This is a genomic window from Desulfuribacillus alkaliarsenatis (assembly GCF_001730225.1).
Classification (GTDB): Bacteria; Bacillota; Bacilli; order Desulfuribacillales; family Desulfuribacillaceae; genus Desulfuribacillus; species Desulfuribacillus alkaliarsenatis.
Genome location: NZ_MIJE01000032.1, coordinates 1 through 57,671, shown reverse-complemented (window position 1 = coordinate 57,671; position 57,671 = coordinate 1). Strand labels below are relative to the sequence as shown.

General features: G+C 35.3%; 58 protein-coding genes and 2 riboswitches (1 of these 60 running past the window's edge). Of the genes, 50 read left to right on the top strand and 8 right to left on the bottom strand.

All coding sequences use genetic code 11. The features are described from left to right. The 27 genes from glyS to BHF68_RS10900 all read left to right on the top strand — a co-directional run. Window positions 1–471, top strand: the 3' end of a protein-coding gene (gene glyS, locus BHF68_RS11030) for a glycine--tRNA ligase subunit beta (protein WP_069643721.1). It extends 1,614 nt beyond the left edge of the window; the window shows 471 of its 2,085 coding nt (coding positions 1,615–2,085); its start codon lies beyond the left edge, outside the window; the stop codon is at window positions 469–471. Window positions 472–544: 73 nt separating this feature from the next. Further along, a complete protein-coding gene (ccpN, locus tag BHF68_RS11025) occupies window positions 545–1,189 on the top strand; it encodes a transcriptional regulator CcpN (protein WP_069643720.1) in 645 nt (214 codons plus the stop codon). Window positions 1,190–1,215: 26 nt separating this feature from the next. After that, on the top strand, window positions 1,216–2,070 hold the full coding sequence (locus BHF68_RS11020; RefSeq protein WP_069643719.1) for a pyruvate, water dikinase regulatory protein: 855 nt from the start codon (window positions 1,216–1,218) through the stop codon (window positions 2,068–2,070). Between the two features lie 37 nt (window positions 2,071–2,107). Next, entirely contained in the window at window positions 2,108–4,714 is a 2,607-nt protein-coding gene (ppdK, locus tag BHF68_RS11015) for a pyruvate, phosphate dikinase (protein WP_069643873.1), read from the top strand. 183 nt (window positions 4,715–4,897) lie between these two features. Then, the gene (locus BHF68_RS11010) at window positions 4,898–5,902 is read left to right on the top strand and encodes a deoxyguanosinetriphosphate triphosphohydrolase (RefSeq protein WP_069643718.1); all 1,005 of its coding nucleotides are present in this window, start codon (window positions 4,898–4,900) and stop codon (window positions 5,900–5,902) included. Between the two features lie 17 nt (window positions 5,903–5,919). After that, complete coding sequence (locus BHF68_RS11005) at window positions 5,920–6,363, top strand: DUF188 domain-containing protein (protein ID WP_069643717.1); 444 nt, start codon at window positions 5,920–5,922, stop codon at window positions 6,361–6,363. A 62-nt stretch (window positions 6,364–6,425) separates the two neighbouring features. Then, the gene (dnaG, locus tag BHF68_RS11000) at window positions 6,426–8,255 is read left to right on the top strand and encodes a DNA primase (RefSeq protein WP_176719927.1); all 1,830 of its coding nucleotides are present in this window, start codon (window positions 6,426–6,428) and stop codon (window positions 8,253–8,255) included. A 70-nt stretch (window positions 8,256–8,325) separates the two neighbouring features. Next, the gene (gene rpoD, locus BHF68_RS10995) at window positions 8,326–9,390 is read left to right on the top strand and encodes an RNA polymerase sigma factor RpoD (RefSeq protein ID WP_069643871.1); all 1,065 of its coding nucleotides are present in this window, start codon (window positions 8,326–8,328) and stop codon (window positions 9,388–9,390) included. Window positions 9,391–9,444: 54 nt separating this feature from the next. After that, the gene (locus tag BHF68_RS10990) at window positions 9,445–10,305 is read left to right on the top strand and encodes a DUF2157 domain-containing protein (RefSeq protein WP_069643716.1); all 861 of its coding nucleotides are present in this window, start codon (window positions 9,445–9,447) and stop codon (window positions 10,303–10,305) included. Between the two features lies 1 nt (window position 10,306). After that, a complete protein-coding gene (locus tag BHF68_RS10985; protein WP_069643715.1) occupies window positions 10,307–11,005 on the top strand; it encodes a tRNA (adenine(22)-N(1))-methyltransferase in 699 nt (232 codons plus the stop codon). Further along, complete coding sequence (locus BHF68_RS10980) at window positions 10,998–12,098, top strand: Nif3-like dinuclear metal center hexameric protein (protein WP_069643714.1); 1,101 nt, start codon at window positions 10,998–11,000, stop codon at window positions 12,096–12,098. Before BHF68_RS10985 ends, BHF68_RS10980 begins: the two co-directional genes overlap by 8 nt. A gap of 68 nt (window positions 12,099–12,166) precedes the next feature. Beyond that, window positions 12,167–12,376, top strand: a complete 210-nt coding sequence (locus BHF68_RS10975; RefSeq protein WP_069643713.1) for a hypothetical protein — start codon at window positions 12,167–12,169, stop codon at window positions 12,374–12,376. A gap of 40 nt (window positions 12,377–12,416) precedes the next feature. Then, the gene (locus BHF68_RS10970) at window positions 12,417–13,763 is read left to right on the top strand and encodes a PhoH family protein (protein WP_069643712.1); all 1,347 of its coding nucleotides are present in this window, start codon (window positions 12,417–12,419) and stop codon (window positions 13,761–13,763) included. Window positions 13,764–13,950: 187 nt separating this feature from the next. Continuing rightward, on the top strand, window positions 13,951–15,750 hold the full coding sequence (locus BHF68_RS10965; protein ID WP_069643711.1) for a KamA family radical SAM protein: 1,800 nt from the start codon (window positions 13,951–13,953) through the stop codon (window positions 15,748–15,750). A gap of 112 nt (window positions 15,751–15,862) precedes the next feature. Next, window positions 15,863–16,285 (top strand): DUF2935 domain-containing protein, encoded by a 423-nt coding sequence (locus BHF68_RS10960; protein ID WP_069643710.1) that lies wholly within the window; start codon window positions 15,863–15,865, stop codon window positions 16,283–16,285. 81 nt (window positions 16,286–16,366) lie between these two features. Then, on the top strand, window positions 16,367–16,555 hold the full coding sequence (locus tag BHF68_RS10955) for a ferredoxin (RefSeq protein ID WP_069643709.1): 189 nt from the start codon (window positions 16,367–16,369) through the stop codon (window positions 16,553–16,555). Between the two features lie 84 nt (window positions 16,556–16,639). Next, a complete protein-coding gene (locus BHF68_RS10950) occupies window positions 16,640–17,179 on the top strand; it encodes a hydrolase (protein ID WP_069643708.1) in 540 nt (179 codons plus the stop codon). Window positions 17,180–17,527: 348 nt separating this feature from the next. Next, a riboswitch (cyclic di-GMP riboswitch) is annotated at window positions 17,528–17,616 on the top strand. An 85-nt stretch (window positions 17,617–17,701) separates the two neighbouring features. Further along, window positions 17,702–18,052, top strand: a complete 351-nt coding sequence (locus tag BHF68_RS10945) for a DUF192 domain-containing protein (protein ID WP_069643707.1) — start codon at window positions 17,702–17,704, stop codon at window positions 18,050–18,052. 18 nt (window positions 18,053–18,070) lie between these two features. Beyond that, window positions 18,071–18,253 carry a Flp family type IVb pilin gene (locus tag BHF68_RS10940; protein WP_069643706.1) on the top strand — a complete coding sequence of 61 codons (183 nt, stop codon included), beginning with the start codon at window positions 18,071–18,073 and terminating at the stop codon, window positions 18,251–18,253. Window positions 18,254–18,343: 90 nt separating this feature from the next. Then, window positions 18,344–18,856: an A24 family peptidase gene (locus BHF68_RS10935; RefSeq protein ID WP_069643705.1), complete on the top strand. Its 513-nt coding sequence runs from the start codon at window positions 18,344–18,346 to the stop codon at window positions 18,854–18,856. Beyond that, window positions 18,856–19,242: a TadE/TadG family type IV pilus assembly protein gene (locus BHF68_RS10930; RefSeq protein ID WP_069643704.1), complete on the top strand. Its 387-nt coding sequence runs from the start codon at window positions 18,856–18,858 to the stop codon at window positions 19,240–19,242. Before BHF68_RS10935 ends, BHF68_RS10930 begins: the two co-directional genes overlap by 1 nt. A gap of 11 nt (window positions 19,243–19,253) precedes the next feature. Further along, the gene (locus BHF68_RS10925; protein ID WP_069643703.1) at window positions 19,254–20,192 is read left to right on the top strand and encodes a pilus assembly protein TadG-related protein; all 939 of its coding nucleotides are present in this window, start codon (window positions 19,254–19,256) and stop codon (window positions 20,190–20,192) included. An 18-nt stretch (window positions 20,193–20,210) separates the two neighbouring features. Beyond that, window positions 20,211–20,915: a Flp pilus assembly protein CpaB gene (gene cpaB / locus BHF68_RS10920; protein WP_069643702.1), complete on the top strand. Its 705-nt coding sequence runs from the start codon at window positions 20,211–20,213 to the stop codon at window positions 20,913–20,915. Next, a complete protein-coding gene (locus tag BHF68_RS10915) occupies window positions 20,893–21,747 on the top strand; it encodes a CpaE/TadZ family protein (RefSeq protein ID WP_069643701.1) in 855 nt (284 codons plus the stop codon). Before cpaB ends, BHF68_RS10915 begins: the two co-directional genes overlap by 23 nt. Beyond that, on the top strand, window positions 21,744–23,192 hold the full coding sequence (locus BHF68_RS10910; protein ID WP_069643700.1) for a TadA family conjugal transfer-associated ATPase: 1,449 nt from the start codon (window positions 21,744–21,746) through the stop codon (window positions 23,190–23,192). The genes BHF68_RS10915 and BHF68_RS10910 overlap by 4 nt, the downstream gene beginning before the upstream one ends. Window positions 23,193–23,194: 2 nt before the next feature. Beyond that, window positions 23,195–24,154 carry a type II secretion system F family protein gene (locus BHF68_RS10905; RefSeq protein WP_069643699.1) on the top strand — a complete coding sequence of 320 codons (960 nt, stop codon included), beginning with the start codon at window positions 23,195–23,197 and terminating at the stop codon, window positions 24,152–24,154. A gap of 5 nt (window positions 24,155–24,159) precedes the next feature. Further along, window positions 24,160–25,080, top strand: a complete 921-nt coding sequence (locus tag BHF68_RS10900) for a type II secretion system F family protein (protein ID WP_069643698.1) — start codon at window positions 24,160–24,162, stop codon at window positions 25,078–25,080. A 53-nt stretch (window positions 25,081–25,133) separates the two neighbouring features. Here BHF68_RS10900 and BHF68_RS10895 read toward each other — a convergent pair whose 3' ends face one another. Then, a complete protein-coding gene (locus BHF68_RS10895; RefSeq protein WP_069643697.1) occupies window positions 25,134–26,150 on the bottom strand; it encodes an HD-GYP domain-containing protein in 1,017 nt (338 codons plus the stop codon). Window positions 26,151–26,382: 232 nt separating this feature from the next. On the opposite strand from BHF68_RS10895, the gene BHF68_RS10890 reads away from it, so the two are divergent. Beyond that, window positions 26,383–27,258 (top strand): ComEC/Rec2 family competence protein, encoded by an 876-nt coding sequence (locus BHF68_RS10890; RefSeq protein ID WP_069643696.1) that lies wholly within the window; start codon window positions 26,383–26,385, stop codon window positions 27,256–27,258. A 30-nt stretch (window positions 27,259–27,288) separates the two neighbouring features. Beyond that, window positions 27,289–28,659, top strand: a complete 1,371-nt coding sequence (locus tag BHF68_RS10885) for a TrkH family potassium uptake protein (RefSeq protein WP_069643695.1) — start codon at window positions 27,289–27,291, stop codon at window positions 28,657–28,659. An 81-nt stretch (window positions 28,660–28,740) separates the two neighbouring features. On the opposite strand, the gene pckA is transcribed toward BHF68_RS10885, so the two are convergent. Both pckA and mnmL read right to left on the bottom strand, forming a co-directional pair. Beyond that, the gene (pckA, locus tag BHF68_RS10880) at window positions 28,741–30,324 is read right to left on the bottom strand and encodes a phosphoenolpyruvate carboxykinase (ATP) (protein ID WP_069643694.1); all 1,584 of its coding nucleotides are present in this window, start codon (window positions 30,322–30,324) and stop codon (window positions 28,741–28,743) included. A gap of 56 nt (window positions 30,325–30,380) precedes the next feature. After that, window positions 30,381–31,349 (bottom strand): tRNA modification radical SAM protein MnmL/YtqA, encoded by a 969-nt coding sequence (gene mnmL / locus BHF68_RS10875; RefSeq protein WP_069643693.1) that lies wholly within the window; start codon window positions 31,347–31,349, stop codon window positions 30,381–30,383. Window positions 31,350–31,486: 137 nt separating this feature from the next. Between mnmL and BHF68_RS10870 the strand changes: the two genes are divergently transcribed. Further along, window positions 31,487–32,224, top strand: a complete 738-nt coding sequence (locus tag BHF68_RS10870; RefSeq protein WP_069643692.1) for an SIR2 family NAD-dependent protein deacylase — start codon at window positions 31,487–31,489, stop codon at window positions 32,222–32,224. Here BHF68_RS10870 and BHF68_RS10865 read toward each other — a convergent pair whose 3' ends face one another. Continuing rightward, window positions 32,225–32,509, bottom strand: a complete 285-nt coding sequence (locus tag BHF68_RS10865; RefSeq protein WP_218070355.1) for a late competence development ComFB family protein — start codon at window positions 32,507–32,509, stop codon at window positions 32,225–32,227. It lies immediately after the preceding gene. A gap of 37 nt (window positions 32,510–32,546) precedes the next feature. After that, window positions 32,547–34,460: a DUF294 nucleotidyltransferase-like domain-containing protein gene (locus BHF68_RS10860; protein WP_069643691.1), complete on the bottom strand. Its 1,914-nt coding sequence runs from the start codon at window positions 34,458–34,460 to the stop codon at window positions 32,547–32,549. A gap of 199 nt (window positions 34,461–34,659) precedes the next feature. Then, a riboswitch (TPP riboswitch) is annotated at window positions 34,660–34,757 on the top strand. 136 nt (window positions 34,758–34,893) lie between these two features. Here BHF68_RS10860 and thiS point away from each other — a divergent pair. From thiS to thiC, 7 genes are read left to right on the top strand one after another with little or no spacing between them, the layout of a single operon-like run. Beyond that, window positions 34,894–35,097, top strand: coding sequence for a sulfur carrier protein ThiS (gene thiS / locus BHF68_RS10855; RefSeq protein ID WP_069643690.1), 204 nt, complete (start codon window positions 34,894–34,896; stop codon window positions 35,095–35,097). A gap of 4 nt (window positions 35,098–35,101) precedes the next feature. After that, complete coding sequence (locus tag BHF68_RS10850) at window positions 35,102–35,911, top strand: thiazole synthase (RefSeq protein WP_069643689.1); 810 nt, start codon at window positions 35,102–35,104, stop codon at window positions 35,909–35,911. A 34-nt stretch (window positions 35,912–35,945) separates the two neighbouring features. After that, entirely contained in the window at window positions 35,946–37,052 is a 1,107-nt protein-coding gene (gene thiH, locus BHF68_RS10845) for a 2-iminoacetate synthase ThiH (protein ID WP_069643688.1), read from the top strand. Between the two features lie 14 nt (window positions 37,053–37,066). After that, the gene (gene thiF / locus BHF68_RS10840) at window positions 37,067–37,681 is read left to right on the top strand and encodes a sulfur carrier protein ThiS adenylyltransferase ThiF (RefSeq protein WP_069643687.1); all 615 of its coding nucleotides are present in this window, start codon (window positions 37,067–37,069) and stop codon (window positions 37,679–37,681) included. A 27-nt stretch (window positions 37,682–37,708) separates the two neighbouring features. Next, window positions 37,709–38,347 (top strand): thiamine phosphate synthase, encoded by a 639-nt coding sequence (gene thiE / locus BHF68_RS10835; protein ID WP_069643686.1) that lies wholly within the window; start codon window positions 37,709–37,711, stop codon window positions 38,345–38,347. Between the two features lie 32 nt (window positions 38,348–38,379). Next, window positions 38,380–39,165: a bifunctional hydroxymethylpyrimidine kinase/phosphomethylpyrimidine kinase gene (thiD, locus tag BHF68_RS10830; protein ID WP_069643685.1), complete on the top strand. Its 786-nt coding sequence runs from the start codon at window positions 38,380–38,382 to the stop codon at window positions 39,163–39,165. A gap of 23 nt (window positions 39,166–39,188) precedes the next feature. Beyond that, window positions 39,189–40,490, top strand: coding sequence for a phosphomethylpyrimidine synthase ThiC (thiC, locus tag BHF68_RS10825; protein ID WP_069643684.1), 1,302 nt, complete (start codon window positions 39,189–39,191; stop codon window positions 40,488–40,490). 90 nt (window positions 40,491–40,580) lie between these two features. Here the strand turns inward: thiC and BHF68_RS10820 are convergent, their stop codons facing one another. Next, window positions 40,581–41,246, bottom strand: a complete 666-nt coding sequence (locus BHF68_RS10820) for a TetR/AcrR family transcriptional regulator (RefSeq protein WP_069643683.1) — start codon at window positions 41,244–41,246, stop codon at window positions 40,581–40,583. Window positions 41,247–41,580: 334 nt separating this feature from the next. On the opposite strand from BHF68_RS10820, the gene BHF68_RS10815 reads away from it, so the two are divergent. The 6 genes from BHF68_RS10815 to BHF68_RS10790 all read left to right on the top strand — a co-directional run bounded on the left by BHF68_RS10815 (window position 41,581) and on the right by BHF68_RS10790 (window position 47,230). Continuing rightward, window positions 41,581–43,149, top strand: coding sequence for a methyl-accepting chemotaxis protein (locus BHF68_RS10815; RefSeq protein WP_069643682.1), 1,569 nt, complete (start codon window positions 41,581–41,583; stop codon window positions 43,147–43,149). A gap of 36 nt (window positions 43,150–43,185) precedes the next feature. Further along, window positions 43,186–43,938 carry a GTP pyrophosphokinase gene (locus tag BHF68_RS10810; RefSeq protein WP_069643681.1) on the top strand — a complete coding sequence of 251 codons (753 nt, stop codon included), beginning with the start codon at window positions 43,186–43,188 and terminating at the stop codon, window positions 43,936–43,938. A 217-nt stretch (window positions 43,939–44,155) separates the two neighbouring features. Further along, the gene (locus tag BHF68_RS10805; RefSeq protein ID WP_069643680.1) at window positions 44,156–44,506 is read left to right on the top strand and encodes a hypothetical protein; all 351 of its coding nucleotides are present in this window, start codon (window positions 44,156–44,158) and stop codon (window positions 44,504–44,506) included. 313 nt (window positions 44,507–44,819) lie between these two features. Then, window positions 44,820–45,299, top strand: coding sequence for a hypothetical protein (locus BHF68_RS10800; protein ID WP_141706277.1), 480 nt, complete (start codon window positions 44,820–44,822; stop codon window positions 45,297–45,299). Between the two features lie 418 nt (window positions 45,300–45,717). Continuing rightward, on the top strand, window positions 45,718–46,473 hold the full coding sequence (locus BHF68_RS10795) for a hypothetical protein (RefSeq protein WP_069643678.1): 756 nt from the start codon (window positions 45,718–45,720) through the stop codon (window positions 46,471–46,473). A gap of 325 nt (window positions 46,474–46,798) precedes the next feature. After that, the gene (locus BHF68_RS10790) at window positions 46,799–47,230 is read left to right on the top strand and encodes a hypothetical protein (protein ID WP_245669668.1); all 432 of its coding nucleotides are present in this window, start codon (window positions 46,799–46,801) and stop codon (window positions 47,228–47,230) included. A 95-nt stretch (window positions 47,231–47,325) separates the two neighbouring features. Here BHF68_RS10790 and BHF68_RS10785 read toward each other — a convergent pair whose 3' ends face one another. Both BHF68_RS10785 and BHF68_RS10780 read right to left on the bottom strand, forming a co-directional pair. Next, the gene (locus BHF68_RS10785) at window positions 47,326–47,625 is read right to left on the bottom strand and encodes a transcriptional regulator (protein WP_069643676.1); all 300 of its coding nucleotides are present in this window, start codon (window positions 47,623–47,625) and stop codon (window positions 47,326–47,328) included. Continuing rightward, complete coding sequence (locus BHF68_RS10780; protein ID WP_069643675.1) at window positions 47,612–48,313, bottom strand: hypothetical protein; 702 nt, start codon at window positions 48,311–48,313, stop codon at window positions 47,612–47,614. Before BHF68_RS10780 ends, BHF68_RS10785 begins: the two co-directional genes overlap by 14 nt. A gap of 203 nt (window positions 48,314–48,516) precedes the next feature. On the opposite strand from BHF68_RS10780, the gene BHF68_RS10775 reads away from it, so the two are divergent. The 7 genes from BHF68_RS10775 (at window position 48,517) to BHF68_RS10745 (ending at window position 57,218) form a co-directional block, all read left to right on the top strand. Next, complete coding sequence (locus BHF68_RS10775) at window positions 48,517–49,341, top strand: immunoglobulin-like domain-containing protein (RefSeq protein WP_069643674.1); 825 nt, start codon at window positions 48,517–48,519, stop codon at window positions 49,339–49,341. Window positions 49,342–49,403: 62 nt separating this feature from the next. Further along, complete coding sequence (locus BHF68_RS15155; protein WP_084019384.1) at window positions 49,404–49,571, top strand: DUF4083 family protein; 168 nt, start codon at window positions 49,404–49,406, stop codon at window positions 49,569–49,571. Between the two features lie 518 nt (window positions 49,572–50,089). Beyond that, complete coding sequence (locus tag BHF68_RS10765; protein ID WP_069643672.1) at window positions 50,090–50,578, top strand: hypothetical protein; 489 nt, start codon at window positions 50,090–50,092, stop codon at window positions 50,576–50,578. Between the two features lie 194 nt (window positions 50,579–50,772). Continuing rightward, the gene (locus BHF68_RS10760) at window positions 50,773–52,860 is read left to right on the top strand and encodes a GTPase (RefSeq protein ID WP_069643671.1); all 2,088 of its coding nucleotides are present in this window, start codon (window positions 50,773–50,775) and stop codon (window positions 52,858–52,860) included. Between the two features lie 17 nt (window positions 52,861–52,877). Next, window positions 52,878–54,623 (top strand): GTPase, encoded by a 1,746-nt coding sequence (locus BHF68_RS10755; protein ID WP_069643670.1) that lies wholly within the window; start codon window positions 52,878–52,880, stop codon window positions 54,621–54,623. Window positions 54,624–55,006: 383 nt separating this feature from the next. Then, window positions 55,007–55,825, top strand: coding sequence for an AbiJ-NTD4 domain-containing protein (locus BHF68_RS10750; RefSeq protein WP_069643669.1), 819 nt, complete (start codon window positions 55,007–55,009; stop codon window positions 55,823–55,825). A 421-nt stretch (window positions 55,826–56,246) separates the two neighbouring features. Further along, entirely contained in the window at window positions 56,247–57,218 is a 972-nt protein-coding gene (locus BHF68_RS10745) for a hypothetical protein (protein ID WP_141706275.1), read from the top strand. Window positions 57,219–57,671: the final 453 nt, after the last annotated feature.

Sequence of the window (57,671 nt, the reverse complement as noted above, 5' to 3'; positions counted from 1 at the left end):
AATATACTCCAGGACGAAGGTGTCCGTTATGACTGTATAGAGGCCTGCTTAGATATGGAAACAGGTAATATATTAGACATAATAGCTAAAGGACATGCCTTGCAAAAAGCACTAGAGCTTGAGTCGTTTTCAGGCATTATAGAAACCTGTAACCGAGTAAGGAATATTGCTGCTAAGTTTGAAGGTAAGTCAGAATATAATATTGAACTGTTCATAGAGCCTATAGAAAAAGAGCTATATGATATATATCAAACAAACAAGAAGCGTATAGAGGAGTCGGTAAGGGCACGTAATTACCAAGAGGTAATACAAATTATCGGACAGCTAAAACCAGAAATTGATCGCTATTTTGATAATGTTATGGTTATGGATAAAGACGATAAAATTAAAAACAATCGTTTAGCTTTCTTAAGCGAACTAAATAATACTTTATCTGTAATCGGTGATACAAGCAAAATTATAAATAAATAATACTTGAATTAAGCAACACTGTTGCTATATAGTATATACTATATTACGGCTATTGCATTATTAGTATAGCACAATGGTGGTGGTTAAGATTGAACTGACAAAACGTCAGGAGAAGATAATAGACATAGTAAAAAGTAGTGGTCCAATAACTGGAGAAAATATAGCTGAACGCCTATCGCTATCACGGGCTGCTTTAAGACCAGATCTAGCAATACTTACTATGTCAGGTTTTTTAGATGCTAGGCCCAGAGTTGGATACTTCTACTTAGGAAAAGAAATGTATGGCAAAAAGCTAAGGGAAATGCAGGTAAAGGATTACAAGTCGATTCCAATTGTAGTACCTGACCAGGCAACTGCCTATGATGCTATGTGTATGATGTTTATGGAAGATGTCGGAACCGTGTTGGTTGTACGAGATATAAATGATATCAAAACCCTTGTTGGGATTGTAACAAAGAAAGACTTATTAAAAGCCGCTATTGGAAAACAGAACATGAGTAACGTCCCAATATCTATGGTAATGACAAGATCTCCACACATTATAACCGTGGGTAATAATGAATCTTTGTATATCGCTGCAAAAAAACTTGTAGAGTACCAAGTTGATTGCATACCTGTAATAAATCTAATCGACAATCAATATGAGTTAATGGGGTATATTTCCCGTGACACTATTACACGAATTTTTGTAGAATTAGCATCTATTCACAGCGTTTAATATTATGGAATTTCAAGGTTTAATAAATGAAATTTGAAGCAGGAGGGATAACCATCAATACTAATGCTACACTACCAGTAGTTTATGTAATTTCAGACTCTGTAGGAGAGACAGGAGAATTTGTTGTCCGAGCGGTTGCTAGTCAATTTAATGGTGGGCGCGTCGAAATACGAAGAATCCCTTATGTAGATGACAAAGCATCTATAGTTGAGGCTTTTGATTTAGCAAAAGACTCAGGTGCTTTCATTGCTTATACTTTGGTAGTCCCAGAAATGCGAGCATATGTAAAAGAAATGGGGTTAAAGTATGACATTCCAGCAGTAGACCTGCTAGGAGGGTTAATGGATACTTTTGCAGATTTCTATAAAAAGCAGCCCCATTATGCACCTGGTTCTATGAGACAATTAGACGCAGAATACTTTAAAAAAGTGGAAGCGATAGAGTTTGCTGTAAAATATGATGATGGTAAAGACCCTCGGGGGATTTTAAGGGCTGATGTGGTATTAGTTGGTATCTCTAGAACATCTAAAACTCCTTTGTCGATGTACCTTGCCCATAAGCGACTGAAAGTTGCAAATGTTCCATTGGCTCCAGAGGTTACACCTCCTGAAGAGCTATTTATGGTTCCTAAGAAATGTATTGGTCTAATTATTAACCCAGAACAGCTAAATGAGATTCGCCAAGAACGCTTAAAGACCCTTGGGTTAAAAAGAAATGCAAATTATGCTAAATATGAAAGAATCTTAGAGGAGCTAGAGTTCTCAGAAAAAGTAATGAAAAAAATTGGTTGTCCAATCATTAATGTGTCTAATAAAGCAGTGGAGGAAACTGCTGGAACTATATTAGATATACTAAATAAAGGAGGAAATATTAGTGGATAAAAAATATGTATACCTCTTTCATCAAGGAAAGGCCGACATGAAAAGTTTGCTAGGTGGTAAAGGTGCTAACTTAGCTGAAATGACAAATGTAGGGTTACCTGTACCTCCAGGTTTTACAATTACAACAGAGGCTTGTAATGACTATTATAATGCAGGGAAAACCTTTACCGAGTCTATGGAGCAACAAACATTAGCTGCCCTAAAAGAATTAGAAGAAAGTGTTGGTAAGCAGCTTGGTGATATTGAAAATCCACTTTTAGTTTCAGTACGATCAGGTTCAGTTTTTTCTATGCCAGGAATGATGGACACTGTATTAAATTTAGGCTTGAATGATGAAACTGTTAAAGGTTTAGCTATCAAGACCAATAATGCACGTTTTGCCTATGACTCCTACCGTCGTTTTATTCAAATGTATAGTGGCGTTGTAATGGGCGTAGATCATTATCATTTCGAACATGTTATAGATGCGATTAAGGAAGCACGTGGTGTTACCCAAGATACTTTATTAAGTGCAGAAGATTGGCAACAAGTTATCGAGAAATTCAAAGTTATAGTAACAAAGCAAGCAGGTGAAGAGTTCCCACAAGAGCCTTTTGAGCAGCTTAAAAAAGCTATCCTGGCTGTATTTAAATCTTGGAATAATCAAAGGGCAATCATCTACAGGAAGATACATAGAATTCCTGACCACCTAGGAACTGCTGTAAATATACAGTCAATGGTTTTCGGCAATATGGGAGATAACTGCGGTACAGGTGTAGCATTTACTAGAAATCCATCAACAGGGGAAAATTTGCTATACGGTGAGTATCTAATTAACGCCCAGGGGGAAGATGTAGTAGCTGGTATCCGTACCCCACAGCCTATCGCTACATTGAAGCAGGTTATGCCAGATATATATGAAGAGTTCCAAAATATCTGCAATCGATTAGAAAGTCATTATAAAGACATGCAGGATATCGAATTTACAATCGAAAATGGAAAGCTATATATATTACAAACTAGAAATGGAAAACGGACTGCCCATGCAGCCGTAAAAATAGCCTATGATTATGTAATTGAAGGGATTTTGTCTAAAGAAGAAGCTCTTCTTAGAATTGATCCTAGTCAATTAGATCAAATCCTTCATAGAAGAATAGATCCAAACGCTAAACAAAATGTTATTGCTAAAGGCTTACCAGCTTCTCCTGGTGCAGCTTCAGGTAAAGCAATATTTGATTCAGATGTAGCTGAAAAATTAGCAAACGATGGTCAAAAAGTTATATTAGTAAGGCCAGAAACTACACCTGACGATATACACGGTATGTTAGCAGCTCAAGGAATATTAACTAGCCGTGGTGGTATGACGAGTCACGCTGCTGTAGTAGCAAGGGGTATGGGCAAACCAGCTATCTGTGGTTGTGAAGAAGTTAAAATTGATTTACAAACTAAGCAATTCACAGCTCAGGGACTAGTAATAAATGAAGGCGATATTATATCAATAGATGGTGGTACTGGTAAAGTAATCCTTGGAGAAGTTAAACTGATTGATCCAGAGCTATCTAATGAATTCCAGGAAGTATTAGTATGGGCTGATGAAATTAGAGAAATTGGCGTTCGAACTAATGCTGATACTCCAGAAGATGCTCTGAAAGCTAGGGAGTTCGGAGCAGAAGGTATTGGTTTATGTAGAACTGAACATATGTTTATGGCTGCTGATAGAATCCCTATCGTTCAAGAAATGATACTAGCAGAGACTGATCAAGAGCGTATTGATGCACTCAATAAATTGATGCCAATGCAACAGGGTGATTTTGAAGGATTATTCCGCGAAATGGAAGGATTACCTGTTACAATTCGCTTACTAGATCCTCCGCTTCATGAATTTTTACCTAACATTGAAGACTTACTAGTCGATATTACAAAGTTAAAGTTAGACCCAGATGCTGACAAGGTACTACTTAGGGAAAAGGAATCTCTATTAAGAAAGGTACGTGGCTTAGCAGAGTTCAATCCAATGCTAGGACATCGTGGTTGTAGATTAGGAGTTGTATATCCTGAAATATATGAAATGCAGGCTAAGGCTATCTTTATGGCTGCAGCTAACCTTGCTAAAGCAGGCATTAAGGTTATACCTGAAGTTATGATACCACTTGTTGGACATGTGAACGAGTTAGCGCTGATGAGAAAGTTAGTGGTTGATACTGCAAAGGATGTGCTAGAAGAAGCTGGTATTGAAATCGAATACACGATTGGTACAATGATTGAGGTACCAAGGGCTGCGATTACTGCCGATGAGATAGCTAAGGAAGCTGACTTCTTCTCTTTTGGAACTAACGATTTAACCCAAACTACCTTTGGTTTTAGTAGAGACGATGCAGAAGGAAAGTTCTTACATTACTATGTGGATAATAAAGTTCTACCAGAGAATCCATTTGCAGTGCTAGACAATGATGGAGTTGGTAAACTAGTCGAAATGGCTGTAGAACTTGGAAGAAAGGCTAAGCCAGGTTTGAAAACTGGTATATGCGGAGAACATGGTGGAGAAAAGCATTCAATCGAATTCTGTTACCAAGCAGGCTTAGACTATGTAAGCTGTTCGCCATTTAGAGTTCCAATAGCACGATTAGCAGGAGCACATGCAACTATTAAATACAGTAAGAAATAAGCTAAAAGCAAAAGTGAAATATTAGTAGATATAATGCTTGCAGAAGTGGGCTAATTCAAGACTCATAGTAGTTTGAATTAGCTTACTTTTTATGTGTGCCTAAAAAGCAGTTAAAGCTTTGTCTGTATTATTGTAGTAAAGTATAATGATTATATAGATTAAATAAAAGAATGTTAAGGGGGATTGCGTGTGGTGAAAACCTGGGATGAAATTGAAGAGTTAATTCTCTCGCCTTTTGCCTGCAAAACTGCAAATACAAGAGGTAGGCAAAAAGCTGAGGATAAAAAAGACTTAAGAACAGAGTTCCAAAGGGATCGCGATCGCATCATTCACTCTAAAGCATTTAGAAGATTAAAACATAAAACTCAAGTTTTTATTATTCCAGAAGGAGATCACTATCGTACACGTTTGACCCATACATTAGAAGTTTCGCAAATAGCCAGGACAGTTGCAAGGGGTCTAGCATTGAATGAAGATTTAACGGAAGCCATAGCATTAGGTCATGATTTAGGGCACACACCATTTGGTCATGCGGGTGAAGCAGTTCTTAACGAAATGCACCCAGGGGGATTTCATCATAATAAACAAAGCCTACGTATAGTTGATTATCTAGAAGGTGGAAATGGTTTGAATTTAACCTGGGAGGTTAGAGACGGTATACTGAACCATACTGGCGAAGATTTGCCGACTACGTTAGAGGGTCAAATTGTAAGAATAGCTGATAGAATCGCATATATAAATCATGATATTGACGATGCTATTAGGGGTAAAGTTATGAAGATGGAAGATATACCTAGAGATATTATCGATACATTAGGAAAAACGCATTCGCAAAGAATCGGATGTATGGTAATGGATATGATAACAAATAGTAGAGATAGAAATAGAATTACAATGAGTAAAGAAGTATCTCAGGCTATGGATGAGTTAAGGGCATTTATGTTCCAGAATGTATATGTAGCATCGCTGGCAAAGAAAGAAGAAGATAAGGCGAAAAAAATTGTCGGACTAGTTTATTCATATTTTAATAATCATCCAGAATTATTAACCACTGAATATATGCAGCAATGCTCAGAAATGACAAACCATCAGCAGCTTGTATGTGATTTTGTAGCAGGTATGACTGATAGGTATATTATTACACTTTATAAGAAGATAGTAATCCCTGAGCCTTGGTTGATTCTATAGGAGGGAGTGCTTACAACATGAAAATTTTAGTAGATGCTGACACATGTCCAGTTAGTGATGAAATCATGCGAGTAAGTCAGCTATACAAAATTAACACGTATTTTGTAGCAACAACAAATCGGTTGTTTCTGATTACTGGAGAGTCAATTTATTATCAATGGCACTTTGTAGACCAATCTAAATATTCTACCGATATTTTCATTGCTAACAATATTGATAAAGGCGATATTATTATTACTCAAAACTACCAATTAGCAATGTTAGCTTTAGCAAAAAAAGGTATAGTTATGACTTATAGAGGCCGAATTATTGAGTCTGACAACATTGATTTTTTATTATATAAAAGAAATGTTTATCCTAAAACATCCCAAAGCAAACGGCCAATAATTTCCCAACAGATGGATGTAGAAGACAGGATATTATTTAAGAACAAATTAATTGAATTAATAAATTCTTTATAAAAAGAAGGAAATTAAAACTTTTTGGCGAATAGATAATACCCTAGAAGCAGAGGTGTTTTATTTTGACTAGGGAAAGAATTCCTGATGAACTGATTGAAGACATCCGTACCCGTTTCGACATTGTTGATATCGTAGGTCGATATATAGAACTTAAGAAAAAAGGACGCACATATTTTGGTTTGTGTCCTTTTCATTCTGAAAAGACTCCATCTTTTGCTGTATCTGCAGAAAAACAAATATATCATTGTTTTGGTTGTGGCTCTGGCGGCAATGTTTTTAGTTTCTTGATGAATATAGAAGGTTTAAATTTTATCGAAATTTTAAAAAATTTGTCGGATGAAGCAGGAATTGAGCTATCGATTAAAGAAGAAAACAACGAGGAAGTACAATTAAAGAAAAAATTAATAGAAGCACATGAATTAGCTGCTAAATATTATCACTACATTTTATTAGAAACAGAGATGGGGAAAGATGCCTATAAATATTTACTTAATCGAGGATTTACTAAGGAAACAATAATTGATTATCAGCTGGGATTTGCGCCAGACTCCTTTGATATACTAAAGAAGTTTTTAGTTAAGCGGGGTTTTGAGCAAGCCCAACTCGTTGAAGCGGGTCTACTTTCAAAAAGCAAAAATGATAAATACTATGATAGATTTCGCAACCGGGTGATGTTTCCGATAGCTGATAGTCAAGGTAGGGTAATTGCCTTTGGAGGACGAACTATAGGTAATGATGAGCCTAAGTACTTAAATACAAGCGATACTTTAATTTATAATAAGAGCAAAAATTTATACAATTTGCATAAAGCTCGCCCATTTATTAGAGCATCTGGTTCAGTATTAGTATTTGAAGGCTATATCGATGTAATATCTGCATACCAAAAGGGTATAAATAATTCGATAGCTACCCTAGGAACCTCTTTAACAATAGAACAAGCTAGAATCATCCGCCGTAACACAGAAAAAGCGTATCTAGTATATGACGGCGATGATGCTGGGAGAGATGCTGCTATTCGCGCCAGCACTGTTTTAGAAAGCGAAAAAGCAGAAGTAACTATTGTACAATTACCTAAGGGCATGGATCCAGATGATTTTTTACAGAAGAATTCATTAACAGATTTTGAAGAGCTTATTGAGAAAGGAACATCTCGATATCACTTACAAAAACAAATCATAAGAGATAAATACTCGTTCGATATAGGGGAAGAAAAGGTTAAATATGCTATGGAAATATTAGATATAATAGCTGATATTGAACAAGCTCCAAAACGCGAGTACTTTCTAAAAGAGCTTAGTAAAGAAGTTAACTTATCAGAAGACTCCTTAATAGATGAGTTGAAAAAAAAGCTACTAAAGCAAAAAAATAAGAATATAGTAAAGAAACCAGCACAAAAATGGAATAATCATATAAATTATGGAAAACATAGTCATAACCAAAGTATTTCAATAATTCCAGCTTATCAGAAAGCAGAACGAGAAATATTGTGGATAATGATAAATGATGCAGAAAAGGGTAAAAAGCTGGCAGAAAAGATACGAGCTAATTTTCAGTACCCAGAGCATTCTTTGCTCGCTGCTAAAATATATTCTTATTATGAAGATGGGATAACACCTTCCATATCTAAGCTGTTGCTTGATTTTCAAGATCAACCAGATATATGTAAATTACTGTCTAGTTTAGAATTTCAATTTGAGCAATACGATAAAGATTCAAATAAAAATATTGACTCAACTTTGCTTATAATAGAAAAGCGCAAACTAGAAGCAGAATTAAAAAGCTTACAATCAGAATTAGAAATTGCAACAAAAACAGGAAAACAAGATATGATTGTCGAATTATTAAAGAAGATACAAGATTACCAAAAGAAAATAAAATTATTAATTAAGTAATACTCCAGGAAGGGGGGAGTTAAGGGTGGCAAATAAAGATTTAAAAGATAATAGCATAAATAATAATGAAATGACTCTAGAAGAAGCTAAACAGAAGCTACTAGAAGAGGGTAAAAAGCGTGGTGTATTAACATATAAAGAAATACTAGATCGCTTAGCTAACTTTGACCAGGATTCTGATCAAATTGATGAATATTTTGATTTCCTTACGGAACAAGGTGTTGATATAACGAATGATGACGCTGATGACGCTGAAGGAAATGAAGAATTTGCTATTGAAGAAGAAATTACAATACCACCTGGGATTAAAATTAATGATCCTGTAAGAATGTATTTAAAAGAAATTGGCAGAGTACCACTCTTATCTGCACAAGAAGAAATTGAGTTAGCTAAAAAAATATCCCTTGGAGATGAAGAGGCGAAAAAACGTTTAGCAGAGGCAAATTTACGTCTTGTTGTAAGTATTGCAAAACGTTATGTAGGTAGAGGGATGTTGTTTTTAGATTTAATCCAAGAGGGGAATATGGGTCTAATAAAAGCCGTAGAAAAGTTCGATTATAAAAAAGGCTATAAATTTAGTACATATGCAACCTGGTGGATTCGTCAAGCTATTACAAGAGCTATAGCAGACCAGGCAAGAACTATACGGATACCAGTTCATATGGTAGAGACAATCAATAAGCTGATTAGGGTCTCAAGACAGCTGTTACAGGATTTAGGTAGAGAGCCAACACCAGAAGAGATTGCTACAGAAATGGATCTTAGTCCTGACAAGGTCCGTGAAATCATGAAAATCGCTCAAGAACCGGTATCCCTAGAGACACCAATTGGGGAGGAAGACGATTCCCATTTAGGCGATTTTATAGAAGACCAGGACGCACTAGCACCTTCAGATGCAGCAGCATATGAATTACTAAAAGAACAGCTTGAGGATGTTCTAGATACATTGACAGAAAGAGAAGAAAATGTATTGCGCCTACGTTTTGGATTAGATGATGGTCGTACTAGAACCTTAGAAGAAGTAGGTAAAGTTTTTGGAGTTACAAGGGAACGTATCCGTCAAATAGAAGCCAAAGCATTAAGAAAACTAAGACATCCAAGTCGTAGTAAACGTCTAAAGGATTTCTTGGAATAATTATGTAATAAGAGCACTCTACTGAGTGCTTTTTCTGTATGGGAGCGATGAGTGATGAATGCCCGTGAAAAACAAGTTTTAATAAGTGAGATAAAAAAATGGCGCCAAAATAAACTTATTCCCACAGCATATTGTGATTTTTTATTAAACCTATATTCGGCTGGGGAGAGCGAATCATCAGAAAATAATTCGGAAAGCAAAAAATCAAAAACAGGTATATTTAAAAAAATAATGATTGCTATTTTTGTTACTGTGTTGATAGCACTAGTTACTTTTATTTTTATAAATTTTAATGAGATTAATGCTTTTACTCAGATTAGTTTGCTATTATTAGCTCCTGTATTTTTATATTTAGCTACAATTATATATAAAAAAAAAGAAGCTAATCCAATAATATTATTACTACTCCATAGCTTCGCTTCAACTTCTTTAGCTATTGTAGCTGCTTTAGGAATCATGTTCTTAGAATTGCAAGCCAATGCAGTAATAATGTTTGCCATGTTCATTTTTGTTTTTCTTATCTGGCTTATTATGAGTGTCTGGCTACAACATGTAATGGTATTTATAGCAAGTCTTGCTGGGATAAGTGTCATTATAAATCAAATTTCTATGACGATTATTGGAGTGCAATCTTATATCAATGCACAGCTGTTTTGGATTCCATTATCTTTGATAATTCTATGGATTGCATATGCAACTAACCAAAGTATGAAATACTACAAGAAAAGTCTTATTTTACTTGTATTAAGCTACATTTATTTTTGGATACCAGAAATCAGTTTGATTTTCTATGATTACGCTCTAAATGGGTTGCCGTATACATTAGCTTTAAAAGGGACGATTATGCTTTTATTAGTGTGGTTTTCTCTGAAGCAATTTATAAGATCTAATAGTAATAAAGTTACGGAGGCGTAGAATGTTATCTATTTCAACAAGATTAAAAATGATAGTTGATTATATACCAGATGGAGAAGTTTTAGTAGATGTTGGAACTGACCATGCGTATTTGCCATTGTATGCGATAAAAAAGAAAAACCTTCAAAAAGTAATAGCAGGTGAGTATAATAAGGGGCCATATTTAAGGGCTGTTGCAAATGTAGAGCAACAAAAATTGGCAGATAAAATTCAAGTGCGCTTGGGAAACGGATTAGAGGTAATTGAGAAAAACGAGGCGACGGTACTCACTATTGCTGGCATGGGTGGCAACTTAATTACAGAAATACTAAATGATGGTTATGATAAATTGTCGTCCTTTAAAAGGCTTATATTACAGCCTATGAATGGTGAGTTTGCTTTAAGAAAATGGCTGCAGGAACATAATTATACTATTATTGCAGAACAGATAATTAAGGAACAAGATATTATATATGAGATTATTGTAGCAGAGCCTTCAGAAACTTCAGTTCACTTAACTGTTAAACAACAAAAGTTTGGACCATTGCTAATGCTCGAGAAAAATGCTGTCTTTTTAGAGAAATGGTCACAGGAATTGCAGAAAAGACAGAAAATCCTAAGCTTAATAGCAGAGCATGCTAATAATCAAGCAATAGAGACTAAACAGGAGCGTTTGAATTCAGAGATACAAATGATAAGAGAGGTGTTAGGAAATGCTTAAAGATATATTTGAGAAACTAGCGCCGCCTAATTTGGCTATGGAGAAAGACCCAATTGGATTACAGATTGGGACCTGGAGTCGTAATGTCACAAAGATACTTGTAACCCTAGATGTCAATGAGAAGGTAGTTGATGAGGCGATTGCATTAGGGGCGGAAATGATTTATTGTCATCATGCTCCGTTGTTTAAACCGTTGAATCAGATTAACCTTGACTCACCGACGGGTAGAATGATTGAGAAGCTTATCAAGCATAATATATCAGTTTACGTAGCACACACAAATCTTGATATAGTTAATGGTGGAGTTAATGATGCATTAGCCGAGGCATTAGAATTAGAGAATCTGCAAGTTCTTTATCCGACTAACCATGACTCATTAAAAAAGCTTGCCGTGTTTGTCCCAGTAGATTACAAAGATAAAGTATTAAATGCTTTAAGTAACGCTGGTGCGGGCTGGATTGGGAACTACAGTCATTGCAGTTTTCAACTGCAGGGTAATGGGACATTTATGCCAAGGGAGGGTACAATCCCTTATATTGGTGAACAGAACGTAATTGAAGAAGTAGAAGAAATTAGGATAGAAACTATATTCCAAGCGTCTATACAAAAAACAGTAATAGAAGCAATGATTGATGCTCATCCCTATGAGGAGGTAGCATATGATATTTACCCACTTGATAATAAAGGACAAAAATACGGTTTAGGCAGAACAGGATACTATAAAGAACCTTTAACAGTAGAAGAATTTATAGAAAAGGTAAAACAAACATTATCTATAACTCATCTTAAAATTGTTCCATCTAAGATAGAAAAAATAGAAAAGGTTGCTGTCTGTGGAGGCAGTGGTAGCAAGTTCATATTTAATGCATATAAGGAAAAAGTGGACGCTTATATCACAGGTGATGTATCCTACCACGAAGGCCAATGGGCTGTAGATAATGGTGTAATGGTAATTGATGCTGGACATCATCAGACAGAACATCTAGTAATAGCAAAGGTAACAAAATATTTAGAGGATGAAATTAAACAGCTTAACTTAAATATACAAACAATAGCTTCAACGGTTAATACGAATCCATTTATAATCTTATAAGCTTTGCATTGAGCACAGTAATATTAGCTTGCACCATCTCATAGTATGAATGAGGGGGTGCATTTTTTATGGATTTAACAAGATTACTTATAGCGTTTGTCGTATCAGGATTATTTATATTTTATTTCTATTTAGTGGCTGCTCTTATTTCTACCCATACAAAATGTCCTGACTGTGGAAAAATCATGCATAGCTCTCGATTCAAAAAAAATGCCTCAGAAGGAGAATATGTCTGTAATTTTTGCCAGAAAAAAAAGAAAAGTGTTAGCACCTTATAAAGGTGCTTTTTTGGTACAACAACTTAAGGAGGAACTTTAATTGAAAAAAATCTACGTACTAGATACAAATGTATTGCTACAGGACCCAAACGCTATCTTTTCTTTCCATGAAAATGAAGTAGTTATACCAGCAGTAGTTGTTGAAGAAGTAGATGGGAAGAAAAGATTACAAGATGAATTAGGTAGAAGTGCTAGGTCTGTATCAAGGATTTTAGATCAATTACGTAATAAAGGGTCGCTAACTAAAGGTGTTGTTTCTGAACAGGGAGGTATTATTAGAGTTGAATTAAATCATAGAAAAATAGATAATGTTCAGGATTTGTTTTTGGAGGTTAATAACGATAATAGAATCCTTGCAGTTGCACTTAATATTATGCTTGCAGAACAAAAAGCAAAAAATCCTCGACCAGTTATCATAGTAAGTATGGATGCGATTGTCAGAATCAAGGCAGATGTTTTAGGATTAATAGCTGAAGATTATAAAAAAGAAAAAGTAGTTGACTACCATTTGCTTTATTCAGGTATCAGAGAGCTTACTTTACCTGATGAGTTACTTAGCGCCTTTTATGCAGACAAAAAAATTTCCCGCGAGCATCTTAATGATATTAATAATAATGAAGATGTACAATCAAAATTTTACCCTAACCAAATGTTTATTCTTAGAAATGAACTTAATCCAACGCAATCGGCAATTGCTAAATACAACTGTGTCGTAAAGGCCCTAGAACCGTTATGCCTTATTAAAGAGCAAATATGGGGTGTGAGTCCAAGGAATGCGCAGCAAAAAATGGCACTAGAGCTTTTGCTAGATGACTCAATACCTTTAGTAACTATGACAGGAAAGGCAGGTACAGGTAAAACACTATTATCTTTAGTAGCAGCTCTTTATAAGACTGAGGACGAAAGGAAATATAATAAAGTTTTAGTGGCAAGGCCTGTTATACCTTTTGGTAAGGATATAGGGTTTTTACCTGGTGAAAAACAAGAGAAATTACGACCATGGATGCAGCCAATATATGACAACCTAGACTTCTTATTTAGTAAAAGACAGAAGGATATTGATGATATTTTAGCTGGAATAAATATAGAGGTTGAGGCACTAACATATATAAGGGGGCGAAGTATACCTAATCAATACATTATTATAGATGAAGCGCAAAACTTATCAAAACATGAAGTGAAAACAATCGTTACCAGAGTAGGTTCCCATAGTAAGATAGTGTTATTAGGAGACCCAGAACAAATAGATACACCATATTTAGACTCGACGAATAATGGCTTAACATATGTAGTTGAAAAATTCAAAAATGAGCAATTATCTGGGCATATAACTTTACAAAAAGGAGAGCGTTCAGACCTTGCTAGACTAGCGTCTGAATTATTGTAGGTGCGGTTGGGGCAAAGGCATAGCTTAGATGATTATTTGTGTAGTTCTGATAATGGACTGCTATTCTGGGTATAATTAGCTTATTAAGTATTTATCAGTTTAGATAAACGAATATATATATGCAAATGAATAGTAAGGTGTTTTATGATACAATGGATAGGGTAAAGAATTTTAGGGGGGATGGATTGTGGATAATCAGCTAAAAGAAATAGTTTTAGAATTTTTTAATGAAAATGACGAGCTTAGTATTAAGTTGCGTCAGGTATCTTCTTCTGAAGAGGCAAGACAAGTTGCCCTTCAATACGTTCAAAGTTATGAAGACAAAACTATACATTCTAACTACATAGCACACCCTATGGAACGCTCAATTGCAAGGAGAAGTATCATTGTTCTAAAAAATATTTTTTCAAAGCGTAGTGAAGAACTTACTGATTTCAGCGCCATTGAGGCTCTCTGGAAATTGTCTAATGGGAAAGGATATACAGATAAATCTGTAACACCAGCATTTGTTATGGACATTAAACATTTATTTTTAGGCATGAAGGGGAAAACTGGACTTTTCGTTGTTGACGAAAACCTTGATGCCGATGACAATTTGTCTGGTAGGACAATTTCCAAAAAGCGCTCAGATACGTTAGATAAGATTGCCAAAGGCGCTCAGGATTGGGTCGGAAAATACAAGTCCGGATTAGAAAAAGATGTTATTGAAAAACGTTTAAAAAATAAAGAACGGATAAAAAATTACTTTAACGCAACAGAAGATGAATGGAACGACTGGAATTGGCAGTGTCGGAATGTCTTAAGAGATTTAGAAACTACAAGTAACGTTATAAATTTAACAGATGAAGAAAAAAAGGCAATCAAAATTGCTAAAGAAAAGCACCTGCCATATGGCATAACACCATACTATGCCATGCTAATGGATGAAGAGACCCATCGTGATAACGACCACGCTGTCAGAGCCCAAGTATTACCGCCATTGAAATATGCTGAAATGATGGTAAGTGCGAAGGATTCTGGACTAGAGGATTTAGATTTTATGGGCGAACATGATACATCCCCTGAGGATTTAATTACAAGAAGATATCCTATGATATCTATTTTCAAACCTCACAACACCTGCTCGCAAATATGTGTTTATTGTCAACGTAACTGGGAAATAGATGATGTGCTAGACGAAAAAGCACAGGCACCAAAAAGCAAATTAGATAAAGCATTAGATTGGTATAAGAATCATCCACAGGTTACAGAGATTTTAGTAACTGGTGGAGATCCAGCCATAATGTCCGATGCTGTATTTAAGAAGATATTAGACAGAATTAGCGAATTGGAGCATATAAAGCGTATACGAATAGGTACAAGAATTCCAGTAGTTATGCCAATGCGTATCACTGACGAGTTTGCAGATTTATTAGCAGCTTACCATATACCTGGAGAGCGTGAAGTATGCGTAATGACTCACTTTGAGCATACTTATGAAGTATCACCAGAAGCTATGGAAGCAATCCAGAAATTAAGGGCACGTAAAATTGCAGTCTATAATCAAGGCGTATTTACATTAGAGAATGCACGAAAATTTGAGATGGTAGCCTTAAGAAAAGTCTTAAGGTCAATTGGAGTAGATCCTTACTATACATTTAATACAAAGGGTAAAGAAGAAACTAAGGACTATCGAGTGCCAATTGCTAGGCTACTGCAGGAACAAACAGAGGAAGCACGTCTTAATCCTGGGCTAGAAAGAACAGATGAAGCGGTGTACAATATACCAAGACTAGGCAAAAACTATCTAAGGGCTGGTCAAGATCACGAGGTGATTATGGTGTTACCAACTGGTGAAAGAGTATATGAATTTTATCCGTGGGATATTAGCACCGAAGATACTTCGCCTTATCTTCATACAGATTTAGCTATAGATGATTTTCTACAAAATCTTAAAGCTAGAGGAGAAGACGTAACTGATTACAGCAGTATCTGGTACTACCTGTAACATTTAAATTAGTTCAAAATTGATATAGTATATAATTTGGGCGTAGGCATGCACACAAATTGTTCTCAAAACATATGAAGTAACAGGGAATATATTTTGAGGAGGTATTATTGTGTACAGTGTTACTACGCCTATGTTATTAAATTCAATTTATGAAATATCATTTTGGTCTAACATCCAATATGAACACACAATTGTTTTCACTGAGACTATAGATAATATACCAGAAGCGCAGAAGAACAAGCTGGTCGCTATGAGAAAAGAATGGAAATCAATACATGAAAAAGCAGTTGAGATTAGAGACAAAATAGGAGAAAAATATCAACCCTATCCTGAATCAGATTGGTTCGATGCTGTATGGAAGTTAGTATTAGAAGCAGAAAAACTCAACAAAGAGTTTATTGAGCTATTAATTGAGTTGGGGAAACTATACCCAGACAACGATACTATTCAATTACTAGTCCATCATGTATATGAAGAGTCAGGGTATTTTATGCGCATACTTGCCACTATTAAAAAACTGATGAGCGTATAGTTATAACCAGTATGGATAAAACTATGGACAGACAATGGTGTATTAACAAATTGTCAATACCAATGGAAGGGGTTTTATCCTATGAAAGTAACAGTAGACCAAGATTTATGTATTAGCTGCGGTGCATGCATAGACATATGTTCTGAGGTATTTGATTGGAACGACGATGGTAAAGCAGAAGCTAAAACTGACTCAGTATCTTCTGAATTGGAAGATAGTGTTAGAGAAGCATCAGAGTCCTGTCCAACAGATGCAATACCTATAAGCTAAAAGAGATCTTATGATCTCTTTTTTTGTGTTAATAAATAATGTAAAATAATAAAAAACAACCTATATATTGGAGGAGAATAAGTTATGCTAGATAAAGATAATACTGTTTTAGTAGTAGTTGATGTACAGGGTAAGCTAGCACAATCAATGTTTGACAAGGAAAACCTATTTATTAACTTACAAAAGCTTATCAAAGGTGCACAGATTTTGGAAATACCAATCATAGTAGTAGAACAATATCCAGAAGGGTTAGGCGCTACGGTTGATGAAGTTAAAGGATTATTTGCAGATTGGCAGCCTATAGAAAAACATTGCTACAGCTGTTGCGAGAACGAAGATTTTATTAATAGGCTATTAGCAGTTAATAAGAATCAAGTGTTATTGGCTGGTATAGAGACACACATTTGTATATATCAAACGGCAGTTGACTTATTAAGTAAAAACTTTGATGTTGAAGTTGTTATCGATGCTGTATCTTCAAGAACTGAAGCCAATAAAAATGCTGGTATTGAAAAAATCGTTTCACTAGGAGCAAGCTTTACCACTGTTGAAATGGCATTGTTCGAACTTTTAAAAGTGTCTAAAGGAGATAAGTTTAAAGAACTGCTAAAGGTTATTAAGTAATAACAAGGAGCATTTGCGACTAAATTCCTAGCTAATAATTAATGCGGGACCTTTAGGGTAGGTAGTTTACTGGGTACATAGAACTATGGAATCTTTTTGGAACAATTACAAAAACAGAAATATATGGAATATAACACTCTATTGATACCATATTACTACGACTATAGAATTGCGCGTTCAAAAAGCATAGTTCTATAGTCTTTTTATATGGCTTTTATAACTTGTCTTTATTGTGACAATAGCAGTTATTTATCAAGTATTAAAATGAAAACAAAGGTGGATGGTATATCTAAATAGCGCTTCGTATAATAAGAGTATAAAAAGGTTCGGACGATAAACATCGCTGAATCTCGATAAAGGCAAAGCTGATGAAAATCAGTGACGCAAAGCTACAGGGGCTACAATGCATACGTGCATTATGCCAGCCAGCTACCGAAAGATTAGGGTGTTTTTTTCAATTGCAGTATCCCTACTTTCGGAAGAAGGCAGGGATCATTTTATTTTTCAGAAGGAGGAGGGATATTGGCGTTAGTCAATCAAACCACAGGTGTCACGATAGCCGATGATGTACAGATGGCAACAAGCTTCTGGTCAAGGTTAAAGGGTTTAATGTTTACAGCTAGACTTCAAGAAGGTAATGCTTTATATCTTTCCCCCTGCCGATCGATACATACCTTCTTCATGAGATATCCAATAGATGTAGTTTATCTGGATGAAAAACAACAGGTAATAGCTGTACAGCATGAATTAAAACCTAACACAATTGGAAGTATTCACAAGCATACTAGAGACATCATAGAGCTTCCAGTAGGAGTCATTAACAAGAAAAAAGTTGATATTGGTCAGATATTAAAATTACAAACTAAAAAATAAAAATTGGAGGTTGTTAATATGTTAAACAAATTTAAAGGATTATTAATTGAAGAAGAAGGTCAAGGGATGACGGAGTATGGTTTAGTTCTAGGTTTAATCGCAGTAGCAGTAGTAGGAGCATTGGCATTATTAAGAGAGCAAATCATTGAAATGTATGATGGAGTAGTTAATATTGTTACCAACCGTGAAAATACTCCTTAATAAATGTAAATTAGAAATTTAACTTTTAGAAATGGCCTTACGTACGTTTGCGTAAGGCCATTTCTAAAAAAGAGAGTGAGGTATCTGACAATGTGGTTAAATGCAGTACTTATAATTACATTAGTAATTTGTGTAGTGACAGATATTCGTAGTCGCAAAATATATAATAAAGTTCTCCTTCCAGCACTGATTATTACACTTATTATCCACATTGTTATGACAGGCTGGGAAGGATTAACTTTTGCACTAATGGGCTTATTTACAGGACTACTAATACTTATAATACCATATATGATGGGCGGCATAGGTGCAGGTGATGTCAAATTACTAGCACTTATTGGAGCCATAAAAGGAGTATCATTTGTAATAAATACAGCATTATTTATGGCTATTTTTGGGGCAATTATTGCAATTATGATAATGCTCTTTAGAAAAGGTTTTGTACAAAGATTGAAGGCAATTGGATATTTCATCGGTAGTTTACGCTTAGGGTTGAAGACTCCTATCTGGGTAAATCGCAAGAATCATCAGCTCACTTATCCATATGGGGTAGCAATTGCCCTTGGAGCAATTATTAGTTTATTCGGAAATGGGTGGTTCTAATGCTAAGGAAAAATGAAAAAGGGCAGTCCCTTGTAGAAATGGCTCTATTATTACCCATTTTAATTATACTACTGATTGGTGTAATAGATTTTGGAAGGTTTTTATATACAAACATGCATTTACACCTTGCTACCCAAGAAACAGTGAGATTAGCAAGCTTGGGTGCGAATGATCAGGAATTGCAATCATTTATCAATAGCTATACCCATGTAAATAATCAAGAAGATTTACAAATGCACATTTCACTAAATGAAAATCAACGGGTATCTGGTGAATATGTAACAATAACTTTAGAATATCCTATGGAAATTATGACTCCATTTGTTTCAAAGATAATAACATTTCCATTAAAGATAGAGACAAAATCCACTATTCGAATTGAATGAGAGGAATCCCTATGAGACATATAAAATATATCACAAGTTTATTATTTGGGACAGGTTGCAAAAATCAACGTGGAAGTACACTTGTAATAGTAGCCTTTGCTTTATTAGGGTTAATAGCGATGTCAGGTCTTGTAATTGATGGTGGAACATTATATGTAACTAAGAGTCACCTGCAAAAAACAGCCAATGCAACCGTACTTTCCAGTGCACAGGAATTAACAAATTCTAATAACGCTGTAAATAATGTTGCAATTGAAGTTTTAATCGCCCACCAAGAGCAGGAAAGTCTATACGAGTTAAAGATAAATATGAACGAATATGTGCACGTTAAACTCCAAAAACCAATGTCCCTACCGTTTATGAGCATATTTGGGAAAGATGTGGTTGTCGTAGAAGTAGAGGCTAAAGCGCAAATTGCTACGATAGGAGGGGCATACGGAGCAGCTCCCTTAGGAATCGATGAGAACATACCTCTACAATATAATACAATTTATAAGCTTAAGGTTGATGAAGAAGATGTTGATACAGGGAATTTCGGGATATTAGCCTTAGGTGGTCCTGGTGCAAATAGGTATGAAGATAACCTACTATACGGTTATCAAAACATGTTAAGCGTAGGTGATATCCTTGATACGCAAACAGGAAACATAGCAGGCAAAACTAGGTCATCTATTAAACAGCGAATTGATTCTTGTCCCCACCCTGTCGGTGAAACGTATCATAGAAACTGTTCGAGGGTTATATTAGTACCTGTATACCAACCATATAATCACCACCAAAATCAAATGAAAGAAGTCAAGATTACGGGCTTTGCCTACTTTTACATCACTGAGCCTATGGACAGTAAAGATACCAGCATTACAGGTATGTTTATAGAACGGGCAGGTAGAGGAACAATTGAAGCTGGTGCAGTTAATAGAGGGGCATACGCAATACGATTAGTAAAATAAAAGCATGGGGTGAAACTTATGAGATCAAAAATATTTTTCATACTGGCAATTGTGATGGGTCTTATCACTACAGCCCTTTTTTATAATTATATTAATGAAGTACAGACAGAGGTTATTGCTAGCGAGCGAACAAAAGAGGTAGTGGTAGCCAAAGAACGAATCAACGCCAATACTATTATTAGAAATGATATGTTACAGGTCAAATCGTTACCTGAATCAGCGGTACATTATCAAGCATTTTCTTCAATAGCAGATGTAGCTGGGTTATACACAACAGCAGCTGTGGAGGAAGGCGAAATTATATTAGCACACCGTGTCAACGAACAGGCATCAGAAAGTCATATGCTATCTAGAAAAGTAAACACTGGTTTTAGGGCAGTATCCGTTGGTTTGAACTTTGTTCAGTCTGTATCTAATATGATTTTTCCTGATGATTATGTAGATGTGATTGTAAGTGAATTAGTTAAAGTAGGGGATGAAAAGGTTGTTCAATCTGAGCTTATATTGCAACGGGTAAAGGTTTTAGCAATTGGCAAACAGATGTTAGAGCCTAATGAGGGAGAGCCACAGGTCGAATATACATCTGTAACACTTGAGCTTAACAATATTGATGCTGTTAGCCTAGTTAATGCATCGGAGCGTGGACAAATCCAACTCATCCTCCACAGCAGAATTATGCCACCTAAGGAGGGGGCGAATTATGAGCAATCAAACACTCAATGATAACAAAAATCCAAGTAAAATAAAACGCGGCGAAATGATTTCAATTAGTAGCGCTAAAGGCGGCGTCGGCAAGACTATGCTTGCCGTTAATTTAGCTGTAGCGTTATCTAAGAGAAACAAAAAAATATGTATATTAGATGCTGATTTTCAATTTGGCGATGTCAGTCTTGCTATGGATATCCAAGCAACATTTTCTATTAAAGACATTATAGAAGGCATTGATAGAATTGACCTCGATGCGTTAATAAGCTCTTTAAATTTGCACGACAGTGGAGTCCACGTGCTGTCTGCACCTGACAGGCCTGAATATGCCGATTTAGTAACAACATCCGTTTTAGAAAAGATATTAGATTTATTATTAGGATATTTTGATTATGTAATAGTCGATACTGAGGTTGGCTTACAAGAGAAAAGTCTGTTTTTAATAGATAAGACAGATACGCTTTTAATTGTGACTAATCTAGAGATGACTACATTAAAGAACACAAAACTTATGATAGAAACACTTGATGTCCTTGGTTTTCGCGACAAAGTACAAGTGATTGTTAACCGTTCCGATATGGAGAGTGTAATTCAAGCCACCGATGTTCCAGGAATTCTCAATGAGACATCACCAATATATATTCCTAATGATTTTCAAACGACGTCGCAGTCTATAAATATTGGTGTGCCTTTTGTCTCTAATCGTGCAAGGACAGATATTGCAAAGGCAATTTACAAAATGGCCGAGCAAGTCACTAGTCGCAGGGAAATAGCAGTTTTTGAGCCACCTAAACCTTCTTTGTTACAACGATTATTAAGGAAGACCAAGGATAAGGAGGGGCAAGCATGAGCTTATTACAACGAATCCAGTCTAAAACGTCAGAAACAGTTCATAGGAACCCAACTAACATAGATGAGCCAATAAATGATAAACCACAACAAGATATTGTTAGCAGCTTTAGGGAGTCTTTTGCTAATAATTCTATAAAAACTAATAATTCAATAAAAACTAAAAATGTTAAAAAAATAAATAAACGACCAGACCCAATACATCAGGAAATAAAAAATATTCTGCATAAAAAAATCCTTGATGAAATTAAGGGTGATAATGTAGAGGAAATAATTCCAAAACTAGATAGCATGGTTATAGATATTATAAAAGAAGATGAATCATACCGAGGCAAGGTAGATCGCAAAAAAATTGTTGATGAATTAATTAATGACTTAACAGGATTTGGTCCTATAAACCCGCTGCTGATGGATGAAAATGTTTCTGAAGTAATGGTTAATGGTCCAAATCAAGTATATGTTGAGAGGAATGGTAACATTGAGCTGACCAACATCTCTTTTCGTGACGATGAGCATGTCCTAAGTATAATTGAAAAGATTGTAGCTCCAATAGGACGACGTATTGATGAGAGTAGTCCGATGGTAGATGCAAGGCTTCCAGATGGCTCCCGTGTAAATGCGATTATTCCTCCTCTAGCTTTGAAGGGACCATCAATTACGATTAGAAAATTTGCCAAGGACCCTTTTGGCATTGAGGATTTAGTTAAATTCGGTACGGTTTCAGAAGATATGGCAATATTTTTAGAGGCGTGCGTTAAAGCAAATTTAAATATCTTTGTCAGTGGAGGAACTGGTTCTGGTAAAACGACTACTTTAAACGTGTTGTCATCATTCATTCCGAATAATCAGCGGATTATAACAATTGAAGACGCCGCTGAGCTGCAATTGTGGCAGGAGCATGTTATATCTTTGGAATCACGCCCACCTAATATTGAAGGTAAAGGCGAAATATCTATTCGTGACCTTGTACGTAACTCCTTGCGAATGAGACCTGACCGTATTGTAATCGGTGAGGTGCGTGGTGGAGAGGCACTAGATATGCTACAGGCGATGAATACAGGACATGATGGTTCATTAGCAACGGGCCACTCTAACAGCCCAAGGGATATGATTTCAAGACTAGAAACAATGGTATTAATGGCTGGGATTGAATTGCCTATTAGGGCAATTCGTGAACAAATTGCCGGAGCTATAGATATAATTATCCAGCAATCGCGTCTTAAGGATGGAACACGTAAAATTGTTAATATTACGGAAGTGCAGGGCTTAGAAGGTGATGTGATAGTCTTACAGGATATCTTCTCCTTCAGACAAGATGGTGTTGATGAACAGGGTAAGATTATTGGCAAGCTTGTCCCTAATGGTATTCGTCCAAAGTTTTATGACAGTCTAGAAAAGTCAGGTATCCATATACCAGCAAGTGTGTTTATAGAAAGAGAGGTGTAACTATGGAGTCGGTTCTTGTAATCCTGGTGTTTATTACATCAATCCTCTTTTTCTATGCAGTATTTCAGAAGTTTGTAAATTCCGATAGAAGTCTCGAAAAAAGATTTCAATTCTATTTAGATTTACAAGACAAGCAAAAGCTAGACAAAAAAAGCTTTAATTTACTCGTGCAATTACAATTGTTAAAACAAAAATTATCACAGCCTCTAAATAATAACCGGAATTTTAAAACACAAATGCTTGTGATGCAGTCAGGAATCAATCTAAAATATGAGGAGTATGTAATATTCCGCTGGATTACAACAGGCTTTACTGGTGCTTTGTTCTATCTATTAACAGGGCAAATGGTATTTGCAATCATAGGTTTAATTGGTGGATATATTGCACCAAGCATATGGTTGAAAAACAGATACAAAAAACGACTCTATGCTTTTAATGAAGGCTTATCTGATATGATTAATACTATTGTTGGGTCGCTGCGGGCTGGTTTTAGTTTTACGCAAGCCTTAAAAACAGTAGCAGAGGAGTCTCATTCACCTATTAAAGAAGAGGTTGATCAGCTCCTAAAAGAGATGCAATATGGAATCAGTATGGAGAATGCCTTAGCATCACTTAAAGAGCGTATGCCAAGTGAAGACTTAGAGCTGATGATTCATGCAATTTTAATTCAAAAGCAGGTAGGGGGTAACCTTGCTACTGTTTTAGATAAAATAGTAGAAACAATTAGGGAGCGAAATCGCATTCAACAACAGATAATCACGCTAACCGCCCAGGGAAGGTTATCTGGAATGGTTATTGGATTATTACCGATTATCCTCGGTTTTACTATCTATTTAATAGAATCAGAGTATATAGGTACACTATTTAATCATCCTATTGGTGTTACAATGCTCTTTATAGGAATTATTAGCGGCATTTTTGGCTTTGTCATGATTCGTAAGCTCACTAGAATTGAGGTGTAGGAGCTATGTATATAACATTATTCTTAACCGTCACAGCCTTAGTATTTGCATTATTTATGAGAAGAGAAGAAGGGATAGAGCTTAAGAAAAAACGTTTGCAGCATTTGAATATTGGTGACGAAACAAATTTAAGTGAAGATAAAAAAGCACTTAAAGAAGAAAAACAAGAGTCATTATTTAAAAGAATTTTACTACCTGTTTGGGTTAAAATTAAACGAAAGTATCGAAAGAGACTATCTAATGAAAAAGAAGAAAAATTAGACCAATTATTATTGCAGGCGGGGTCACCATTTAATTTGACAGCAGTGGAGTTTAGGATTTTACAAATGATATTGTTTTTTATTTTTCCTAGTTTATTAGTATCCTATGGATTTTTCTTAGGTGTCAGCATCAAAGGTTTTGTGTTGTTGGCGGTGGTTGGCTTTTTGATTGCGCTATTATTGCCATACATCTATCTTAAACAAAAAATCAAGGAAAGAAATGCTTTGGCGCAAAAAGAGCTGCCAGATATTTTGGATTTATTAACGGTAAGCTTAGAAGCTGGATTAGGTTTTGATTCTGCTCTAGGTAAGGTAATAATGAAGAAAGAAGGAGTATTATCATCAGAATTTCAAAGATGTTTAGAGGAAATACGCCTAGGAAAAACACGTAAAGAAGCCCTTAGTAGTGTAAGGGAAAGACTGACGCTACATGAAGTGAATGTGTTAATAACGAACATAATTCAAGCAGAGAAATTAGGAATGGGTCTTGTGAATGTCTTTAGAGTACAATCAAATGAGGTTAGGGAAAGACGGCGACAAAGGGCTGAGGAGGAGGCAATGAAAGCTCCTATAAAAATCTTGTTTCCATTAGTTCTATTTATTTTCCCAAGTATCTTTATCGTACTATTAGGCCCAGCAATTATTCAATTTATAAATACATTTTAACGTGGGAAAATCCCTCGTTAAAATGTATTTTAATTAAAGCTTCCTAATTAAGCTTACTCCGATAATGTACTTTTAATAAAAAGGGTTTTCTCTTTAGCTAAATCTATATCAAGCATATCTGCATTTTGCCAATCAGTATCATCACTATTAGATTTGAATATTCTGATTACCGGTCTAGTGGGTAAGCCTTTATGTTGTCTAACAACAACTCCTATTTCACCTGAAGTAAGGGTTACCCAGCTTCCATTAGGATAAACTGCAATAGATTTAAGGAAGACATTAACAATATTCAAATCAAACTTGGTATTCGCTAGGGCCATGATGTTTTCGCAAGCCTCATAAGGTTTCATAGATTTCTTTTCAAGAAGAGAATCGAAATGGTCAGCAACGCCACAAATCTTCGCGAAAAGTGGTATTTCCTCACCTGTCACGCCCCGCGGATATCCACTACCATCAAGATATTCGTGATGCTGTAAGGCGATGTGAGCGGTCATCACATTAAAGTCATGCTTTTTTCTTAATACATTAAACCCATGCCAAGGGTGTTCTTTATCATCATCTTTTGCTAACACTTTTCCAATATCATGTAATAAGCTACCTATGGCTAGTTCTGCCAGCTGTAATTTATTAATATTTAATTGAATACCCATTAAAACAGAGATCATACAGGTATTTATAGAATGAACAAATAGCGAATTGTCCTTAGTGCGAATATCAGAAAGGTTGGCCAGCACATTTTTATTAGCTATAATCTCTGTTACCACATTATCTATGGTTTTCTTTAGGGGTGCGATATTGAAATCTTTTCCTGCTTGAATACTTTGAACAGCAAACGCTAAATTCGACATAGCCTCTCTTTTGGTTTCCTCAGACACTACATCTTCTACCTCTACATCAATAAAGCGATCGTCTTGTATGTATATAGCGTTTACGCCCATATTCCTCAGTCTAGTTATTAATCCAACAGATAGCTCTACACCTTGTCGTAATAGGATGTTTCCATCACTGGAATAAATGTTGCGAGCTAAAATTTGTCCATATTTCACATTGTCTATAGCAGTATATATCATTTTAACACGTCCATTTGCTGATTTTTAGCAGGTCAAAGATACTATAAAAATTATATTATAGGCTTATAGAATTATGATAAAAGAAATAATCATTAAACAAAATGGGACTAAACTCCCGAAATATTTTTTTAACCTGTTGATACGTGTTTATAATTGTTTGTTTATATGCTAGAATGTAAAACAGCTTAATATAACATAGAAAAAATATCTACAAGGGAAGTTTGTTATATATATGTTTAAATCTAAGAAAAGTAATTTGCTAATAAATGCTGTTATTGTGTTGTTGGCTCTGTTGTTATTATTTATAGTCATCGAAATTTTTAGCATAGACTCAACAAATTTAGAAATAAACCCAGACACTGTACTGGTGCATTTTATTGATGTAGGTCAAGCAAATGCGACTTTAATGATTGGACCTGATTTTACTGTATTGGTGGATGCTGGGCATTTTCGAAGAGATGATGTAGTACCATATTTGCGAAGCATAGGGGTTAAAGAACTTGATTTATTAGTGGGCTCGCACCCACATGCTGACCATATTGGACAATTCGATAAAGTATTAGATGCTTTTCCAGTAACTGAAGTTTGGATGAGTGGCGATGTACATACTACAAGAACTTTTGAACGGGCGATAGATGCCATTTCTAGATCAGAGGCAAGCTACTACGAGCCTAGAGCTGGCGAAAGCTTTGAAATTGGTTCGCTAATATTGGAAGTGTTAAACCCAGAGCAGTTAACAGGTGATTTTCATGAAGGGTGTATAGCCATAAGGGCTGTTTATAAAGACTTTTCGGTGTTGCTAACTGGTGATATTGAACGACCAATTGAGCAGAAGCTAGTAAACGAGGGAACATATCTTAAGTCTACTATTTTAGAGCTTGGGCATCATGGTTCGAGGACATCATCAAGTCAAGAATTTATTGACGCTGTGACGCCTGATATTGCAATTTATAGTGCAGGTAGAGATAATGAGTATGGTCATCCGCATAAACAGGTCATTGATAGGTTATATGAGAATGCTATTCCTGTTTACGGAACTGATATCTATGGTACAATTGTTGTTCAGACTAATGGCTTTACATATGAGCTGTTTTTCGAAAAAGATTAGATGAAAAAGAGTAGATGAGAGTGTGTATATATGAGATTAGAATTACCCTTATTTAATAAAATAGAATTGACTGCGCCTCAATTTATAGTAATTATCTATGCAGTTGCTACTAGTATATCGGCAATTATGCTGTCATTACCTTGGGCTACTAAACCAGGGGTTGATTTGAGCTTCGTAGATATCTTGTTTACGACAGTAAGTGCCATAACCGTTACTGGATTAACAGTTACTAATACGGCAGAATCGTTTACGCCCTTTGGTGTTGGCGTAATAGCAGCTTCCATGCAAGCTGGTGGTATAGGGATAATGACTCTGTGGACCTTTGTATGGGTAGTGCTAGGGAAGAATATCGGTTTAGGATACAGACAGTTAATTATGGTCGATCAGAATCGAAATCAATTGATGGGCTTAGTAAAGGTAATCCAACTAGTATTTGGCTTTGCTATTTTCATTCAGTTCGTTGGTGTAGTATACTTTGCAAGTATATTTTATTATAGAGGATATTACCCAGAAATCGGACAGGCACTATACTATGCAGTCTTTCATGCGATATCTGCCTATACCAATGGTGGATTTGACATCTTTGGAAATTCATTAATTGGATTTCAAAACGACTATCTAGTGCAATCAGGCAGTATGGTTTTAATAGTATTAGGGGCAATTGGGTTTCCAGTTCTTATTGAAATACTTTCCTATATACATTCGCGCTTTAATAAATATCAATATAGATTTTCACTATTTACAAAGGTTACGTTGTTTATTTATTTCTTATTATTAGTATTAGGAGCCGCGGGCATATGGTTAATTGAGCGAGCAGGAGTTCTAGCTGATAAAGCTTGGCACGAACAATTTTTTGTGTCAATGTTTTTATCAGTAACATCTAGAAGTGGCGGGTTAACTACCATTGATGTGACAAATCTTTTTGTACCAACACTTTTCTTTGTCTCAATTTTAATGTTTATCGGTGCTAGTCCTTCAAGTGTAGGTGGGGGAATTAGGACAACGACGTTTGCAACATTGATTTTAGCAGTGCGAAGCTTTGCAATGGGGAAAAGGCATATTCATGTATTTGGTAAACGACTGGATGATGAGGATGTACTTAAAAGCTTTGTGGTTTTTACGACTGGTGTTATTTTAATAATGGGTTCAATTTTAGTCATAAACATATTAGAAGCAGATAATGCATCCTTAGTAAATATAGCCTTTGAAGTAACATCGGCATTTGGAACCTGTGGACTATCAACAGGAGTAATACCTGAATTCACTAATATTAGTAAATTTATTCTTATGGTTTTAATGTTTATTGGTCGAATAGGTATATTAGCGTTTCTATTTGCAATAAATCACGATAAAAAACCTTCAAATTATAAGTACCCAGTAGAAAAGATTATTGTTGGATAAGAAAAAGGGAGTGCCGCTAACTACTTATATAAGTAGTTAGCGGCACTCCCTTTTAAAAATTATTTGAATAGGTTATTTTAACTATGAAGTAGCCTTAACTTTAGGACCTGCTTGTTTAATTGCATCAGGCATATCAGAGAACTTTTTGAAGTTTTCTTGGAATCGAGCGGCTAAATCATTGGCTTGCTGGTCATATTCATCCTTGTTTTGCCATGTGTTTCTAGGTACTAATACTTCATCAGGAACACCTGGGCAACTAATTGGAATCTGTAAGCCGAACACATCATCAGTGATAGTATCGACATTATCAAGAGTACCATCAATAATTGAACTAACCATATTTCTTGTGTATGGTAGATTCATACGCTTACCAACGCCGTATGGGCCGCCAGACCAACCTGTATTTACGAGATAAACACTGGTATTATGTTTCTCAATCTTCTCTCCAAGCATCTTAGCATAGACAACAGGAGGGAGTGGTAAGAATGGAGCACCGAAGCACGTAGAGAATGTTGCCTGTGGCTCAGTAATTCCTCTTTCTGTACCTGCTAGTTTACTTGTATATCCTGATAGGAAATGATACATGGCTTGTTCTTTAGTCAGCTTAGCTACAGGTGGTAAAACACCAAAGGCATCAGCAGTTAAGAAAACTACCACGTTCGGATGACCACCAGTACCTGCTAAAATCGCATTTGGTATGTAATCAACAGGATAACCTGCGCGTGTATTCTCAGTAAGTTCACTGCTATCATAATCAGGTGTTTTATTATCGTCTATTACAACATTCTCTAAAACTGCACCAAATTTAATAGCATCCCATATTTGTGGCTCAGTTTCCCTTGAAAGCTTAATACACTTAGCATAACAACCACCTTCAAAGTTGAAAATCCCATCATCTGTCCAGCCATGCTCGTCATCACCAATTAAATAACGGTTTGGATCTGCTGAAAGTGTTGTTTTACCTGTACCTGATAAGCCAAAGAACAGAGCAACATCTAATTCTTGCCCTTTGTTTGCAGAACAGTGCATAGGTAATACACCTTGCTGAGGTAATAAGTAATTCAAAATGCTAAATACAGTCTTTTTCATTTCACCTGCGTATTGGGTGCCACCAATTAAAACTACTTTTTCTGCAAAGTTAACAATAATAAAAGCCTCAGAATTCGTACCGTCTACTTCTGGGTCTGCTTTAAAACCAGGAGCAGATAATATAGTGAATTCAGGCTCAAAAGAATCTAATTCTTCAGCAGTAGGGCGACATAATAATTGACGGATAAATAAATTATGCCAAGCAAACTCATTAATAACTCGAATTGGTAGCTGGTAGGTTTTCTCTTTACCACCGAAGCCTTCAAATATGTAAAGCTCTTTAGCTTTTAAGTAATCAAGAACTTTATTGTATAAAAGATTAAACTTTTCTGGTGAGAAGGGCTTATTGATTGGGCCCCAATTGATTTTGTCATGCACACTAGGCTCATCTACAATAAATTTATCGTTAGGTGATCTTCCAGTGTACTTTCCTGTAGTAGTTCTAAACGCTCCAGTATCCGTTAGAACACCTTCTCCATTAGCAAGTGCTTTTTCAACAAGCTGGGGGACAGGAAGGTTTTTTTGTGCCAACTCTGAGTTGACAAGTATTTTGGTTATGTCTTCAGGTTTACTCATTCATACGTACGTCCTCTCTCTGATTTTTCTATTAATTTTCTATAAAAATTATGGTTTTAACCTTTATAACATATTGTATTATTTATTATTCTGTTATGCAACAAGAAATCGTGTCTTTTTGCTCCTTGTTTGCTGGAACGATTTAGTAATTCATGGTCAATAGCATTTAAAATTTCCCATTTTTTTTGGCTCCACATTGGACCAAGTAATAAATCGCGGGGACCGTCGCCAGTTAGACGGTGTATTATCATATCATCAGGTAAAATCTCAAGTGTATCTACAACAAGCTTAATGTAGGCATCAAAGTCCATAAATTCCAACCCACCCTGTTGATAGATTTTTGCTAATGGAGTACCTTTTAAGACGTGGAGTAGATGGAACTTAATACCCTGCAAAGGTAAAGTAGCAATCGTTTTACTTGTTGACCACATGTCAGATATAGTTTCTCCAGGTAACCCATAAATAACATGGGCACATGTATTGATATTTCTTTCCTGAAGCTTGTTTAAACCATCGATAAAGCATCGATAATCATGTCCTCGATTGATTAAACTCGCGGTTTTATCGTGAACAGTTTGCAGACCTAGCTCTACCCATAGATAAGTTTTATTATTTAATTCTTCTAATAAATCTAATACTTCCGCAGGTAAACAATCAGGACGTGTTGCGATTGAAATGCCAACAACATTAGGGAATGATAATGCTGTATTGTATAATTCCCTAAGTATAGATTCACTGGCATAAGTATTAGTAAAAGCCTGGAAATACGCGATATATTTAGCGTCAGGCCATTTTTTGTGCATCATTTCTCGGGTTTGTAAATATTGTTTCTCTAAGCTGTAATTAACATTACCTGCGAAATCACCAGAGCCTCTGCTGCTACAATATATACAGCCTTCAGTGCTATATGTACCGTCTCTGTTAGGGCAAGTAAAACCAGCGTCGAGGGGTAATTTAAACACTTTAGTTCCAAAGGTTTTCCTTAGGTGATAATTCCAGGAATGATATCTTTTATCTCCCCACATAAAATGCCCCCCAATTACAAAAATTAACGGTTTTAATATAACATTAAATTCTGTATTTGACAAAGTTAGTAGCTATATGACAAACTGGAATTTATATATTAATAAATTATCTTAATTAAAATAATGTAGGTGGTCAGATGAATAATATAGATTTACTGGTGGATTGGATTTCTGAAGCTCGTATAACTACTATTTTTACTGGTGCTGGTATGAGTACTGAATCAGGGCTACCAGACTTTAGGTCACAAAATGGATTGTGGAAGGATAAAGATCCGCTTAGTTTAGCCTCAACGGATGCGATTAATAAAAATTTCAAAGAATTTATAGGTTTTTATCGTGAGCGAATTCTACAGTTGAACGAATATAAGGCAAATATAGGACATGCAATACTTGCTGAATGGCAGACTAAGGGGATTATCAACACGATAATAACTCAAAATGTCGATGGCTTTCACCAGCAAGCAGGAGCCAAGGACGTAATAGAGCTGCATGGTACATTAACTAAAATGCGTTGTTTAGGATGCCGTAAAAACTATAGTAGTAAGGATGTATTAATAGATCAAGAGACTTGCGCGAGTTGTGATGGCAAGCTGCGTCCTTGTGTAGTTTTATTTGGTGAACAATTGCCTAAAATGGCCTTAGATAGAGCATTTCTTGAAGCCATGAGAAGTGATTTATTTATAGTTTTAGGCTCTTCCTTAGAGGTTTCACCAGCTAACATGCTGCCACTTCATGCTAAAGAATCGGGTGCTAAATTTTGTATAATTAACCGAGATGAGACGAGAATGGATAAAGAGGCAGATTTAATCATAAGAGGGAACATTGGAGAGGTTTTAACTAATCTAAACTCGCAACTCAAAAAAACAACGCCCTAGTTATGAGGGCGTTGTTTCGTGATGTGGTTTGTTTTTTACAACTTCAATTGCCTTCGTAATTTCACGATAGGCATCACTGTTAAATTGATTAGATAATGTATTAAGCTTAGAGTAGACTTCGCCCTTGCGAGTGCCTACGTATTTAGGTGGAAGTTGGTTAAGTGCTATAGCCATAATATCTACCTGGCATTCCTGACATTTACAAAAACTATCGTTTATCTTCATTACATCATCTAAAGCTTCTTTCACAACTCTTTCCATAACATTATATAATTGAATCCTCACTATAGCTCCCTCGTTCCCATCTTTTTGTTTGATTTTATTATATTTTATTCTCGATTAAAAAGCTACGTGTTCGTTCCTGTAATTTTTGCGTAGTAACTAAAGCATCTTTAAGTAATTCCTGTTCATCTTTTTCCAAAGATAAAGGAGATATACAATTGTCTGCTATTTTACCTTGTTTTACTTTCTGAATATTTTTTTCTAAAGCAAAGCGCAATAAACAATCAAAGGCTTCCTTGTATTTTTTCGCCTCAAATTTAGAAAAGTGACCTAACTCAACCATTTCTTCAATCCGCTCAAATGTTGATGTTTTTTCTGCACCATATCGTAACGAATATAACCTTATACAATTAACTATATGTGAATAACCATCGTTACGAAGATTTAACATACCTTTTTGGTCACCAGAATTAGGCGTGATAATCTCACCGAGAATACCTAATGGGATTTCATTAGCTATTTCTTTATCCGTTAGCTGATGGAGGAACATAGTTGCAGGTTTTGTTTCATCTAAGATAAAGTATCGCAAATCTTCGGCGATGCGTTTTTTTCCATAAACAAACCTAAAATCTAACAAGTATGTGGAAGTGTCAACAACATTTGCATCCGTACTTTTCAACCAATTATCGATAGTTACTAACCAGTCTTTAAAAGATTTACGCCAGAGTGGATTTTTCGCTGTAATACCTTTAGCGCATTCATCAAAACCACAATCTTTTAAACTAGTTACAACTTTTTCGGCTAAGGTTGCGAAATATTGTTCAGTTGTTTTCATGCGATTTGGCGATGGGTCGCTATATAATATTGCATTGTTTTGTGGTGTTCTGAGTAGCTGCTCTTTTCGACCACTTGCACCTAGCTGTAACCAACAATATTCAGCAGGAGGAGCACCAAAACCTTCATCAATCATCTGTTGTTCAGATATTTGAATAATCTTTCTCGTAACCCGATCATTAAACTCTGTAATAATCGTACTTATCTCATAGGCTGGTGCTTGTTCATTGACCAATGCTTCGAGTACCTTGTCGATTTCAGTTTGTGCTTTAATTAAGCCCTCGATAGTTGTTTGCTTTTCAATACTATCGACAATCGATAACGTTCCAACACTTCGTGCTTTCATTAAATCTTTAACAGTTACAATTCCGATTAAACGATTGTTTTCAACAACTGCTAAGTGTTTTATATGATTCTGGACCATTTTTAATAGTGCATCATAATAGTAATTATTAGCTTCTATCGTGTGAAGTGGGTGACCCATTATTTCAACGGCAGTTACTGTTTTTATATCCTTCTCTCTTGCTATTACCTTCTTAATTAAGTCTGACTCGGTGACAATACCCATAGGAACGTTGTCATTTTTCTTAGTAACAATAATAGAACTAATTTTGTGCTCTAAGAAAATTTTAGCTATCTCTGTTACCTTTGCACTTGGTGTGCAAGTAAGGACCGGTGCTGACATGAATTCACCAATCTTTTTCCTAAATGGCAGGGTCTCAATTCCATGCTTATGGTGAGAGATTTCTTCATGCAATTCGCGGTATATCTTTAATAATCTTTCACTAATGATACGGGTCATTTCTTCTGCAAATATAGGATTTGTATGTATTAAGTTACTAAATGCTTGACGGGTAAAAACTAAACAGGTAAGAGGTTGAACAGCTTGCACAGAGATAGGCGGATTAGACACTGCCATTGCAGCTACTTCACCAAAAAAGTTCCCTGGTCTGAAGAACTCAATAACAGATTCTTCTCCATCTGACATTGTCAAAACAGCCATTGCCATACCTTCAATTACAACATAAACCTCATTCAATTCTTGTTTTTCACGGAAAATAAATTCTTGTTCCTGATATGTACGAAACGATGCATTTTCCACTAATGCTTCAACAACGTTTTTTGGTAATTTATTAAAGGGTGCAGTCTGTAACAAGATATCAATTGTTTTCTTTTCCATTTAGCGTCACTCCTTTACTTTCTTTAATTTTACAATAATGTGAAAACACCAAAAAATCAACTATAAGTATAAGAATATTTCAAAAACATGCCAAGTAACCTTATATTAAGCAGTTTTCCCAACTAAGTAAGTAAATAAAATAAAAATTTGCACTTTACAAAACTTTGAAAAGGATATAAACTCTGAATAATAATTTAATATTGAAAGCTAGGGGAGCTATTTGGCTGAGAGGAATAAAACCGACCCTTTGAACCTGATATGGATAATACCAGCGCAGGGAAGCAGTAGACTGTCTTACTTTATAACATAACTATAAGGCTAGACATAAGCTAACTCTCAATGCCAATAGTCTATCAGATCAAAGCTCCCTTGAATTATAAGGGAGTTTTTTATATTCATATTTATTTCAATAAAATTTTAGGAGGGGCAGTAAATGATTATCGTAGTAAATGGTAAGGAAGTTGAGACTAGTGAAACAGGTATTTCAATTATGGGCTTTATTAATAGTAAAGGCTTATGTCCAGAACAGGTGGTTGTTGAACACAACGGACAGGTGGTTGAGTGTGAGCAATGGGAGCAAATTAAGCTTCAGGATAATGACCATTTAGAGGTTCTTAGATTTGTTGGTGGAGGCTAATAATATGAATAATGAAGAATATTTCGAAGCAAAACCAAAAGACAACTTAAAAATAGCAAATGAAAATCTGAAAAGCCGCCTTTTAGTCGGCACAGGTAAATTTGCTAACAATCAAGTTATGAATAAGGCAATAGCAAGTTCTGAAAGTCAAGTTGTTACTATGGCACTCCGTAGAATCGATTTTGATTCAGAGCAGGAGAACGTATTGAACTTTATTCCGAAGGGCTGTATTTTGCTACCAAATACCTCGGGTGCACGAACAGCAGATGAAGCAGTTCGTATTGCTAAAATTGCTAGGGCTGCTGGATGTGGTAATTGGATTAAAATTGAGGTTATTAAAGACAACAAATACTTACTTCCAGACAATTATGAGACTATCAAAGCTACGGAAATACTTGCTAAGGATGGGTTTGTTGTATTGCCGTATATGAGTCCTGATTTAATGGTAGCTAAGCAGTTAGTCGAAGTAGGTGCTGCTGCGGTAATGCCATTAGGAGCGCCTATAGGGTCAAATCAAGGGCTACAAACGAAAGAAATGATTCGCATACTAATAAATGAGATTTCATTGCCAATAATTGTTGACGCTGGCATTGGTAAGCCTTCCCAGGCAGCAGAAGCCATGGAATTAGGAGCTGCAGCAGTGTTAGTAAACACAGCTATTGCAACGGCTAAAAATCCAGTATTGATGGCAGAGGCTTTTAGGGATGCGGTAAAGGCTGGGAGAACTGCTTATTTAGCAGGTCCTGGAGCTACCAAAGATTATGCTGATGCTTCTTCGCCGTTAACTGGGTTTTTAAACAATCAAAGTGAATAAATTTTTTCAAACTAGATACTAAGAAGGGAATTCTATGGATTTTTATCGAATGTCTCAGCAATACGACGAATTAAATATTGAGCGTTATCTTAATTCTATTGACGATCAAGATGTAATTAATGCTATTAATAAGCAGCATCTTAATGAGCTTGACTATCTGGCTTTACTTTCACCTAGCGCGGATAAGTATTTAGAACAAATGGCTAAGCGTGCACGTGAACTAACGATACAGCATTTTGGTAGAACTATAGGTTTATATACGCCTTTGTATTTAGCTGATTACTGCGTCAATCAGTGTGCTTATTGTAGCTTTAATAGTCAACAGCAATTTAAAAGAAATAAATTAACGCTACAAGATCTTGAAAAAGAAGCGGGGGCTATTTCCAAAACAGGCCTTAAACACATCCTCGTCCTTACTGGAGAGTCTAGGAGTAAAACACCAGTATCTTATATTAAAGAGTGTATTGTGCTATTGAAAAAGTATTTTTCTTCTATTTCAATTGAAATATATCCACTTGATGTTGAGGAATACAAAGAGCTAGTAGATGTTGGTGTGGATGGCTTAACGATTTATCAAGAGGTATATAACGAGGAAATATATCGACAGGTACATCTAAAAGGTCCGAAGAAGGATTATCACTATCGCTTGAATGCTGCTGAAAGAGGCTGTGTTGCTGGGATGAGGAGCGTCAATATTGGAACCCTTTTAGGGCTTGGTGATTTTTATTCTGAGGCTTTTTATACAGGATTACATGCTAATTACTTACAAACTAAATATATCGATGTAGAAGTTGGCGTGTCTTTACCTAGGCTGAGGCCGTTTAAAGGCGCTTTTCAGCCAAGGACTACTGTCTCCGACCAGCAATTGGTGCAGATGATGTTGGCGTTACGGCTATACCTTCCACGTGTGGGAATTAATATTTCTACCCGCGAAACTGCCAAGCTGCGAGACGCTATCCTACCACTTGGAGTAACGAAGATGTCAGCTGGCGTTTCTACTAAAGTCGGCGGTCATTCAGGTAATGAAGAAGCTTCTAACCAGTTTGATATATCTGATGAACGTTCAGTTGAGGAAATGATGGAGATGATATACCAGAATAACTATCAGCCCGTGTTAAAGGATTGGCATTTATTTAGATAAGTGAGGTGAATATATTGAATGCATTTGAACAAGCAGTAGCTAATTATATAGGAAGTGATAATCTAGAAAAAATCCAATCGAAAACCATAGGTATTGCAGGAGCAGGTGGACTAGGCTCCAATTGTGCCTTTAATCTAGTTCGAAGCGGATTTAAAAATTTTGTAATAGTTGATTTTGACGTCCTTGAATATAGCAATTTAAATCGTCAATTTTACTTTATCGACCAAATTGGCAAACCAAAGGTACAAGTATTAAAAGAAAATTTAATGAGGATTAATCCAGATTTAAATCTAGCAATACATCAGGAACGTTTAGAAACATCTAACTTAGATGAATATTATGCGAATTGTGATGTTGTAGTCGAAGCCTTTGACACAATAGCAGCAAAAAGAATGATAGCTAGTCGTTATATGTCCTCAGAAAAACTGTTTGTATCAGCGTCAGGATTAGCAGGCTGGGGAAACAGTGATGATATTAAAATCACTAAGGTTAAGGATAAATTCTACTTAGTCGGCGATTTAGAAACTGGTGTTAAACCAGGTGTGCCGCCAATTTCACCGAGGGTAAATATTGCAGCTGGAAAGCTTGCAGATATAATTTTATCTAATGTTTTGGATGACGAGATATAAACTCAGTGTGCAAGTAAGGGTGATAACGTGAAAAAAACTAACATAATACTAAATACTGACCTATATGGAATCACGGCAGAAGAGTATTCGCGTGGAAGGTCAAACATTGAAGTTGTAAAGAAAATGATTGAGGCTGATATCAAAGTAATTCAGTATCGAGAAAAAGACAAAAAGAACTTATATAAATACCAAGAATGTTTAGAAATTCGTAAGCTAACTGCTGATGCAGGGGTTATATTTATCGTTAATGATGATATAGATATTGCAATGGCTGTTGAAGCAGACGGAGTCCATATCGGCCAAGAAGATATGCCAATTTCTGCGGTAAGGAGCCTAATACCTGATAATATGATTATTGGCTTATCAACCCATTCTGTAGAACAGGCTCAAGTAGCACTAAAACAGGGAGCAGATTACATTGGTGTAGGACCGATTTTTGCCACTAACACAAAAAAAGACGTCTGCGACCCAGTTGGTTTTACTTATTTAGAGTATGTAGCTGAAAATATTGATTTACCTTTTGTGGCAATTGGCGGAATTAAAAGGCATAACATCAAAGAAGTGCAAAAACGTGGTGCAAAATGTATTTGTCTAGTTACAGAAATAGTAGAAGCGGAAGACATTGTTCAAAGGGTTGCCGAAATTCGGGATATCTTAGCCCGCTAGTTCAACAATTAAGTAAGTCGGGAGGTGTTTAAGTGAAACATGCATTAACAATAGCTGGATCCGACTCTTCAGGTGGTGCTGGTATTCAAGCAGATTTAAAAGCCTTTTCTGCACTAGGTGTATATGGTATGAGCGTCATAACGGCTGTAACGGCACAGAATACCCAAGGTGTTACGGGAGTTCAAGAAATAACACCAGATATGGTTGCCGCTCAAATAGATGCTATTTATACAGATATTAACGTAGATGGTGTGAAAATCGGTATGGTATCCAGTGCAGAGATAATTAAGGTAATTGCCGAGCGTCTACATACTTACGAAGCAGATAAAGTCGTCATTGATACGGTTATGGTATCCAAAAGCGGCTGCCACCTACTAAAAAAAGAAGCAAAGGACTCACTTAAAAAGCATCTATTGCCAAGGGCATATGTGGTTACACCAAATATCTATGAGGCAGAGGTTCTTGTAGATAGTAAAATCTCGAACATAGAAGAAATGAAACTAGCAGCTAAAGAAATACATCAGCTAGGAGCTAAATTTGTAATTGTAAAGGGTGGACATCTAGACGATGAAACCTGTGCAGATGTATTATTCGATGGTGATGAGTATCATTTGTTCAACAGTAAAAGAATCAATACACAACATACCCACGGAACTGGATGTACTTTCTCAGCAGCCTTAGCAGCATTTTTGGCACAAGGATATGATGTGTACGAAAGCACAAGCAAGGCGAAGGAATATATTACAGAAGCGATTAGGCATTCATTTGCAGTAGGGAAAGGTGTAGGACCGACACACCACTTTTATAAATATTATTAAAAAACAGCATTTGGAGGTGCAACGTGACCCAATTATTAAAAGCAAAACAAGGAATTATAACAGACGAAATGAGAGCCGCTGCAGAGCGGGAAGGTATATCGGCAGAGCAGCTATGTGAAGCGATAAAGCTAGGTGAAGTCGTTCTACCATGTAATATCAACCATAAAGGCATTCAACCTATAGCGGTAGGGAAAGGATTGTCTACAAAAGTCAATGCTAATATTGGAACTTCAGAATCTTATCCAGAATTGGATGGTGAACTAAAAAAGCTTCGAGTTGCCCTTGATGCTGGCGCCCACTCCGTTATGGACTTAAGTACAGGTGGGAATATTGACGAGGTTAGAAGAACGATTATCAAAGAATGCCCAGTTATGGTAGGAACAGTGCCTATATATCAGGCTCTAGTAGAAGTTGCGAAACAAGGGAAGTCATTAGTAGAGTTATCCGCTGATGATATGTTTGCATCAGTTGAGAAGCACTGTAAAGATGGTGCAGACTTCATAACTGTTCACTGTGGTATTACATTACAGGTTATTGAAGAACTTAAAAACACTGGCAGAGTAATGGATATCGTGTCTAGGGGCGGATCTTTCCTTACTGCTTGGATGCTACATAATGGAAAAGAAAACCCACTTTACGAACAATATGATAGATTGCTAGAAATCTGTAAGAAGTACGATGTAACTATAAGTCTGGGTGATGGTCTAAGGCCGGGATGTTTAGCAGATGCAACGGACAGCCCACAGATTCAAGAAATGATAACGCTTGGTGGTCTAGTAAAGCGTTCTAGGGATTACGGGGTTCAAGTTATGGTTGAAGGACCAGGGCATGTACCGCTAGACCAAATTAAAGCAAACATGACTATCGAGAAAACGCTTTGTCATAACGCACCGTTCTATGTATTAGGACCGATTGTTACTGATGTAGCTCCAGGATACGACCATATTACTTCAGCTATCGGTGGTGCAATAGCAGCTTCTTCCGGGGCAGATTTTCTTTGCTATGTAACCCCTGCAGAACATTTAGGCCTACCTACATTAGAAGACGTTAAGGAAGGTGTAATAGCTTCAAGAATAGCTGCCCATGCTGCTGATATCGTAAAAGGTGTCAAAGGAGCTAAAGAGTGGGATTTGGAAATGGCCAAGGCTCGCAAAGCACTTGATTGGGAGAAACAAATTGAACTAGCCATAGATCCAGAGAAAGCTTCAAGGATTAGGAAGGAAAAGAATACAGATGAAGAAGAGTGCTGCTCGATGTGTGGACAATTCTGTGCTTATAAATTATTGAGTGAGCATTTAGGCAGTACTTACAAGGGTAGCTGTTAAGAAATATTTAAAAAGACATTTAGCTAATAAGGAACACATTTGTATATGTGATGATATACAGATGTGTTCTTTTAGCGAACTATACTATTGTTAATATTCTAGTCCATTACGCAGTATAGCAATCATTTGTTCAACTAGTATGTTTAATTGTTCTTTCCTTTTTGCTAACATTTCTGAGTCATTTATTAAAAGTTCATTATAAGTAAGCCCGTGTTTATATTCAATGTATCTATGTAATCCTGCGGTTAGCTGGGCGATTACATAAAGAATTAGATCAGGATCAAATGAACTTTTAAGTTGCCCATTATTTTGAGCTTCAATAATGTATCCGCGAAATATTTTAAGCCCTCTTAGGTGGTTACCAAGTTCGGCATCTTTCCTTAAGTCACCACGGTCGTAAGCACGGAATAGTAGTCGCAAGTATTGTGGATGTTGAATCACAAATTCTATAAAAGCATTGAAGCGAATTTTGTATAATACGAAGAAATCGTCGTTCGTGTTTTCCGTTTTTTCAGAAGCAACATTCATTCTTATGAACTCAATTGCCTTTGTAAGTACATGGTCGATAAGATACATGTATAGTTCTCTTTTGTTAGAAAAATAACGATAAAAGCTGCCTTTTGCAATGCCAAGGCGCGCAATAATATGATTTAGTGAAGCTGCATCATAGTCCTTTTGTACAAATTCCTCAATCGATATATTAATAACTTCTGTTTGCTTCTCAATAGACAAATTATAAAAAGTTTGATTAGGCATATGACATAACCCCTTGAGTTTTTTTTTGAATGGTTGCGACCAGATGGTCACATTATACGGTAGTGAGCAAAAGTTGTCAATAAATTGTCACTTATTAGCTGTTTAGTTATATTGACAAAGAAAATTTCTACATGATATCATAAGACTACTAGGTCGCGACTGACTGGTCGCAAAAAACAGAGAGGATGATTAAGTTGCTTCAAAGACAATGGACGAGAAGGATAATGGCTCTATTAGCAGTTATATTTTTAAGTTTTAGTATATTTTTTTATTTTGTTGTACAGCAAGTGTCTTTCAGGCAATACAGTTGACGTTTTCGATTATGGGAAATGTTATGGGAAATGAGTTGGAAACGATAGATATGCAGGAAGTAATAAGAAATCAAGATACAGAACAAGAACGATACCAGGAAATATCAGATCAACTGGCATACATACAAGAGAGAACACAAGATATTATTCCAAATTTATTTTTGTTAGTTTTGAATGATCAAGGGGATTGGGTTTATGCAATTGACAAGGGAACAAATCAACCCCACACACTAGGTGCAATCTATAATTTGAGTGATGAAACTGTTAATCAGGCTTTACTTGCTGGTGAGGTAGTTGCTACTGAGACTAGTAGTGCTTATTTAGATCAATCGTCAAACATGACAGTTCTAGTTCCAGTAAAGTCCGAAACAGAAGTACTAGGAATTGTAGGGTTTGACATGAATACAGATGTACTTATGAAATTGCAACTTATTTTGGTTGTTGTTTTGATTTTTATTATGGTGATAAGTTTATTTTCAGTATGGTTTGTTGTTAGGTTTATGGCCAAGAGGCAAGTTAAACCCATCCATCAATTAGTAAAAAAAATGCAACAACTGGCTAATATGGATGGAGACTTGACTAAAAGAATTGACATTGATCGAAATGATGAAATAGGAGAACTTGCTAAATACACCAATCAAATGATTGATTCTATGCAACAATTGCTATCGAAGGTCGATGAATCAACTAATAATCTTTCAGAATCAAACCGTGAATTTCTAGCATCTTTTCAACGAACTGCGTCGGAGTTTAAAGCTATGAATGTAAGAATCAAAGACATGGGAATTCGTATGGAAGATCAAGCTAATGGTGTAACAGTAGCAACAAACAAAACCCAAGAAATAAAAGAAGGGATTAATGATGTTTCAGATCAATTATTAATTATAACTGATGAAGTAACTAAAACAGAAAGATTTGCGAACGAAGGAAATCAGGTAGTTAACATAATGCAAGAACACGTCGATGGCGTTGTTTTTGTGGTAGAAAATGCGTCATCTTATGTGAATGATCTTGAAAAACAATCAGAGCAGATCACGTCAATTATTGATACAATAACAGCTATTGCAAAACAAACAAATCTGTTAGCCTTAAACGCTTCGATTGAAGCTTCAAGAGCTGGTGAGCAAGGAAAGGGCTTTGCTGTAGTTGCTGAAGAGGTACGTAAACTTGCGGAAGAATCAGCAAAATCAACAGAAAGCATATCGACTTTAATTAAAAATGTGCAAGAAGGAATAAAGGCAACTCAACAATCCATGGTACAAGTTTCTGATAAAACATCAGACAGTAAACAGCACATGAAAGTAGTGGAACAAAAGTTTGAGGGTATAAGCAACTCCATACGTTTTGTAGCAGAGCGGATTAGTGATGTAGCAAGCGTATCTCAAGAAATTGCAGACCACAGTAATGAAGTATATGAAAGTATAAATGAACTCCGACATTCATCGGATGACAACAAAAAGACAGGTCAATTGATTAGTCAGTTACTAGAAAATGAAATGCAACATATAAACCAAATGGCTGCGACCATTGATACACTAGAAAATCAAACTGTTGATGTACTTGAGAGTATGAAAAAATTGAAGCTGAAATAATCATAGAAACCTTTTAAGATGGGATGTTGATAATTCATGAACCAAGCAAATAAATTGGTAGATATTAACCATTATAAAAGTTTAAAGGAAGAATTAACTAGATTCATGATGTGTTATAAGTTTGGGTTGTCAGAAATAAATACAAAAATAGATATATTGAAGCAAGAGTTTCAGTATATTAATGAATATAATCCGATTGAGCACGTAAGGTCAAGGTTAAAGACTCCTGAAAGTATACTTAAAAAAGCAATAAGAAAGAAAATAGATTTATCTCTTACATCTTTCAAACAAGAAATCAAAGACATCGCCGGTATTCGCATTACTTGTTCGTTCTTATCAGATATTTATATCATTAGTGATATGTTAAATAGTCAAAAAGATATAAAACTTATAGAGACTAAAGACTATATAAAAAATCCGAAGGAAAATGGTTATAAAAGCCTCCATCATATAATAGAAATACCTGTATTTATGTCAGATAGGATAGAGCATGTTTATGTAGAGTTGCAAATACGTACAATAGCCATGGATTTTTGGGCTAGCTTAGAACATAAGATTTTTTACAAATATAATAAAGATATTCCTAAGCGTTTAACGAATGAGTTAAAAGAAGCAGCAGCTGCTGTAGCAGAACTTGATAAGAAAATGGAAAATATCCATATTGAAGTTGGTGCGTTAAAAGAGCAATATAATGAAAAAGACGACATTAGCCATCTCTATCTTAATAATGAAAAATTGGAGTTGCCATTAATGCTTGTACAAGCAATTATGAAAAATAAGACTAATTGATTATTAATAGAAAGCTCTCACTTTAAACGTTAGTTAAAAGGCTACGAATCCTTGATACCAAAGGGGGCGTAGCCTTTATATAGTGCTTAATAGCGTGTAATAGACTCATTAAATAATAAAGTTACCTACCCTGACAATCATCAGGGTATTAATTTTGTCGAAAATTGGGAAGTTTTGTCGATGCAGAAGGATATTGGTATGTTGTTGGCGAAACACGATGTTATTATACCAATTAGGAATTATAGCGCGCATCCAGCACGGGTTAAATAATAGTTTTAACTTCAAGTGTCCCAAACGCAATGATGATTTGGTAGATAATCTTTTTGAATATGGACTTTGTCAATCATGTTGGTCGATTTATACAGATGTTAAACAATTTGAATTGGAAGGTGAAGAGTTAATGAAATTTGACTTAGGAACAGCGCTTATACAACTTATATCTTTATTAGTTTTAGGGTTAATACCTTATAGCGTATTTTTAGTAGTACGATATTTTCGAAATGTTTCAAACAGACTGGGGAATATCGAGAGAATACTTAGTAGGATTGAAAATCAAAATAAAATGTAATTTAACGACATAAACCCTGTATTATTTTATGAAAGCAAAGATATATTTTAGGCCGCAGCGTTCTGCTGCTCTTAGCTGTGGGGCAGAGACCGCCGCTTAACCAAGCGTCTGCACAAGGGGCAATCAGGAAGCAAGTCTTTGAGTAATAGCATGGAGTAATCATGCCAACATCCACTAGCTAAGATAGGAGTTATCTAACCCTAAAGGTTCCAAAGCAGGTAAATTAATTTAATCGGAGGAAGAAAAATTAATGTTGTTAAATATAATTGAACGTATTCATTTTTTCAAATTTAAAAAAATGGGATTATTTATCATGCTAATATTGTTTGGAAGTTTAATATTTTCAGGTTGCGAAAATGAAAGAGATCGGATTTCAACAATATATGTCGGCGAAGGAACTGATTGGAAGGCGGAATTTGCAGTAAATTCTACCTCTACTAATACGCATACGGTCGACGTATCAATTTCTTTTTTGGGAGATTATTCGGAAGTTAAAGATAATAAGATACTGTTATACAGATATTGGTGGGCACATAAAGATGCAGAGTTTGTCGGCGATGTCTTTAGTGGTGATCACTTTAGTTCCGATAATATATTGTTTCATGGTGATTCTAGTGAACCGACAATTACTGTGATTGGAGGAGGCGGAGGTTTACCAAAAGATGATAGGACACAAACATTCACTTACAGGGAAACTATTTCTAATGATATAGCTGATTTTGCTGACAGTATAAAGGTAATGGTTGAATGGGATGGCAAGGTAGATGTTTTTATGGTCAAAGAAGTAAAATAGTTTTAACTGTAAATAGTTACTATATTTATAATTTGATGGTTGGAGGGTTTATATGAAGTTTAGAAAGATAGATTATATAATTTTCTATGTTATACATGTAATGTTATTTATAATGAATTTAATGTATCTGGATATGGTTAGTATTTTATATATAGCAATTTTAGCAATTATCCCTGCTTTAATATTTGGGACGATAACTAATTTTCTTTTTAAAAAACAATAGTCTAGTTCGCCGCACCACATACACTGACCAAAGCTAGGAGTTATCTAAGGCCAATGGACGTTGCAAATGCCAAACGTTATGTGCAAATGCCAATATCAGAGAGTTATATTTGGGATTTTTAATTGAAAAAGAAAATAATAAATTAATTGCTTAGATAGTTATGTGACTGTAAAAGAAATAGGAGGGATTTAAGCTGTGATATGGATTCTCTCATTAATTTTATTAATCATGCTAGTGATAACGATTATATACCATGTTAAAGGAATAAATATTCGTATTTTTGGTTTTGAATTAATAATTATTTTCATTTGTATAGCAATGTTAGTAATATTTATAGGGGGAGTTATTCTTCCTATGCCATCTTATTATATCAAAGATCAAAGCAGTATAAGCGAAGAAGGGAAGCTTAGCTTTAATGAAATATTAGAAAAGGAAATTCAAAAATCAGGAATCGAGTTTGATTCAGGAAGTTTTAAAATTATGGACAGTTATGGAATGAACTTTAATCACTTATTCGTAGGCTCTTATCGAGTAAATGAAAAAGAAGAAGCCCGTGTATTCCATTTTGAAAAGAATGTTTTCGGAGATATGAGACCAAAATACCCATTCGATGAAGCACCTTTAATACCTATAGATAACTCATACAGAACAACCATAAGAGACGGTATTTTTGGCATATATATGGTGTCAGTGGGGTTTAATTCTGAAGAGTCAGTTTTAATAAGATATCTATCTAATGGATTAAGGGTAAACGAAACACATCAAAATAAATATTTTATATCGGTGGATTTAGTAAGTCAGCCATGGAAGTATGGAATCATAACATTACTGATAATTGTAGGTTCCAATATTATACAAGATTTTAGAGGTCGTAAACCAATACAAGTCTACAGCAAGTGGCAAAAGGGAGACGATATTTTCCAAGTTGTAAAAGATGTTAACGGAACTTGATATAATGAAGTGTTTTGGCAAGAAAATTAAAATGAGGCACAATAGCCTATATTTTGTACCATCTAAATATACCTAATAGCAGTGTACTTGTTAGCAAAGCTCATAATACAATATCATCGCAAGGGCGCGGAAGCTAAAGTAGCCAATGGGGGATTATATGAAGAAGACAAATTTGAAAAAGCATTTAAACGTAGCTCTTATTTTGTTAATTGGAGTTTTTGTTATTTACAGTATTTATGTTCACCTAGAGTACAGACATTATGTTAATCAGAGTATAGATAGAAATTATGACAATTTATCAATGATATCTGTTAGAGGAAATAATTTGGCTAATAGGCTGGAGGAATTTATTCATTTAACTACTGAGAAAGAAAAAATCAGTGATGAGAAGAACGAGTTGTTTTACAATTGGAGAATTGTTAATGGAGAAAGTAGAAGCATTTACTCCTATTCATTTGCTAGTTCAACCATACATATGGGAGATGCATCATCTGATTGGGACTTATTATGGTACAGTTTATTCCGTGTTGATGAATTTATATCTGGTATGACTAATAAGTTTCTTGAACATCATTCTTATTCTATAAGTAGTGAAGAGAAAGAGAAAATGGATGCCGTTATTGCAGTTTTTAGAACCATTAATGAAGAACAAGAAAATGAATTATTAGACATAGAAAGCATCTTACAGTCTATAAAAGAACCAATGCTAATTATTGACGATTATTACTCAAGCACACTTGAACGAATAGGCAGGTAAGCATATAAAAAAACGAATGCGTTAGTTCAATAGGGAGCATGAAGCAACGCGTCCTGCGCGGTATACAAGCAAATTATACATTTTTCCCAACGACATTACGGGGTTTCATTAGAACGATTAACTATAGCTTCTAATAGAACAACATACTCTTCTAATTTGTTCATTCCAAACTCTGTGATAGAGTAAATAGTCTGTTTTTTTTGGTCGATTACACTTTTTTTTGATTCGATATATCCCCATTTTTTTAACTTTGATAACTGAACACTTATATTACCATCAGTTGCTTTTGTAATCTCTTTTATTTCATTAAAGGTTTTTTCACTACTAACTAAAGAACTTATTAACGACAACCTCAAAGGTAGAGTAAAAGCTTCAGGAATGTTATTTAGTTCCATGTGCAATATCCCTTTTTAGAATCATAAGAGTAGCTATAACAATGTAACCCAACGATATCACTAAATTATAATATATACCTATCAAAGAAATAAAAACGTCTGGTGTTTTTGAAAAAGGAATGTCAAATGTCACCTTACTATAAGGCACGGCAATTATTAAATAAATAAGAAAAATCATTGACGAAACAATAAAAATACTTTGCTTTTTCAATAGGAAACCACATAAAGTTAAAATTAAGCAAAAAAGTAGAATGTTTGATAACATACTTATGTTATTTAAATGCAGGAAAGACTCTCCTAAGTTCCTATAATCATCAAGAATAAAATTAGTGAAAAATCGCATAAAAAGCATTAACAATGGAAGTAGAAATATAATCCCTGCAAATATGCTTAAAAACCAGAGGTAATATTTATTTGAACTCGTTTTTTCTTCATTATATATTTTTACAAAATAAATAAAGAGCAAGATGTACAAAATTACTTTTAAGGTATGTGTAAAAACAAAGTAATTATTTAGCATAAAGAACATGGTAGCACCAATTGTTGATAATAAGAAATATATTAAATTAACACTCCCAAAGAGTAATAAAAAATTATAAACTTTTCCATTAGGACTTTTGTTTTCTCCGATAGATTTTTTAATAATGCTGATATCTTTCAAAGCACCAGCTAATGCGGTTTTTTCCATAAAATTATCCCTCCACTAACTTTATAATGCAAAGCAGTTACTTTATAATATAAAGTAATAATGTGAAATTGTCAAATATTACATAGAGGTATTATATATTTTCATTCACTGCTATAGATGATATCTCCTGTAATATATAGTGGCATATTAACGTGGAAAATAAGAAAAGTAGGAGGAATTTAGAAGGGAGTTAATATTCTTCTATGAAAAGAGCGCAAAAATACAAATTAATATTTGCTATTATATTTTTGGCAATAGCTAGTATTGGTTGCAAGTCAGGTATAGAGATAATAGAGGTAGAAGATAATTACTACGAAGAAACAGATTTTTATGCTTTTCAATCAATTAAATATACGGATGTAACGCCTTTTGGTCATCCTAATATTGATTGGCTTAGAGAAAATCAACTAGATTTCAGTTTTTCAATGGGTATAACAAAGCCCGGTGAAGTAATTGGCTTTAGTGGCAGCCGTATTCTAATGGATATAACAATACATATACAATTATTTAAAGTAGATCAAGAATATAATATTACAGACATAAAGGATGAATTTATTTATACTAGTCAGACCCCGAAAGACAGAATAAACTACTCATACGAGCTACCCTTGACAGAAAATGCATTATATTTATTAATTGTAGAATTTATTCAAGATGAAGATATTAAAAACACACTAGGAGCATTCATCTATGTACCCATACAAGAGTTACATGCTGAAATGAAAACGAATAAAAAGAGATATTTAAGAAATAGAAATGTTGAAATTGAAATTAGAAATAATGGACCAACTATTTTAGAGTTTGGAAGACCGTATACAATAGAACTTCTTAGAGAAGATAAGTGGAAAGAGATAACAAGTACGTTTGGCTTTACATTAGAAGGACTACAAATTAAACCTGGTGAAACATACGTTCAACCTCTAAATACCTATCATTTAAGAAGTGGGCACTACCGTGTATCAAAGAATTTTAGAGCTGCTGGTACGGACTTAGAAAAAACAATATTTGCAGAATTTACTATAAAATAAATAAGATTGAGCTGTGAAGCGTGGAAATAAAGTGAAACAGTTAGAATTGGGAGGTAAATAAGATGGCTTTTCAATTAGGAACAGCAATAGTACAACTTATTTCTTTATTCATTTTGGGTTTAATAGTTTATAGTATATTTTTAGTTGTACGCTATTTTCAAAAAGCTTCAAGTAAATTAGAAAATATTGAAGAGAAAATTGATAGGATTGAAAATCAAATTAATAAGTAATTAATATTAGAATTGTAATTTTATAAACATTCCAAGGAGCAAAATAATATGACTTTATTTAGAATAATAGGGCCACCTTTACTAATAAGTGTTTTTAATGTAACAATATTATCAATATTTTTGTATTTATGCGCTTATCATTTAATATATGGTATGTATTCTACTCCTTCACAATTTATGGCTAGATATTATTTGCAATTTAGTATAGTAACATCGATAATATCTTGTTATGTATTTCGGAAGTATTTTTTAAATCGGTACCAATCCACACTAATAGTTCAGGCATTTATCGCTGGCATAGTATTTTTTATCTTGTCTAAAATAATTAACTATTATCATCATCAATATCATTTATATCTATATGACTATCCATTTGATTTAGGAATTTTACTCTTGAGAACTTTTAATATACCACAGTCTCATATTGTTATTACAAGTGCTTTCTTAGCTGTTATTGTATACCTTAATGGCTTATGGATAAGAAAATTATATAAAAAAGAATAAATGGAGGGGAGAATTTGCACAAACTTAAATTGATATTAGTAACACTTATTTTTTTGTTGCTTTTTGCATGTGAACAGCAAATAGTTGAAAATGGGTATGATTCTATTGAAGCGGAATATGGAAACGACAAAACGGATTATTCGCATACATTAACATTTTCTAATATTTCAGAAGCGAAAACAATTGGCTTAAAAGAAAGTATAATAATTAAACCGTTATGTATTTCACAAGAGATGTTTTTGTTTACAGAGGGAACGTTAGAGTGGGATGGTACAGATTACTATTTAATGATTGCTTATGATAAGAATAGTGATGTTGTAAGAATTGATGTTAATAAAGATGATGTTCTTTTGGACAGAGAATTAAGAATTGGAGAATTTATATTGGTTGAAGGTCAATGGGTTGAAAGTGAATATGAGCATGCAGCTAGAATCATTTCAGCTTCCAAAGTAAAAGTTATTGATGGCCCTGATGATTGGGCTGCAAGACCAGGAGATATGTAATCGTAGATTTTTAGACGTTAAATATAATTTAAGTGACCCTGATATATCATCGGGGTATTTATTTTGTCGAAAATTGACAAGTTTTGTCGAATGAGAAGGATATTGGTAAGTTGTTGGCGAATGACGAAATTAAACTATATCTAGTTCGATTTTATAGTGTTGAAATGTCTATAATGCGAAGGAGGTGGACTGAAATGAATCAAAAACAACATGACATTGGGGCTGCGTTACAAGAATGCAGAACAGCTGCTCGCGAAGGATATAGAATTGCAAAAGACAATCTTCAAGAGACTGCAAAAGCAATTCAGGAGGTTTCGTCAACTCTTTCGAGTTCGCTAAAGTCGCTTGATAATGGTTCTGTTAGAACCCCCGGAGTTGTTGATCAATTAAAGTCTCAGCTCGTAGGTGTTGTGAGTGAGCTTGAATTATTACAGAAATCTTCTGTTCAAAATCTTAATGAAAGAAAAAAAAATTTAGATCATTTTTCCATTACACTATTCGGTCGAACAATGGCGGGAAAGTCTACTTTAATGGAAATTCTCACTCGAGGAGATGGAAAAACCATTGGTACTGGATCACAAAGAACAACAAGGGACGTACGTTCATACTCGTGGAATGGTCTTGAGGTAACGGATGTTCCAGGGGTTGCAGCTTTTGAGGGGTCTGAAGATGAGGAGTTAGCTTTCAAAGCAGCGACTAAGGCTGATTTAGTTCTATTTTTAATAACGGATGACGCTCCACAGCCTGCTGAAGCAGAATGTCTAGCTCGCGTTAGACGTTTAGGCAAGCCTGTCCTTGGCATTTGCAACGTGAAAGTTGGCTTAGATGATGAAGCTGATTTAACTCTTTTCTTAAGAAATCCAGCCAAGCCCTTTGATCGAATACGAATAGGACAAATCCTTTCTCAGTTCAATCATTTAACAGACAAGTATATACCTGGTAAACGAGTTCCGTTTGTTGTTGCTCATCTTCGTGCTCAGTATTTAGCTCAACAGAAGGATTATGAAAAATATCGAGATCAATTAATAAAAGCCAGCAGATTTAGTGGTATAGAAAACAGGATTATTAAAGAGGTTACAGGAAGAGGCACCTTCCTTAGAGTAAAAAGTTTTATTGATGGAGCTGTCACTCCTATGATGGAATTGAGCGAATTGTTGCTTGAATTTAGTGAACAGAATTCAAGTAGTGGGCGTGTTTTGATTGGTAAAAGAAGGCAGTTCAAAGATTGGTCTGATAACTTTAAAAAACAAGGAGCTGAGCGATTAAACACTCAAATTTCAAAGCTTATGGACACATTAAGATCTGAAGTTCCAGCGTTTGCGGAAGATAACTACGATAGCAACTCAGCGCAAGAAAGATGGAATAGAATTATAGAGTCCATAGGAATAAAGATTAAAATCGAGAAGCTACAGAAAGTACTTCTTGATGATTGTAAAAAAGCACTTAGCGAAATTGCTAGAGAGCTAAAATCTGAGCTTTCTTTGGTGGCGGATTTATCAAGCGATCGTCACATAAAGATGGATAGTATCTTTGACTTTAAACGAGCTTGGAATTGGGGAACAAATATTCTGGTTAGTGGACTTGCTATAGCAGCTGTCATACTTGGCAGTGGACCACTTGGGTGGGCTGCGGCTGCCGTTGGCGCTATAGGGTGGTTATTTTCTTTGTTTTTTGATGATCGTGAAACAAAGGTCAGAAGAGCAAGAGAAAAGCTTTCCCAGCGTCTTTATGAACATATTGACAAAATTGAGAAAAATCTAAGAAAAGGTACAAGTGAATGGTTTCATCAAGAACTTCTTAATAAGCAAGTTTATGTTTTGCTTCAAGACTTAGGTGCAGTCACAGCAGGTTTATTTGAATTGGCTGATGCTCAACGAACTCTGGCGTGGACTCTGAATGATCGCCAAAAAGTTTTGGGGAAAACCTTGATAAAGAAAGTTCTTGACCATCTTGAGTCAGCAAATCTCGGAGATGAAATTGTTGATGTGGCAAGGGTGCCTGGGTTTGCAGTAATGTTACTCATTACTCCAAGCACAATTTTCCCAGGTGAAGTTGTCGCAAAGATGGAAAAGATTTTAGGAGAGCAAGTTTTGTTTGTGATTGACACCAAAAATCAATTTTCAATTCTTTCTCAAGCAATTGGTAAGAATTGTGATAGAAAGAAGATTAGTATTGAAGAAAAAATACGCGTTGCCCATGTGCCTTTGGATGATCTTGATGCAACGACAAGATCTCGGTTGCGTTTAGCGCAACAGCTAACTGGACTACATGTAATGAGATAATAAAGGAGCTGCAACCTATGACTGAAAAATTTGAAATACATGAATGGGCTGTTCGTGGTAATGCATTACTCGAGCGCTCGAAAGCAATTTTGTCCTCTGCTCCAAGCGAAAAAGTTAAAAATATTTCAAATAGAATACCTGAATGCGTTTTGGACAACGAAAACGGTATAACACTTGTTTTTGCTGGACAATACAGCGCTGGAAAATCTAGCATTTTAAAAGTTTTGACCGAACGAGAAAATATTGCTGTAGGAGGAGGAATAACAACAGAAATAACCCATACGTATGATTGGAACGGTATCAAGGTAATTGATACTCCAGGTGTGCATACAGAGTTAAGGCCAGATCATGATGAAATCACTTATAGGGCTATAGCTGATGCTGACCTATTAGTTTTTGTAATTACAAATGAATTGTTTGATTCTCATCTTGCCAAGCATTTTCGCAAACTAGCAATAGAAAGAAATAAAGCTTATGAAATGATGCTTGTCATTAATAAAATGCGTAGGTGTGCGAAAGGAAACTGCTCTGAATCTCAGAATGTGATTCGAGAAGATATAAAAAAAGTATTAAGTCCATTCACACCTGAAGATCTACGAACATCTTTTATTGATGCTGAAGCAGCCTTGGATAGTAAAGTAGAGGTCGATTCTGACATTTCAAAAATTATGTGGAGAAAAAGTGGAATAGATTCGTTTACTGAAAATTTAAATGATTTTGTTCGCGAAAAAGGCTTAACTGGTCGATATAGCACTGCTTTATATACACTTGAACAACTCCTACAGGAAGCTTTGGCATCCGAAGCAGAAGGTGACAAAGATGTTGAAGCTCTTGAAGAATTGCTCCTACAAAGAAGACGTGCTCTTATTGAATCTAAAGACAGTATTCCACGAGCTGTAGAAGGTGAAATTCAGCAATCTTGTTCAGAGATTCGTCATGAAGGTCGTAAAATTTCTGATATGATCAATGCCACGGCTAACCAAAAAACAGTCGATCAAGAACTTCAGATGTCTCAAGACCGTGTACAGCAGATTACTGAACAATTAGGACATACTATTCAAGTCGTAATCGGTAAACATATAGATGACCTTGAAAAACGTATTGACGGAATTGCTAACAGTGAACTTGCAAAAGAACTGTTACCTAGACTGGAGCATCGAATTAAAGAAGCTTCAATAACACCAGACACCATGTCTAAGATGCAAACGGCATCTGATGTATCCTCGAAACTAGGTGAGTTTTTGGTGAGAAATTCATTTGCTTCCAATTCTGGATCTATGATAGGACTTTTTAAGCTTAATCAATATTCGGGTACTTCGACACATAATGCAGTAAAGGTTATTGGTAACTTCTTTGGGAAGAAGTTTAAGCCATGGGAGGCTGTCAAGTGGACTCGTAATGTTGCAAATGTTGGACGTGTTTTTGTCATAGTTGGAACAGTTCTAACGTTTGCCCTTCAAATAAAAGAGGATGCAGATGCAGCACAGTTAGAATCTGACTTGAGAGAGAGTCGTGCTGCTGTTCGTTTAGGTTTTAATGATGCTGCTCATGCAATTGAAATGCATTATGATAAAGCTACACAAACTTATATTTCCAGTACATTTTCTGGAGAGATAGAAGATGTTGATAAACAACTCTCCGAATTACGCGACATGCAGGAGGTAAGATCCAATTTGTTTGAGAATATTTTGGAGCTATTAGAAAAGACCAGATATCTTATCCGCGACCTTCATTCGACTGAAAGTAAAATATATAATAGTTAAGATTATCTAATACTAGTTAGATCGAAAATAAACGTTGGTAAATCGAGACCACAGATTACGCATAATCCGATTCAACTCAACTAATAGTATAGTTTAATTAAGCTACAACCATTTTACATTAGGTTTGTAGCTTTTCTAAAATAATTTTAAACGTAGCAAGTTATGCAAACTAAGCAACAATCTTATAAAAGTTTGGCCAATAATAGACTCATTAAATAAAGAAGATGTGTAGCCCTAGCGATTAATTTATTTTTCGGAAGTTTGTAAGTTTTGTCGACGGAGAAGGATGTTGGAGAGTTTTGGCGAAAGGTAAATCAATGTATGTATAAGCATTTTTTCAACGTGACTAATGTATAATGGGCAGTTGAATGGAGGGGGATTATATGAGATTTTCACAAAGGTATGGATATGTAGAAGTAAGAGATGTAATACAACATGAATGTTTAGATGAACAAACACGTAACCAAATATGGAATTTATTATCAACCAGGTTATTAGAAGGTATAAGACGTGGATATATATCTCCAGAGTTAGATGACTTTTCAAGGCTTCTTTGGCAACATTATTTTAAGAAAACTTATGACACTATTCCTGGTGATTATCATGAGTTAATTTTAGATTTGAAATTTTATTTTTTTACGGCAACTTGGTATGAGGCTTTAGATTTCATTGAAGCTTTTCCTAACTACTATAAGTCTAATGCATTTGTTAAAGAGGTGTATTGTAAAGAGATTAATACAATTTTAGAAAAAGAGAACTCAGCTTATAGGTTTGTTAATACAAGTATTGTTGAAATTACTAACCAGATTGAAATAGATACAATTGAAAGTGCATTTAGATTAGAGGCCAAGTATAAATCAGTTAGAATCCATTTGGAAACTGCTTTAGAATTGTTAGCGGATAAAGAAAATCCGGACTATAGGAATTCAGTCAAAGAGTCTGTTTCAGCAGTTGAATCAATGTGCAAGATATTAACTGGTGACGCTAAAGCTACGTTAGGTAAAACTCTGGATAAATTGGAATCCACTCGTAACCTCCATACTGCTTTAAAAGAAAGTTACAAGAAATTGTATGGGTATTCTAGTGATGCCGACGGTATTAGACATGCTTTGTCTGATGTTTCTACAGTGAAATATAAAGATGCAATATATATGCTAATTAATTGCAGTTCATTTATTAACTATCTTAGGGCTGATTTGTAAAGAGTCATTCTTAACTCGCTTAAATAATAAATTATAGTTTAATGATGGTTATCTTATCGGTGTATTGTTAAATAAATCATACATTAACGCAAGAGCATATCAAGTTTACTATATCGGCTTTTCTTTTATCCAAAATTTAAACAAGATATTTCTATGAGGCGAAAACGAAATTCGGTACAGGCACTCTAAGTTATTAATTTATAGAAGAACAACCCCCAGCGAACTTAGGGAAGATGTATAGCATATTGAAGATGAAGCACGGAATTAACTTCACATTATCCATATGATGTCAATAACAATGTATGGCATTTAATGTTAAAGTTGATTCCAAATGTCAGCTACATGTCTAGTTAGGATAGTATTAGTGAAAAACATTACTTTAAATTGGTAGAGAAAAGCATTGATAGATGGCGGTGTTGTTATGAGCTATAAATTTATTATTTTTATAGTATCAAGTATTATTTTAATGGCAGGTTGTCAAATCGAGGAAGCAGGTACAACTGAAGATGAATTGTATGAGCGAATTCTTGAATTAGAGCAGGTTGTCGAACAACAGTCTAACATGATTGAAGAGCTTCGAAAGCCAGAGAATGATAGACGCATAAATACGGATATAGATAGTATAGTTGATGAGTTTTCAAAAGACGAACTGATAAAGACTATTGAACGACAGAAGAAATCAATTGAAGTCTTAAGACAACAATTGGAATTTCCTAGCACCTTCTATCCATCAACTAGCATGCTAGATATAATAGAACAGCAGCAATGGTTAGGAGAACTTAATAATGCAGACTGGGATACAATCCGTATATCCCGCTTTGATGGTGACCATGAACAAGTTACTATTGACGATCCAATATTGATTAAAGCAGCAGATCTATTCTATTTAGAAGTTTTTGACTCTGCAAGCTATCCTAGTGGATACCAAACCGATATAGTAGGCTATACATATGAGTTTGCTAAGGGAAATGAAATATATAAGGTGAGAGTAGTTGATCGTGGGGTACTTAAGGCGGGGGAGCCAGCGAGATATTTTAGGGTTGACGTCAATGCCCATCTAATTGGCAATGCGTTCATGCCTAAACCTCACTATATTCAACACAACGGTTTAATTGCCAAAATGGCAGCTAGTGGAGCTATGAAGCGTGGAAATCAATACGCGATGTACAATGCATTTCGTATTCAAAGTGCTGCGTATATTCCAAAGGAGAAGTTATTAACCAATAAACCCAGTGATTTAGGAGAAAAAATAGAATCATTGACTTTCTACTATTATGGGCAAGAATTACATATGGATGCATATCAAGATTATGTACATTTGCATGGGGCCGGTGAAGAGGAGTGGTATTCTTTGCCTTATGAGGTGCTTTCTTTCACTCTAAATGCTGGATAACTGAGACCAAGATATAACAATGCATACTCCTTAAAATAGTAGCAATTGCTGCTTATAGGGAGTATTTTTAGTTGCCAATTAATTTAGCAATCAAACTATAAAAGAAGCTTGTCATATATTACAACTTTTGTCGTTTTAGAAGGATACTGGAATTTATTGTCGAAGCCTAATGTGTATAATAATATTTTAGCAGTTGACTTAATAGGTGTTTATTGCACTTAAATAGAACCACCAGTGTGATGAGTCAGAGCCAGTATGTGCATCAAATTGAGCCAGTATGTGCATCAGTGAGAGCCACACTAGTTTTATCTTTATTCTTTTTTAGATTTTTAATAGCATCAACCAACTACGCAGGTTGTCAAGGGCGAGCGGTTTTTGCTCGCGAAGTTCACCCTTGACAGCCACGCAGTTTTACATCCTATTCTTGGTGTCTGTGAAAACAGGCACCTGCCT

Coding starts and splice junctions, on each gene's coding strand:
- BHF68_RS10870 (WP_069643692.1), top strand. CDS start 31,487: ATGAATAATATAGATTTACTGGTGGATTGGATTTCTGAAGCTCGTATA.
- thiH (WP_069643688.1), top strand. CDS start 35,946: ATGGATTTTTATCGAATGTCTCAGCAATACGACGAATTAAATATTGAG.
- ppdK (WP_069643873.1), top strand. CDS start 2,108: ATGAAAAGTTTGCTAGGTGGTAAAGGTGCTAACTTAGCTGAAATGACA.
- BHF68_RS10850 (WP_069643689.1), top strand. CDS start 35,102: ATGAATAATGAAGAATATTTCGAAGCAAAACCAAAAGACAACTTAAAA.
- BHF68_RS11005 (WP_069643717.1), top strand. CDS start 5,920: ATGAAAATTTTAGTAGATGCTGACACATGTCCAGTTAGTGATGAAATC.
- BHF68_RS10815 (WP_069643682.1), top strand. CDS start 41,581: ATGGGAAATGAGTTGGAAACGATAGATATGCAGGAAGTAATAAGAAAT.
- BHF68_RS10990 (WP_069643716.1), top strand. CDS start 9,445: ATGAATGCCCGTGAAAAACAAGTTTTAATAAGTGAGATAAAAAAATGG.
- BHF68_RS10980 (WP_069643714.1), top strand. CDS start 10,998: ATGCTTAAAGATATATTTGAGAAACTAGCGCCGCCTAATTTGGCTATG.
- BHF68_RS10800 (WP_141706277.1), top strand. CDS start 44,820: ATGCTAATATTGTTTGGAAGTTTAATATTTTCAGGTTGCGAAAATGAA.
- BHF68_RS10940 (WP_069643706.1), top strand. CDS start 18,071: ATGTTAAACAAATTTAAAGGATTATTAATTGAAGAAGAAGGTCAAGGG.
- BHF68_RS10985 (WP_069643715.1), top strand. CDS start 10,307: ATGTTATCTATTTCAACAAGATTAAAAATGATAGTTGATTATATACCA.
- BHF68_RS11020 (WP_069643719.1), top strand. CDS start 1,216: ATGAAATTTGAAGCAGGAGGGATAACCATCAATACTAATGCTACACTA.
- ccpN (WP_069643720.1), top strand. CDS start 545: ATGGTGGTGGTTAAGATTGAACTGACAAAACGTCAGGAGAAGATAATA.
- BHF68_RS10760 (WP_069643671.1), top strand. CDS start 50,773: ATGAATCAAAAACAACATGACATTGGGGCTGCGTTACAAGAATGCAGA.
- BHF68_RS10895 (WP_069643697.1), bottom strand. CDS start 26,150: ATGATATATACTGCTATAGACAATGTGAAATATGGACAAATTTTAGCT.
- BHF68_RS10905 (WP_069643699.1), top strand. CDS start 23,195: ATGGAGTCGGTTCTTGTAATCCTGGTGTTTATTACATCAATCCTCTTT.
- BHF68_RS10885 (WP_069643695.1), top strand. CDS start 27,289: ATGAGATTAGAATTACCCTTATTTAATAAAATAGAATTGACTGCGCCT.
- BHF68_RS10860 (WP_069643691.1), bottom strand. CDS start 34,460: ATGGAAAAGAAAACAATTGATATCTTGTTACAGACTGCACCCTTTAAT.
- BHF68_RS15155 (WP_084019384.1), top strand. CDS start 49,404: ATGGCTTTTCAATTAGGAACAGCAATAGTACAACTTATTTCTTTATTC.
- BHF68_RS10780 (WP_069643675.1), bottom strand. CDS start 48,313: ATGGAAAAAACCGCATTAGCTGGTGCTTTGAAAGATATCAGCATTATT.
- BHF68_RS10900 (WP_069643698.1), top strand. CDS start 24,160: ATGTATATAACATTATTCTTAACCGTCACAGCCTTAGTATTTGCATTA.
- mnmL (WP_069643693.1), bottom strand. CDS start 31,349: ATGTGGGGAGATAAAAGATATCATTCCTGGAATTATCACCTAAGGAAA.
- BHF68_RS10890 (WP_069643696.1), top strand. CDS start 26,383: ATGTTTAAATCTAAGAAAAGTAATTTGCTAATAAATGCTGTTATTGTG.
- BHF68_RS10750 (WP_069643669.1), top strand. CDS start 55,007: ATGAGATTTTCACAAAGGTATGGATATGTAGAAGTAAGAGATGTAATA.
- BHF68_RS10975 (WP_069643713.1), top strand. CDS start 12,167: ATGGATTTAACAAGATTACTTATAGCGTTTGTCGTATCAGGATTATTT.
- thiS (WP_069643690.1), top strand. CDS start 34,894: ATGATTATCGTAGTAAATGGTAAGGAAGTTGAGACTAGTGAAACAGGT.
- BHF68_RS10820 (WP_069643683.1), bottom strand. CDS start 41,246: ATGCCTAATCAAACTTTTTATAATTTGTCTATTGAGAAGCAAACAGAA.
- BHF68_RS10805 (WP_069643680.1), top strand. CDS start 44,156: ATGTTATTATACCAATTAGGAATTATAGCGCGCATCCAGCACGGGTTA.
- BHF68_RS10910 (WP_069643700.1), top strand. CDS start 21,744: ATGAGCTTATTACAACGAATCCAGTCTAAAACGTCAGAAACAGTTCAT.
- BHF68_RS10915 (WP_069643701.1), top strand. CDS start 20,893: ATGAGCAATCAAACACTCAATGATAACAAAAATCCAAGTAAAATAAAA.
- BHF68_RS10950 (WP_069643708.1), top strand. CDS start 16,640: ATGCTAGATAAAGATAATACTGTTTTAGTAGTAGTTGATGTACAGGGT.
- BHF68_RS10810 (WP_069643681.1), top strand. CDS start 43,186: ATGAACCAAGCAAATAAATTGGTAGATATTAACCATTATAAAAGTTTA.
- BHF68_RS10925 (WP_069643703.1), top strand. CDS start 19,254: ATGAGACATATAAAATATATCACAAGTTTATTATTTGGGACAGGTTGC.
- cpaB (WP_069643702.1), top strand. CDS start 20,211: ATGAGATCAAAAATATTTTTCATACTGGCAATTGTGATGGGTCTTATC.
- BHF68_RS10745 (WP_141706275.1), top strand. CDS start 56,247: ATGAGCTATAAATTTATTATTTTTATAGTATCAAGTATTATTTTAATG.
- pckA (WP_069643694.1), bottom strand. CDS start 30,324: ATGAGTAAACCTGAAGACATAACCAAAATACTTGTCAACTCAGAGTTG.
- rpoD (WP_069643871.1), top strand. CDS start 8,326: ATGACTCTAGAAGAAGCTAAACAGAAGCTACTAGAAGAGGGTAAAAAG.
- BHF68_RS10785 (WP_069643676.1), bottom strand. CDS start 47,625: ATGGAACTAAATAACATTCCTGAAGCTTTTACTCTACCTTTGAGGTTG.
- BHF68_RS10935 (WP_069643705.1), top strand. CDS start 18,344: ATGTGGTTAAATGCAGTACTTATAATTACATTAGTAATTTGTGTAGTG.
- BHF68_RS10775 (WP_069643674.1), top strand. CDS start 48,517: ATGAAAAGAGCGCAAAAATACAAATTAATATTTGCTATTATATTTTTG.
- BHF68_RS10755 (WP_069643670.1), top strand. CDS start 52,878: ATGACTGAAAAATTTGAAATACATGAATGGGCTGTTCGTGGTAATGCA.
- BHF68_RS10930 (WP_069643704.1), top strand. CDS start 18,856: ATGCTAAGGAAAAATGAAAAAGGGCAGTCCCTTGTAGAAATGGCTCTA.
- BHF68_RS10955 (WP_069643709.1), top strand. CDS start 16,367: ATGAAAGTAACAGTAGACCAAGATTTATGTATTAGCTGCGGTGCATGC.